The following is a 51179-nucleotide window of genomic DNA, read 5'->3' on the forward strand; positions in this document are numbered from 1 at the left end:
ATAGTTGCTTGGCATTCATGCCAAGCATGGGTTGAGGAACTGGTCGGTTCTATTCGCAATAAGCAGGCATATTATCAGCGAGGTTTAAGAGCTATGAAGCTTATACAGCAAGCACTTTAACTTGCTTGTCGCCCCTTGAAGTGTTTGATTCTCTGCGTTCCCCCATCCCCGTGTCATCTTTAATCTAGCTTCTAATTTATGAGGTTATTAATGCGTCAGCTACCATTTTGGAAATCGTCGGAAATTCCACAAACAGGTGCAGAAAAATTAGTAAAAGGGAATATCCTTTCTTCGTTAGAGCAACAGGCGATCGCAGAAATGAACAAAGTGCGGACAAATCCTACTGCATATCTTCAAATTCTGGAAAATTATCGCCAGCGCTTTCATGGCAAACAAGTCAAAATCTCTGATTACGTTTACTTACAAACTCAAGAAGGAGTAAAAGCAGTTGATGAAGCGATCGCATTTCTCAAGTCAGCCCGTCCTGTAGGATCTTTAACCGTATCTCAAGGTATGTCTTTGGGTGCTAGGGATCATGTCAAAGACCAAGGTTTAAAAGGTACAACAGGTCACGATGGTAGCGATGGTGGCGATCCCTTCACTCGCATCAGCCGCTATGGCAGTTGGCAAGTCACTGCTGGCGAAAACATCAGCTATGGTTCTAGTACAGCCCAAGATATTATCATGCAGTTGATTATTGATGATGGAGTACCGTCACGCGGTCATCGCCACAATATTTTTAACCCAGCTTTTAAAGTTGCAGGAGTCGCTTTTGGTATTCACGCCACATACAGACAGATGTGTGTGATTACCTATGCTGGAGGATATATAGAAAAGTAGGTTTGATACTAGATAAATCGCTTACTACAAAAAAAGGTTTTATCTTATATTTCATTACGTCTACCTACTTATTGTTAAACCGCTTCGCCTTTAGCTGTATGACACAATTAGAAATAGGACATAGCAAACTACGATGACAAAAAGGCTAGACCGGATTAAAGCGATTGTAAGTGAGTTGAAAGAAATTAGAGACTTGAGAACAGAGACTCAAAGAATCGTAGAACATTTGTTTGGTAGACAGGAGAACGGCAAGTAATGAGCGATCGCCATAGTCATATCTCAGCTGATGCTGCACGTCTTAACGTCTATGTCCAAGGTCAAGGATTCCCGATTTTAGCCTTACACGGTCATCCTGGTTCTGGTCGTAGTCTTTCTGTATTTACCAATCATTTATCAAAACGCTACCAAACTATTGCCCCAGATTTGCGCGGATACGGTCAAAGTCGCTTTAATGGAAAGTTTGAAATGACCGACCATTTGGCTGACTTAGAGACGCTATTAGACCGCTTGCAAATTGAAAAATGTCTCTTACTAGGATGGTCACTTGGTGGGATTTTAGCTATGGAATTGGCACTACGCCTGCCACAGCGCATCACTGGGATGATTTTGGTGGCTACTGCGGCGAGACCGCGTGGCAATCATCCCCCAATAACTTGGCAAGATAATCTCTATACTGGCGTTGCTGCACTTTTAAACTCTATTAATCCGAGTTGGCAGTGGAATATAGAAACTTTTGGCAAGCGATCGCTTTTTCGTTACCTTATTCAACAACATACACTTACTGCTTATAGCTACATTGCCAAGGAAGCTATGCCAGCTTATTTGCAAACCTCCCCTAATGCTACTCGCGCTCTCTATACTGCCCTTCGCGCTGGCTACGACCGACTTACAGACTTACAGCAAATTCACTGTCCTAGTTTGGTACTTGCTGGTGTCCAAGACCGTCACATCACAGTTGAGTCTAGTTTAGAGACTGCTCGATACCTGAAAAATAGTCAGTGGCAGTGTTATTCCAATACCGCTCATCTTTTCCCGTGGGAGATCCCCCAGCAGGTACTGAGTGACATTGACCGTTGGCTAGAAGACCATCCACAGGTAATAAGTAATTAATAGTCAGTGATGGTCAGTTGTTTTTCCACTGACCACTGACCATACCCTGCGGGTTCTGTTTTAGCAGTACGGGTGACGCTCCTAACGTCGCTAACGCCAATTATTCATGGGGAAAATCCCCAAGACCGTACTGGTTCACCACTGACAACTAACTCTTGCCTTACTTACATCTGACCGCTAAAGACAGGCTTTACTTTGCGGTCAATCCTTTCCCCCAAGTCTTCAGCAATTGTCAAGGTATTTGGTTTGCAGCGCTTCACGTTCACCAATATTCCTTGAGCTCCTTCTAACTCTAGGTCTTCTACATATCCTTTGAGCGCCACTTTGGCATCAGAAGAATTAATGAATGGCCCAAAGTAGTAGGTGCAACGGGGATTTTGTGTCACAATCTCCACCCACCAAGCTAAGCCGAGACTATTAAATGTGCTAATCAAACTTTCCTTCAGGTTATCCCAAATTGTTTTCATGGTTGTTGCTGATTTATCAAATGGTACTGAGTGTTAAACGATATGTTGCTGTTTTTTTGCTTTACATTTCTTTATACTCTTTTCCTCTTATTTTTCAAAGAGGTTTTTTGAATTTATCTAAGTACAAAGTGTTTAACGACCGCTGGCGATAAATCTCATAAAGCGCCATGCCCGCAGCTACTGAGGCATTCAGGCTAGGGGTCTTACCCAGCAGCGGAATTGATACCAATACATCGCAGGAGCGTTGTATTAACATACCTAGACCTTCACCTTCAGAGCCAACTACCAAAACGATAGGGCCGCGGAAATTGACTGAATGCAGGGGTTCGCTGCCTGTTGCGGCAGTACCATAAATCCAAAAGCCAGCTTCTTTCAATTCTTCCAAGGCGCGACTGAGGTTGATTACTCTAGCTACTGGAAAGTTTTCTAAAGCACCTGCTGCCACTTTCACGACTGTGGAAGTAATACCAGCTGCCCTCCTTTGGGGAATTACCAATCCTTGAGCGCCTATTGCTTCGGCAGTGCGAATAATTGCTCCTAAGTTGTGGGGATCGGTAATCCCATCAGCTACGACAATTACGGGATCGGTGAGTGATTTCGTCTGTGCAATCAAATCTGGTAATTCGATATAGGTATAGGGGGTTATTTGTGCCGCTATACCTTGGTGATTGGCCCCGTTGGTAATTTGGTCTAAGCGCTTAGGTTCTACTTCATCAATTACTGTGCCATTGTCCTTAGCTTGGAGAATTAGATGATGAAAGCGGGGATCGTAACGCAGGCGGGAGGTAATCCAGATGCGGTTTAGACCGCGTTGATTTTCCAAGGCACTCAACACTGGATGGCGACCGTAGATGAGATCGCTATCTTCTGTGGGTTTTGGAGATGGAGATGGATGAGAGAAGTTACGCTGGGGGCGTGGTTTACTATCCCCATCCCTGTGTCGGGGAGTGGGAAGAGAATCAGCAACTACACTCTTGCCCTTTATTTTAAGGGGTTGCCCACGATTTGGTTCGCCAGAAGTCTTGATTTTTCTTGGTTTATTCGGCATATAAGTTTTGGGTATAGCTTGTGGGTGGGCTTCCCGATTCTTGGAATTTACCAGGACTACACTACCGATCCCGCCATGAGATTAAGTTTCACACTGTTTCTCTAAATGAAGTTTTTGCAACAGTTCGGTTAAGCGCTGGGAATCGGTGAGATACAGGTAGCCAATTAAAGTTTCTAGACTAGTTGCTTGTTGATAAATTTCGGGATCGACCCGTTTTGTGCGTCTTGTGGCAGCGTTACGGCCCCGCCGTACAATTTCTAATTCGGTTTGCTTCAGATGAGGAATCAGCGATCGCAAATGTAGCGCCTGTGTTTCCGCTCTTACCTGTGCCACTACTAAATGATGGTATGTTTCTGTCCTCTGCAACGGCAGTAAATAGAACATTCTAACATATAGTTCATAAATCGCATCTCCTATATATGCTAAAGCAGCAGGAGAAATTTGTTGCAGTTGTGTCTGGGAAATCTTTTGGGGTAATTGCGCTGTAGTTGCCAAGAATGCTGGGGTCAAAGATGAATCCGTCTGAGGAACTTCATCTTGTCCGCTTAATAATTCTTCCTCCTTTGACTTCACAAGTTGATCGTTCCTTATTGGGCTATATTTGGGGGGCATCTTCGGAGAGATTTATTTTTCCTTAACATGCCATGCTGGTGTACCTAGCATAAACAATACTATCAAAATCACTTAATAATTTTATCTTTTTTTATCTTTTTCGATTGCTAGTTTGCACTGAAAATTAATTTTATTTGTGTACAATCTGCATGGTTTCATTGACTTGATAAGCTATGCTTTGAAGTATCAAATATCCCCTAAACTGAAAGGATAAATTTGCTAGAAGGTATCTATAAAATCAATATTAAATTTTAGAGGGTGCTAATAGTGACAAATTGCCAAATCGATCGCTAATTTTCAGCGGTGCCTGATGCCTGAAAAATGCTAAGATTACCTTGAAAAATGTATTGTAGTCTCATATAACAGCAACCGTGCAGGAGGAAAATTCACATAGCTTTTTGCTTTCCCTGCTTAATATTTTATCGATAACTTCTAGTTATATATTCCTCAAAACCAACTTTTTTCAATTTTAGCTAAAGGCTACACAGATTTTTACTGGTTGTATTAATATTTTATTTTTTCAAATTGAGATATACTAATTTTCTTGGACAATATCGTTGATATGATATCTGCTGGCTTGTATGCCTCTCTCACGAGGAGAGAGGTTGTCTGCCAGTGCTTATACAAATTAAGCTACCCCGAGTAAGCATATGGATAGCTAAGTTTATCTCTCCAGTCAAGCGATCAATGCTACTTGTTGATGTTTTCTAAAGCTGCATCAACTGTGGTTTGCAGCGAGAGAAACTTCTCTAAGCGAACAAGCTTGACCGTTTGAGTTACTCGGGCATTAGTGACAATTTGCAAGGTGCCATCGGCGGTTTGAGCCTGCTTGGCTAGCTGCACCAAAGCACCCAAGCCAGAGCTATCAACAAAGTCAATTTGTGAGAGATCCAGAATAATGTGCTTTGGACCCTCGTCAATTTTTTGGCCAAGTACCTTGCGAAACGTCGGCTCAGAAAAAGCATCTAACAAACCTGTGAGGCGGAATAGCTGACAGTTATCCCGGATTTCACGAGTGCCTCTCAGGCTCACGGTTAGATTAAGTGGCTCAGCAATAATTCCCTCCTCATCATTAAAAGTGAACGCTCAAGTATAGATGGTTTTTGTGCATGTTGTCTACAACCTGCCGGGGTAGGAGAGAAGAGAGCAGGGGGAGGCAGGGGGAGCAGGGAAGGCAGGGGAAGGGGGGCGGAGGAGAAAAAGACTATATTGAAGGCTTGTTCCCCATTTTCCTCGTCTCCCTCATCTTCATTTTTAACTCACCTTGGCTGTTGCCGCTTGACGAACTGCTCGCATTGCTTGCACAAACTCTTCAAACAAGTAATCAGCATCGTGAGGGCCAGGACTGGCCTCTGGGTGATACTGTACGGAGAATATGGGCAGAGACTTGTGACGTACCCCGGCTACGGTGCGATCGTTTAAGTTTAAGTGGCTGATTTCCACAACTGACGCAGGTAAAGAATCTGGGTCGAGCGCAAAACTGTGGTTTTGGCTGGTAATTTCTATCCTTTGTTGTAATCCCGCAGGCTGATTTAAACCCCGATGACCAAATTTGAGTTTAAAGGTTTCTGCTCCAAGGGCATGACCCAAAATTTGGTGTCCCATACAAATACCAAACATAGGTTTTTGGCTTTGAAGCAACGTCTTGGTAGTTTCAATGCCCTCGATGACTGCCGCCGGGTCGCCAGGCCCATTGGAAAGAAAAATACCATCTGGATTGTAATTGAGAATTTCTTCTGGTGGTGTATCAGCAGGAACAACTATCACTCGACAACCATAACTTGCCAAGCGACGCAATATATTGCGTTTTACGCCAAAGTCAAGGGCAACCACGGTGAAAGATTCCTCATGGTCTGCCACGGATTGAGAGTTGAATTCCCAAGTTGGAATTGTGGGATTTGACCATTCATAAACTTTGGGGGTAGTGACTTCGCGTACCAAATTCAATCCTGCCATGTTGGGAGCAGCTTGCACCTGCTCTAGCAACTCCGCCTCATCTAAAATCGTTGTGGAAATGCCACCATTCATGGCTCCGAACATCCGAATTTTGCGGGTGAGGGCACGGGTATCGATGCCATAGATACCGGGTATCTGGTGTTGTTTGAGATAGCCAGGCAAAGATTGTGTTGAGCGCCAGTTGCTGGGTTGATGACAAATATTGCGAGCGATCGCCCCTTGCACTTGGGGCCGCTCTGATTCCTCATCTTCAGGATTGATACCTGTATTACCCAATTCAGGATAAGTAAAAATAACAATTTGACCGCAGTAACTAGGATCGGTCAGCACTTCTTGATATCCGGTCATGCCAGTGTTAAATACCACTTCCCCGATTGTGGTTCCCGTCGCACCGAAAGACCAACCGCGATAAGCGGTGCCATCTGCTAAGACAAGTAGAGCAGGTATTGCGTCAGTCAAGGTCATAAGCGATAGATTAGGGATTGGGTATTGGGGATTGGGGATGGGGTATTGGGAAAGATTTTCCAAGTCCCCAGTCTCTAGTCCCCAATCAACAGTTAACTGTGAGCAGTCTTTAGTATTTAGTTTAGTTAATACTGCGAATGTTAATTATCCCATGAGTTCAGAAATTCAGCGCTCTCAAGGAAATTAAGTAAAAATTAAAAACAGAACGTGCAAAATTTGTATAAGGAAATCGATGGCGACAGTGGATTTGCAATCCCTTGGGCAGTTAAAATCGAAATTAATTATGCTTCAGCCTTTTTTATCTCGTGCAGCCCTGATTTTTCTTTCAAGCGCCTTAGCAGTCTTGGGTGTTGCCTGTAGTGAAGAAAAACAGACTAGTGCAATTCTTCGCACTCAAGAGTCTGTAGTTAGTGACAATCCGGTAGTACCACCTGCTACTGAACCAGCAGCATCATCGGCTATCCCAGAACCGGAAACTCTGCCACCGTCGGAATTTACACCAAGTTCTTTTGAACAAGGTTTAGATAAAGCCGCAGGAGCTGAGAGTATCAGCCAATCTGCTCAATCCCCAGATGATTGGAATTTGGTAAGAAGTCAATTCCAGGAGGCGATTGCGCTGATGAAGAAAGTGCGGCGACAAAGTTCAGATTTTGCGATCGCCCAAGCCAAAATTTCCGAATACCAACGTCAGGTCAAGTATGCTCGACAAAAAGCTACTGCTAACCGTCATTCGCCATTAGAGGCACAACCCAAAAGGGTAGTCGTTGTCGTTCCTCAAGGAGCAACTGCACCCAACTTGACTATACCCGTACCTCAACCTGCACAAGCAAAATTGCCACCGACAAAACCACTCTTTCCCACACCAGAACTGTTCAATCCAGACAAAGAGGTATTTGTCGCTCCTATTAAACGGCGCGTTGGTGGCACGCCAATTGTGGAAGTGACTTTTAATGGTCAGCGACAGTTTGACATGATTGTGGATACAGGAGCCAGTGGTACGGTAATTACCCAACAGATGGCTGTTGCCTTGGGGGTAGTACCAGTGGGGAGGGCTAAGGCTAACACTGCCAGTTCTAGAGCTGTGGAATTTCCAGTAGGCTATCTCGATTCGATAGCAGTTGGTGGGGTAGTGGTAAATAAAGTACCAGTTGCGATCGCAGGTACAGAACTAGAGACTGGACTTTTGGGACATGACTTTTTTGGTAATTACGATGTTACCATCAAACGCAATGTCGTAGAATTTCGCCCGCAATCGCGATCGGAAATTAATTCCGCAGAAACTGGACTAGCTGCTCCAATTTTGCCCAAGGAGTACCACTCTGTAGAATCTCCTTAGCCACACTAACGCCTTGAGCATGATTCAGCAATGGCATCGCACCTGCTACTTGCAGCGCTAACGACGCATTTAATGCCACTGCATCTTGCTGGGCAACAGTTCCCTTACCTTGCAACACCGCTTTGAGAATCTCGGCATTTTCCTGCACATCCCCACCCCGGAGCATACCTATAGACGCAGGTGTTAAACCCACCTCTTCCGGATTCAAAGTTGTTAACTGTACCTCACCATCAGATAACACCGCTAAGTCAGTTAAATCTCCTAAACCAGCTTCATCAAGTTTTTCTCGCCCATGCAAGACAATCGCCTTTTGCTTGCCCAAATTGTGTAACGCTTGGGCAACAGTTGCCAAAAGTTTGGGAGTAAATAGCCCTACCACCTGGCCACTTGGACGCAAGGGATTTACCAAAGGCCCAAGTAAGTTGAAGACAGTCCGCACTCTTAGAGTCCGTCGCAACGAGGCAACTGCCTTAAGGGCTGGATGCCAACCAGGAGCAAACAGAAAGGTAATTCCTACCTCTTGTAGTGCTGCTTGTACTTTCTCGCTAGAGGCATTCAAGTTTACTCCCAAGGCTTCTAAGACATCCGCACTTCCCGTCAAGCTTGATGCCGAACGATTACCGTGCTTGGCAACAGGTACACCATAGGCAGCAGCAACAAAAGCCACCGCTGTGGAAATATTAAAGGTTGATGACCCATCTCCACCAGTGCCACAGGTATCTATTAGAGTGCTGAGTGCTGAGTGCTGAGTGCTGAGTGGTGAACATTGGGATTGTAATACTTCAGCCATACCAGTCAATTCATCGGCAGAAACGCCTTTAAAATTCAGCGCTGTTAAAATCGCTCCTGATAACTCTGGGGGAACCGCTTCACTCAGCCACCCTTGCATCAATTCAGCAGCTTGAGTACGGGATAATGATTCACCGTCTATTAATTGTTGCAGCAGAATATACCAGCTAGCAGAGGATTCTTGAGCAGGAATTGGGGAAGTTGTCATAGCTAAGGTTCGTGTGTGTTGAGAGTGTAGCTACCTTGAAGGGCATGGCAGCTATCCTACCGGAAATTTGACCGCTATCAAAGTTAGGTTTAAATCTCAAGGTTCAACTGAATCGGGTTAGCTAGGTTTTTATTTGTTGCTTTTTCTGCCAACTTTCGTTGCACTTCATAGTTAGTAATGAATAACTCTTTTCCCTTAGCAGCACCACTCTGCTTATAGTTATTCATGCCATACTGCAATTCCCACTCTGAAATATTAGCCCATTTCAAATTTTCTCTAATTTGCGGCGAGTCGTCGTAAGTGACTAGCCAACGATGATGACATTGTTTTAAATGTTCAGCAAATCTCTGATGGTCAAAACATATGTGCAAATCACCATCTTTACCATATAGCTTTGATTTAGTAGCACTAAAATAAGGAGGGTCTAAAAATAAGAATACATTTTCACCTTTTTCTTTCAATAGGTAACTGTAATCTAAATTAGTAATTTTGACATCTTTTACTAAAATATTTTCTAATTTTTCTAAACGTTCTATTGAAGAATCAGTAAATCGTTTATGGAAAGCTTCTTGAGAAAATCCACCTGATTCTACAGTTCCTGAAAAAGTAATTCTATTGAGGACAAAAAAACGCACTGCTCTTTCAAAATCAGATAAATTGTTCACATTTGCAGTAGCTAATTCTACGAATAGTAATTTGCCATCTGTATATTTAAGTTTAATTTGACGAATTTCTTTAACTAACTGAGCTATGTCAGATTGAGCGAACTTCCAAAATAGAAATAGTTCGCGGTTTAAATCGTTAATCCAAACCTTTAGATTAGGAAACTTTTGCTTTAAATAGATAAATACAGAACCACCACCCACAAAAGGTTCTCTAAATTCATAAAAATTATCTGGCAAGTATTCGACTATTTGATTTATTGCTTTTGACTTACCACCAGGATAGCGTAGTGGGCTTTTGAGCATGATTTACAGGAATAATTAAAATATTTTCAATAATATCTTATACTACAGGCTTTGCTTGCAATCAAATAAAATTATAGGGTAATAATAAAAGTCCTCTTTTGAGGACTTTATAGTGTATATGAGTATAAAAGCCATACTACCAAAAAACAACAATTTCTCTTAGGTAGAACACGCTATTATTTAACATTGCTGATTAATATTTGCCCAAGGAATTTCGGCGAAAAAATTTTGACCAGCCTCCAACATTTTGATAATCTCCTCAATGCGGTCTTTTGATTCTGTTGTAGGTGAAGTTATCTGACGCAAGTGTTCAATATATTTGTCCCAGTCTGCCTCTACTGCGTTAGCGCCTTTCTCAAAACTCTTAGTTGTATCTCGCCAAAACTGATCAATTCCATCTGTGAATTTATCACTCACACGCTGTTCTTCAAAATATTTAATGATTTGCTTTGCTAAACGCTTCTGCCAAGATTCTCCAATTAAGCTCCACACAGCAAAAGCTAATGCAACAGCTAAACCGACACCTAGCACTATTGGGCCACCAATAGCCGCTACAAAGGAAATTACCGCAGCAGTTCCACCACCGATACTAATGCCAAGCGCTGACGAAAGACTAACTAACTTTGCTACTAGGATATAACCGCCAAGATTTCCCAGTGCTGCTGCCCAAGCAGATAAAGCGCCGATGCTAGTTAGTCCTGCAAGTCCGTCTAGAAAAGCTCCTTTAGCATCGAAGGGTATTCCGATGGATACATCTAAGTTTGGTAGTTTAAGTAAAGTCTCTTGGTATGAGCCGAGGAAAGCTTCAATTGAAAGTGTCAATTTATCAGAATTTACTTTGATTATCTGTTCTGCCTCATATTGAAGCTTCTCAACTAGATAACCAGCAAGACCTTCTTTTGCCTCTTTTTTGTCATCGTACAGATTGCGGATAATTTTTTCGACGGTATCGACAGTTAAAAGTTGCTCTGTATACTTTTGAAAGGAAGTTCTGCTATTTCGTTGTAACTCACGGATACTTTGATTTACCTTATCGCGTTTCTGCTGAGTTTCTCGTAAAGACAAACTTCTTCATGGGAGATACCCAGGATATTTGCAACCTGTACTTGACCCATGCCTATTTTCTGACGATATCCCAGTAAGTCAATATTCATTGCTGTATCTATGCTGTACTAACAATATTACTTATTCAGTTTTGGTATCAATATTAAAGTATCAGCCAGTAGTGATAACCCACCCTGGTTGAGCAATGTTGATAAGCGATATGAAGTGCGATCACTACACTTAGGGTAATAACAAACGCCGGAAGCCTTCCTGCTCAAAATGGCGATCGGTTGTCAACGCCTCAGTGACACTACGCTGACGCATCAATACAAAGCTAACAGCGTCACATAGAGAGTAGGTCTTGTCTGGTCCTGCCATTAGTAGTTCAACTGCTTCTCGATGCAACAACTCATTGACCCATACTGTCTCGATATCTGGATTTTCTAACAAATCAATAATAAAGATTAGTGCTGCTGAACGCGGAAAGCAACGAACTTGAGCTAGTGCAACAAATTCTGCTAAAACATAGCTATGAGTTAAGCTTCTACTCGCACTATTTAGAAACTCAACTGCTTTTTGATGTTGTAGTTCACCACTGTGGATATAGCAAAGTAGCCCAGACGTATCAAGCAGCACTCAAGTCATTTCCTGATGGTTATTACTGTATGCTCTGGCCAAATCAGCATCTATGCTTTCATTGTCTGCTCCTGTTGCATAACCCAGATTAACTGCTCCAGCATGGCTTCGGAAGCGTTGGCGGGCTGCTTCTTTCTCTGGTTCAATTTGCAACTTTTTATATCTTACAGAACCATACTGCTGCTCTAGAGAAGTAGCTACCCATTCTGCAAGAGATACACCTGCAACCTCGGCTTGTTGCTGCAAAGCCGCATAAGCTTCATCACTTAATTCCAAGCTTAAAACCCGACTCACTGCACTACACCTTAGCTACTATGATTAATGGCGATTTCAATATTAATATAAACTACCGTGATGAACGGAATATTACACGTCCCGGAGACTCTTCTTGATTAATTCGCGCATAAACCCGAAGACAAGTCAACACTTCTCCAGGAACGCCGCCACAGTCTAGTTGCAGGTCATCTTTTGACAAAGCACAAATATCGGCATAAAGTCCTGATAATTGACGAATTCGCACATCATGACCTGCATTAATTGTCTTATCAGCGATTTTTTTGAGTATGCGTCGTGATTCTTGTTGTAGCTTACCCCACCAAGAATAGCGTTCAGCTGGTGGGACAAATATTAAGGAGTGTATGGCTTCATCCATGTCAATCCAAGCACGTAGAGTTGACAGCGGATCGCCATTCTTCTCAGCTTTTTGGGTGCGGAGGAAGCGATCGCTTAAAGCCTCAATATATTGCGATCGCTGTTCTGGTTTGCTATGTAACGAGATAACATCGAAGCCAAAAAGACTCTTTAAAGCATGATATAAATCAGGCTCGATGTCGATAAATTTAATATATAAATTTAAAAATCCAGCGAGTAAATACAAATCTCCAGATTCATTATTTGGGGTAATTTCAGACTTTAAGAATGCTTGTTTCGATAAACACAATCCCTTAGCCTTGACAGTACCCTTGAGTCCTGGATAAATAATTTCATCCCGAATAAAGGGAAGTTGATACAAATCTGAATTATCCTCTATTGCACCGACTTTCTGTGCTAAATCCAAGGCGCGTTGTCGCCAAGACTCAGCCAGTTCCTCTGGGACTCGTAGTAGCTTGCGTTGAATTTCGTTCCACAAATCTGAGTCTGTATGGCTTTGCAGTGGAGAATTTCCCAGATAATGAGTGAGTTCTGGATCGAAATCAAAAGCGTCCTGGAGACGACTTAGTTTTAACTTATCTGATTCATCTTCTCTATCTTCAAAACTAGAGTTTTCTTTAGATTGCAACAGGCTTTGGAGTTCTTGCAGCACCTCGTCGCAGACTTTAGCTCCTGGGTCTAGTGGCAACTCTGTGCGAGCCTTATCTAAAGTAGCCTCTAGCCCATACAGGCTAAACCGTAGTAGTTTAGCCAACTCTGAGTTTTCTATCTCTAATAGTTGACGTAGATGCTGCATGAATATCACCTTTTCTTTCTCTCACGCAAAGACGCAGAGGTTTTCTTAGCGCCTCTACGTGAGGTAATTACCTTAATGTATGCCACAAAACGGATCGCGTTCTTTATCGACTTCGTTGGGTTGTAACTCTAATTCAGCGCGGTAAACGCATCCTTCTTGCTTGAGACATTCTTGATTTGTCGATGTCCAGTAGGGTACTTCACCAGCGTGCATCCGTAAAATACCTTTTTCGTCGAGAGTGACACGGTATTGGCAAGGGTAATCTGTTGTCACATCTGGTTTGCTGAGTGCGCCAATGCGTATCCATTTTTTGGTGTTGCTTTCACTATCTGTTTGATAAACATAAAAGGTGTGCTGACTACTTTGCGGGAAGGGAGGCAAAGAGTTACTGATTAAACCGTTTGCTGGTTGTGGTGCGCCATCACGCAGATAGTGAAATTCTTGCAGGGACTTATTATTATTGTTGTCTATTTCAAACACCAGATGATAAGCATCTGGTTGATCCACAGTTGCTGACTCAAGCACATTGACGGCAATATCACCATCACTCAAGTCTTTATTCGGGCGTTCCACAGCAATATTCCACTTCAATTTACCATCGGCAAATAGTGCTGATTCGGAAGCTGCTGATATTGCCGAACCCACATCAATCCCAGGAACGTCAATTAAATAATGAGGATTTCCTTGACAAAGCAACACGTTAAATTGGAGTGTTTGGTCAATCTCAAACTGGACTTTGATTTTTTTGAGAAACTCAGTTTCTTCCATTCCCAGTTTCTCCATGAGGGTTTGGCCGTCGAAACTACCCCAAAGTCGTAAATCTCCGTCTTCGTAGTCTTGACGATAAATAATGTTTGTCAATTGTATGCCTTGCCACTGTGTACGCACCTTGGCTACACTTTCCCAGTGAGCGAGTTGATAGAGTTCTTGTCCAGCTTGGAATATCGGCAGTAAATCATTGCTTTGGGTTTTGCGTTTGAAGTTACAGGGCAGGTAATAAAATAAGTTTTTAACATCAATTTCTAATTGATTGGCTCCTTTACGCAGCAACCCTTTAGACTCTTCGGGATCGAATCTGAGTCGTCGCAATTTCTCCGCGTAGCAAGCACCAGCAGATGTGGCTAGCTTGGTAAATTCTAATACAAAGGTAATACGCTCTGGGTTCCAGACGAAATATGGAGAGTTGCTAAATTCTTGGTAGATGTGGCGTTGCACTATGTCAAGATTGCAAGTTTTGCCTGATAAGATTAGCCAATCAACTTTATGCGTATTCCAAGGGTCTACAATGTTATCTTGAGGACGCAGGCGACTTTCCATTAGTCCTTTAGCAATACCGATCGCTTCTCTAATTGCTGAAGCGGCAGCTCGTTCAAATTGCTTACTATCTAAGGTAACGCAAATACTCTCAGGGTCTTTCACATGGAATTTAATGGCACTTTGGGTAAGTAGTTCGGAAATTTGCTGCTCACAGACAGTAAAAGTTAAAGGATAATCATCGGCTGGTGGCTTTTGCCCTAGTTTGAGTTTGGCTGCTTCTGCATGATCCCAAAGGGTGTAAAAAGTTTGCAGGCGTTGGGGTGCTTGTTGCCAACGGGTGGGCAGTACTTTCTCCGCAGTATCTAGAGCATCTTTGTATGCAGCGTCACCTTCAGGATTTTCTTTATCGAGACATTTCAACAAACTGCCACTTTTGAATTTACCCTGTTCCAAGAAACGCTCGTTTAACTCGGAACTAATTAAATCTTCCAGCTTTTCACTTTCTATGTCACCTGTGGTGACTGCTGTTAATAAAAAGTCCGCGATCGCCACTTTCAATAATCTAAAAATCCGCAGTGTAATTAACTCACCACCTAGCTGTAAATGTCCAGAAGAACCTAAAAGTTTTGGTGTCAGTTTATAATATCTTCCCCCCAAACCTCTATCCTCGTTGTCGGCAAAGAACGGGGTTTTATCTTCTAAAGTTAGTTCAATTAAAGCTAAATCTGTGGTTCCGCCACCGATATCTAAAACCAGGACGTTTTGCGACCATTTGTTTTTTTCTTGACGACAACGGGTTTTGAAGGACTCGATGCCGATGTTGAGATTACCGCCAAATTCTCGCCACAAGAAAAATATCGCCACAGAAACCGCTTCATCGTAAGCAGTTTGCACGTCGTCGATTCCCAACTCCTCGACTAGTTCTTTAACTTCCTTGCGAACAACTGGTGGGGCGACAGTGGGATAGGTGACAACGGCGGTGAGGAAATCTCCCTCAGAAAATCTGCGTCGTGCGCGTTGGCGGTAATCTTCAGTTAAATCGATTAAATGTCCCCAAGCTGCTTGGATCAGCTGGTTAACATTAATTGTTTCTTCTTTCCCATCCAAAATAACCGGAAAAGACCGCTCCTGACCAAAATAGCGTTTGGGTGAGTGGTGAAACCTGCTAATAATTTCTTTTAAAGAAGTAGTTGTGCCTTGGGCGATCGCTTTTTTTCTGTTGTCCCTGGCTTCCCTACCCATCCGCAGTTCGAGATTTGCCAAGCGATAAATTTCTAACTCGCTGGGCATTTCTGTATTGCGGCGATCGATGTCCAGCACAACTGGAATCAAATTTTGCGATTCTAGAGTGGGGACGCGGAAGACTTCATGGTATATCTGATAAAGTTTTTTGCTAGCAGCACGACGAAAGCGATCGCTATTACCCAAACAAAGTTCGATTTGTCGAATTGCTTCTAAAAATCGCTCTTTGTTATCGGTTTCAAAAATTTCTTGCAAGCGACTGGGTTCTGTTTCCAGGTTTTTGCTAATGTCAGCCAGAAATTTTTCCCACTCAGCAGCACTGACATCTGGTAAAGCCACCGAAGCGGGAGAACTCAGCCATTGGCCCAAGCGATCGCGCAATCGCAGTTCTTGTTCTTTGGGTAATACCTCTGCGATCGGCACTTCAATGGGATCGAAGAGTGTGACTGTAGAGTTCGACGTGCCAAAATCCAGGGCAAACCATCCCGGAAATCTTTTTTTCTCGCTTCGTTGCTTATCAATATTGTTGAGTTGGAAAGGGTTCATTGCAGTATCCATTTTTGTTATTTGCTTAGTGGGTGGCTGCTCAAAACCTGGCGCTGACCATAGATGACACGCAGATCCAATATACTTTCGCACAGACAGCAGTGGATTTCCAGCAGCGTCGGAATCAAAATACTCTACCATCACCCGCAGTTTACAGTTGATTGGTTGTATTAAAGGTTGCTTCAGTTTACAAGGATATTGTTCTAATTGACCGATTTGAGAAATTTTTGGTGTATCCGAGTCGAATTTTCTATAAGATTTTTGAATTTGTGCTGCTAACTCACTCGGTGTTCCTCTGACAGCACAAGTGATGCGGGAAATATGAGGTACATTGTTCCCAGCAGCAATAAGTTGGATGGTCGGCAGCTGCAAATATTCGTTTTCGTTAATACGCACTTCAAATTGAGGAGAAAGCCGAATTTCTACAGGCATTTCATATTTTCCTTAAATTGCTGATATTTGGTCAGTGGTCAGTTGTCAGTGGTCAGTAGTTTTATCTCCTCTGCTTACCTAACTCCCCTCCCTATTCCCTATTCCGAACTCCCGACTCCCTATCAAGCAACTTCACAAGAAAAATTTGAATAAAAAATGGTGGCGATCGCTAAGAGAATCTGCTGCAAGCGGGAAAATTGCGATTTGCGGTCGCAATTTCCCCGCAGCGATATGTCTGAGTAACTTTTATTTCGCTCTCAAAAACGCACGAGTTAATAGGTTTATATTTAAGATTCTTGCTCAGTAGCAAGTCTTACTTGTTCGATAGTTAAACTAAGTAACTGAGCAACTTCTTCCATCGACATAAGTAGAAAGGTGCAAATAAACATAATTATGTAACGAAAAGTAAACTTAGCTCAAACCCTCTTCGCTTCTGCCATCTGCCATCTGCCATCTGCCTTGTCTCAACGATAAATATTCACACCGACCTACTTATTACGAGCTAAAAGCCGAGGTACAAGTTCAAGTTTTAGTTCTTTTCGTCTTTGTTCTTTCGCTTCTCGATAAATTCTAGTTTCCTCTAAACAAATATATCCTTATATCCGTACTCGATCGCAATCGATGGCCCCCTCAAGGTAATTCAAAATCAAAATTTTTGCCAAGAAATGGTGGCGATTTCTGAAAGAATTTGCAACCAAGTGGGAATTGCGATCGCAGATGGTGAGTCTCCAGCAGCAATATATCTCAGCAACTCTTCTTTTTTGGAGAGATTTTGCAAAGTGGGAATAATTTGATCCAAAATGCCCTCCAATTCAGCATTCACTTGCTGATTGACTTCGCTAACATACTGCACAAGATGTAAACTGGCGCTGGCAGTGATTTCATCTCGCAGTCGCAAAACAAAAAGCTGGTGATTCGTGGATCTGGATGCACTTTGGCTTCTTTCAGGGGCCCAATCAAAGATTTGCCCAATATTATGTTTTTCGTCTTGACGTGCCAAAGGAAACATAATTTCGGGTGAAATCGCTTTGTCTTTGCTACTGATTTCGGAGATGATTGCTTCTTGCCATTGGTTGGGATCGCATCCCAGCAGCAGTTTGTAAAATAAATCAGCTTCTTCCCCACCAAATGTTCCTTCAATCTCTTGTTCTACTTCGGGGCGGAGGATGGCCTTGAGGTAGTCGCGTTCTTTGAGTATGCGATCGGATAATTTGTTCAACGAGTCTACCACTGCTTGCCGAATGCGATCGCGGGCAAATTCTTCTAGTTCTTTGACAGTTTTGGCAAAAGCTGGATAAAAATCGTCGCTTTTAGTAGGAATCGCACTATTAACTCTGTTACCCCGATCGAATAGTTTACCAGCTGCACCTTTAGATTCGGCAAGGGCGATCGCGCCATTATTGGCTTTATTAAACAACAAAGTCCACTGGTTCCAATTAAGTATCCTATAGGTGAGTTCATCTTTGACCACATCGCTGACAACTTCTCCGCGTCGGTCTTTGAGTGGTTCTTTACCTAAATCTTTTTGAAAGTTTCTATAGGTTTTATCTAAATTTTCAATCGCCACCCGCAACTCGATCGAGGCTGGACTATCTCCCGTGGGGATGCCTTGCTCGTGAATTTCGGCAATAATATTTTCTAAGTTATTTTGTTGTTGACGCAAATTCTCGGCAGCCCTGCGAGTATCTTCATACAGTTGCTTAAGTCCGTGAGTCGCGACATGGTTTTGAATCAATTCTCGTAGTTTGGCAATACCCCCGTCTTGAGCAAAGTAACCTAGTTGTCTGCCGAGATGGCTGCGTGCATCTGATTCTAGTAGGCGTTCGCTTAAGTGCTGCCACTTTTGTTGCAACCGCTTCGACCCTTCCAGGTAATTAGGATAATCTAGGTTCGCCAAAAACTCTGGTGAACCTGCTTTGACAGTACTGGAACGTTTGGCTAATTCAGCCAGTCCCAAGAGTGGCGATAGCAAAACGATGCGGTCTTTGTGGGTGGTGAAGGCGCTGGCACCGTCGATTGTTGTTTGCAGAACTTTGAGTTTTTGGAAAACAGTATCTTCATACAAAGGACTGTTGGCTGCGGTATCGTCGATTAGTTGGTCGAGTTCTCTTTCGCCGCCTTCGCTGTCTAAGGGTAGTTGGTCAAAGCGACCGACACCTACAAGAATTAAATCTTTGAGGTTTTGTCCCGGTCGCTGCTGCTGCATCATGGTGAAGATTCTATTAGCGCGATCGCTTCCGGGAGATTTGCCATTCAGCAATACTAAAATTGTCTGTACTTCTGCCAATTCCCGCAGTGACAAAAAAGTATCCCTAGCACCGGAATTAGCAGCACCCAATCCTGGAAAGTCTAAGAGAATAAATTCGGAAGCACCCGTCACATCCCAAACTTCCCGTGATATTTTTACCTCAATATCAACCCGGCGGATCAGTGGAAAACTGTTTTGTATGAGCTTTGCTGGTAGCTTTTGGGGTGGACTTGGCAATCGGATATGCGCTGGAGGTAGATCCTCAAAACCGAGGGTTTGGATCGCCATTGGCTGTTCGGCTAGCTGTAGCCCTTCACGGGCGGTGGTAGCATCAATCTGGTAGCGTCCACCACAAAGAGCTTCCCCATAGGAATGATAAGCACGAACAAATAACACCAACTCTCGTAGCAAATAACGTAGTTCTAAATTATTACTGCTTTGCCATAAATCTTCGCACCAGTTAATAATATCTTTCCCAGCTTCTAGCTTGGAGACAGGCAAGGTTGCAAGCCCTGCGGCTGTAGCCCGTTGAGTTGCTTGCTCCAACATGAAGCGCAGACACTCATTCACCCCTTCATGAGCCAAATACTCGACAGTAAAATTCCCCAATTGGGTTGTAACAAATCCTGCTTGGGGTATGAGATGAATTGCCGTAATGTTTCCTGTAGTTGGGTTTTCACTGACTGGTAAAGCATCAGCATATCCAATCAAGCTGCCTAAAAGTAAAGTTTTCCCACTACTAAATTCTCCCATCACGCCGATTTTGACTGGCGAAGTGGCAAGTTCTACAGTTTTATCAGCAGCTTCTCGGAGGCGTACGAGACACTCATCAAGCCTAGCTGGTACCCAATCTTCTTGTTGAGAGGGGAAATGAGGCACTGAATCTATTTTTTGGAGAATAAATTCGCCGTACTCTTTAAAACATTGTAGTTTTCCTGGTTCCATCAGTATTTTTTCATCCAAGCTAAATTTATGTGAGTTTTATAACACAAAAAATGCGATTAGCAGTCCTGCTAGTAATGCGTTTATATGATGCTTCCTAGTTTTATCAGATTGTTATCTATTTTGAGGAGATTGGTTTTGATTAATCTACATTTTTGCGAATAAGTTGCTAGTACCGCTGCACGGAGTAAAATTAAAATGCTCTATTTATAAGCCTGGTAAGCATTTTCAATAGTATCCTTGTTTTGACCTCTTGTACTAGTATCGGCTCAAGTTAAAAACATATATCTTGTCCGTTGGATAAGCATAATACTGATTATTTACTTTACAATTAGCATACAGAAATATTCAGGGATATAAACCACAAATACAGCAAATAAGAGTAGATAATGATGTAATTTAATCATCAAAAAACTACTGAAATTCATCCAATTAGATACTATTAAGTTACTAAAATTACAATCACATAATTTAGTATGGCTTTTGAAAAAAAGTAACAAATAATAAATTTTACCGTTGAAGGCTGACAAATAGCTGGATTGTCTTTAACGTAAATTCATGTATTTTTATGTCATCTTTACAAGATTTTAAAGATGAAAAAACATAAATATCCCACAAATTAACTTTTCCTTTACTGAAATCGTATTAAACTCAAGTCTTAATTAAAAGAAACTACTTTGAAAACTCATTTTATATACTTACACGCTCGCATTCTTATTCACTATTGAAGCAGAGGTTCTAAATTATGTGAAAATTTAGCAATGTTTTTCCATTAGGTTAGTAATTAAAATCACTTAATCAAATATTCATGGATTCTCAGTAAATGTCCATAAAATCTAACTATTTTTTGAATTAATATATTCTATATTGAAAACTTATATAACAAAATTTTCATCATTAATAAATTTCAGCAAAGCAGGTAGATAAAAGTGTTTACTGAAAAACTGCAAGCTCACATCGCAGAAACTCTAGTCTTAGAGGAAGAAATACAATCAAGCGATAAATTCCACTATCAAGCACGTGAAGCACATCACGAATTAGGACTCAGAGTCGAGACACGCACAACAGAATTAAAAAATGCACTCAAGCAACTGCAAGCCGAAATTGTAGAACATCAACAAACTAAACAACAATTAAGCCAAAAAACATCAGAACTGGAAGCAGTTTTAAAAGTGCTGCCTCATTTATATTTTCGCCTTGATGCTGATGGAGTTATCTTAGATTACAAGCCGGGAAAAATCGAAAATTTACACAATTTACAAGGAGTTGTTCCAGGGAAGCAAATTCTGGAATTTTTACCGCACACTCTAAAAGTTCAATTTCAACAAGCAATAACTCAAGTACTGCAAACTAAATCTTTAGTTAGTTTTCAATATACCTTACCGTTGCTAAAAGGGAATGGTAATTTTGAAGCCAGATTGTCACCATTACAAGAGCAGCAAATTATTGTTCTTGTCCGGGAAATCAGCCACTCAGAAGCTAAATTTAGAGCGATCGCCCAACGGGAAGCATTGCTAAATCGCCTATCTAGCCAAATTCGAGCTTCCCTAGAACTCAATTGCATCTTAGAAACCGCAGTCCAGGAAATCTGTAACTTATTCCAAATAGATCGTTGCGCCTTCTTTTGGTATCGCCAAAACACTGATTCACCCTATTGGGAGTGTGTTTACGAAGCGAAAAGTCCTATATTACCTTGTCTGCTAACAGATAGAGTAATTTCTACAGAAATTGAACTCATAGCAGTAAAAGCTTTACACAAAGAAGTCATCCGCATTGATGATGTTAATACCGTGAACGATCCCATAGCACAGCAGGTTTTGGGCGATTTTGGCTTTACTGCTTTTATGTCACTACCGATACACACTCAATCTGGTGAAATTGGTGCATTTAGCTGTGGTTACTGTCATGGCTTTCGACCTTGGCTGGACGATGAAGTAGAATTGCTACAAGCAGTTACCGATCAAATAGCGATCGCCATTGACCAAGCCAAACTTTACACTCAGACTCGCATCACTGCCCAAACAGCCCAAGACAAAGCACAGCAGCTAGAAGCAGCTTTATTAGAACTTCAACAAACCCAGGCGCAACTGATTCAAACAGAGAAAATGTCCAGTTTAGGACAGTTGGTAGCGGGTATCGCTCACGAAATCAACAATCCCGTCAGTTTTATTTACGGCAACATCACCCACGCCAGTCAATATGTACGGGATTTGCTGCACTTGATAGAACTTTATCAACAGCACTACTGCCCACCAATACCAGAGATTCACGAGCAAATCTATGCGATTGATTTAGATTTTCTCAGCCAAGATTTGCCTAAAATCCTAGATTCTATGAGTATAGGAGCTAAACGCATTCAGCAGATTGTCCTATCTCTACGCAATTTTTCTCGCCTAGATGAAGATGGCATGAAGCCAGTGGATATCCACGAAGGCATCGATAGCACCTTGCTGCTGTTGCAAAATCGCTTGAAAGCTAAACCAGGACAACCAGAAATCCAAGTCATCCAAGAGTACGGCAACTTGCCACAGGTAATGTGTCACGCTGGACAGATGAATCAAGTGTTTATGAATTTATTGACAAATGCGATCGATGCTTTAGAGGAGGGAGTGGGGAAAGAGTTTTCCCAACCCTTAATCCCCAATACCCAATCTCCCATACCCCAGATTCGCATTCGTACTGAACTTACAGCCGACGAGCTAGTAACTATCCGCATAACTGACAATGGCCCAGGAATGACTGAAAAAGTAAGTAAAAGTTTATTTGATCCCTTTTTCACTACCAAACCTGTAGGTCGAGGTACTGGCATGGGGTTATCAATTAGCTATCAAATTGTTGTCAAAAAACACTGCGGTCAATTACAGTGTTTTTCAGCACCAGAAGCAGGAGCAGAATTTGTGATTACAATTCCACTACAGCAAGCCTTAGAGGAATAGAAAGACAAGGTAAGTAATTCTTCACTTCTGCCCTCTGCCTTCTGCCTCCTACCTTTTGACAATTGACAACTAATATGCCAAAGGTTCAAGTTAATGGGATTGATTTGTTCTACGACATCAAAGGAACGGGTGAGCCTCTACTATTAATTGCTGGTTTCTTGTGCGATCGCTCCTATTGGTCGCTAATCATGCCATCACTCGTTTCCCGATATCAAGTCATTCGCTTCGATAACCGAGGAATGGGGCAAAGTTCTGCTCCCAATAGTCCCTGTAGTATTCAGCAGATGGCAAATGATGTTGCAGCATTGCTCGATCGCATCGGTATTGATAAAGTGCATGTAGTCGGTCATTCAATGGGTGGTCAGATTGCTCAAGAGTTAGTATTGGCACACCCGCAAAAGGTCAATAGTCTGATACTACTATCATCTTTAGCAAAGGGCGATGGGCGATTCAATAGCCTTATTGAAACTTGGGGCGACCTCCCCATTCATGTAGACTTGAAGCTTTATGAAAAAGTCGTATTGCCCTGGATATTTACGGATGGGTTCTACTCTATCCCTGGAATGATAGAAGGTCTAATCGAATTTGCAATTAACTACCCCTTTCCTCCAAAATCTCATACACTCTATCACCACAGCCGAGCTATCCTTGGTAGTGACACAACAGACCGCCTCAAACAGATTAATTGTCCTACTCTAGTTTTGGTGGGGAAACAAGACATTCTCACCCCAGTTAAGTTTTCCCAGCAACTTGCCCAAGGTATTACCAACGCTGAACTTGTAGTGCTTGACTCTGGTGGTCATGGCTTCTTGATTGAGTCGCCGGATGCTGTGGCTTCAGTCATGCTCAACTTCATAAAAAAGTTGAAACTCGATGCTATGCAAGGAGATGATTCTATACAGGCTTACATAGATTTGACATAAAGAGCAATTACATCCGCTAAACGCTCAAAGTATTTTAGGCACTTTCTCTAGCTATAATAACCATCTTTAAAAATCCTACTTTTTTGAGTAACAAGTATGAGCTAATTTTTATAGATTTAAAATCAATCTACTTAATTGCCAAGATTTAAATGTTGGTTTAAAAAGATTTATTGAAGTTTCTGTTGATTTTTCATGAAGAATAAAAATATACTGATAAAATTTGGTTTCATAAAGAGGATAACTTAAGAAAAAAGAAAGTTTTAATTTGGTCGTAAAAATTTAAAAATCTGTCAGTTTTTAAAATGAAAATAGCTTTCATAGTTGCAAAATTTCCCCTTTTGTCAGAAACGTTTATTCTGAACCAAATTACAGGATTGATTGAACGCGGGCATGAAGTTGATATTTACGGTATGATTTCCAATGATAATTTAAAAGTTCATCCCGCTGTAGAAAAATATCATTTATTAACTCGTACTTATTATCACCCGTTACTTCCTAAAAACTACTTTTGGCGCTTAGTCAAATGTCTGGGATTAATACTAGTAAATTTTCCCCGAGCACCTTTAAAAGCACCTTTAGTTGTACTGCGATCGCTGAATATTTTTAAGTATGGTAGGCGGGCAGCTTCCCTAAGATTGTTGTACTCAGTAATACGGTTTTTAGAAGCTAAACCATACGATATTATCCACTGCCAGTTTGGCACATTAGCTCTGGATTGTATGATTTGGCAAGATATTGGAGCGATCCAAGGAAAGTTGATTACTTCTTTTCGAGGCTATGATATCAGTTGGTTTATTCAGCAGCAAGGAGAACATGTTTATGACTCACTATTTGCTAATGGAGATTTCTTTCTAGCAAACTGCGAATATTTCAAGATAAAAGCGATGAAATTAGGTTGTGATGAAAAAAAAATAGTTGTGCATGGTTCAGGAGTAGATTGCAATCAGTTTACTTTTAAAGAAAGGCATTCTCATACTGATGGCAAAGTTCGCATCACTACAACTGGTCGTCTCGTCGAAAAAAAAGGTATAGAATATGGCATTCGTGCTGTTGCTAAATTAGCCAAGTTAGGCAAAGATATTGAATATAACATCATAGGTGATGGATGTTTAAAAGAAAACTTGCAGCAGCTAATATATTCTTTGAATGTTGCCGATCGCGTGAAGCTTTTAGGTTGGAAAAATCAGCCAGAAGTTATTGAAATTCTCAACAACTCTGATATTTTTATGGCTTTGAGTGTTACAGCTGAAGATGGTAACCAAGATGCCCCAGTCAATACATTGAAAGAAGCAATGCTTATGGGTTTACCAGTCATAGCTACTCTTCACGGTGGTATTCCTGAACTTGTAAAAGATGGTGTTTCTGGTTTTCTAGTTCCGGAGCGAGATAGCGATGCCATAGCTGAAAAATTAACTTATCTCATAGCGCATCCAGAAATTTGGTCGTCAATGGGGCAAGCAGGTCGTGCTTTTGTAGAAGCAAACTACGACATGAACAAGCTTAACGATGAGTTAGTACAAATTTATCAGCAAGTACTAATGCAAGATTTACTTGTACGCCAGGAGGAAGCCCTAGCTTCTGTAGCCAAACTGAGGTATAAAGCCTGAACAAGCAAAATTTTCATCTTCGATCTTGATTCAAATTAATAGCAATTCAAGTATGAACTCATTAGCGATCGCAGCTCTGGAAGTTACAATTATTGTTGTGGCACGGGAGCGCTTCAGTTACACCCGTCAATCCCTAGAAAGCATTTACGAACACACCGATTATCCCTTTAAATTAATTTATGTAGATGGAGGTTCTCCACGCCATATCAGAGATTATTTGGCCGAGCAAGCACAGCAAAAGCAATTTCAATTGATTCGCACCAATTACTACCTCTCCCCCAACCGCGCCAGAAACATCGGTTTGCAACAAGTTACGAGTAAGTATGTAGTCTTCATTGATAACGACGTAATAGTTGCCCCTAACTGGCTTCAGCCTTTGGTGGAATGTGCAAAAGAAACAGGAGCAACTATAGTTACCCCCATCATCTGCCAGGGTATACCTTTACACCAAGAAGTGCATTGTGCAGGTGGAGAATCTGGGATTTTGGTGGAAACTCAAGGTGAAACAACAAGACGGCGAATAATTGAAAAAATTGATAAACAAGGTCTGCGGGTAGCAGATGTGCAACCCCGACTACAACGGCAAAAAACCGGGCTAGCAGAGTTCCACTGCATGATGGTACGTACAGAAATATTTCAACAAATTGGCTTGCTAGATGAAGGACTGCTAAACACCAAAGAATACGTTGATTTAGGCATGTTAGTAGCCGAAGTTGGTGGAACAATCTACCTCGAACCCAAATCTCTGATGACTTTTGTCACAGGACAACTACTGCAAATGAATTCTGTGACAGGGCCATTACTAGAGTTAATAGACATACACTACTATATGTTGCGTTGGAGCGATGCCTGGGAATTGGCAAGCCTCCACCACCTACGCGACAAGTGGAACCTGACCGAAGATGAGTACTTCAAAAATAGGTACAGACGTTTGGGATGGCGGCGAAATATGACAATTATCAATCCTTTTGTTCAAAAACTGCCTATTGGCAAGTTTGGCGTTCGACTAGTGAAGAAAATCCTACGCTTCATAGACAAAGCACTCAACCCTTACATTAGTAGCCATTATGCTCGCACACAGATGCAAAGTGTGCAAAATCAAGCCCCAATACCGTCGATCGAGTCTCCAATAAAAACATTGTTCCAATAGGATTGATAATTGATATTTGCAATCTATCTTGAGAAAAGGGCAAGAAATTTTGAAGAGGAATCAGATTAATTTTCACATGTCTGAGGTTGTTAATACGCCTGAAAGTAGTCTCAAACATCCTTTGAAGTTGTTCAAACAAATGTGGCGAGACTTGCTAACCTCGCGCGAACTTACTTGGCGACTGATGGTGAGAGATATTAGCGCCCAATATCGTCAATCATTTTTAGGAATAGCCTGGGCTTTTTTACCACCAATTGTCATGGCTGTAAGTTTTACCCTTGCCTCTGAAGCTAAAGTAATTAATGTTGGCGTTACAGATTTGCCATATCCAGCTTATGTGATGTTTAGTACTGCATTGTGGCAAACATTTGTCGAAGCTTTAAATGGCCCAGTACAAGCGGTGACAGCAGCAAAATCCATGTTAGCTAGAGTTAACTTTCCCCGAGAAGCACTAATTTTAGCAAAGGTAGGTGAAGTATTTTTTAACTTTGCAGTTAAGCTGATTTTGATAGCTCTATTGTTTATCTGGTTTCGCATTCCCGTCAGTTGGACAGTGCTTTTAACTCCAGTGCCATTAATTCATTTAGTTCTGCTAGGAACATTTATTGGTCTTTTTTTAGCTCCATTGGCAATTTTATATCAAGATATTGCCAAAGGATTAACTCTAATTACAGGGTTTTGGCTGTTCCTAACACCAGTAGTTTATCCATTACCCAGCGAAGGCACATTTGGGTTTTTAGTTCAGCTGAATCCTGTGACACCTCTTCTAGTAACAGCCAGAGAATTAGCAACAACAGGAGTCTTATCAGATCCTTTAAGATTTTGGATAGTAAGTACAATTACTTTAGTTGGCTTGCTGTTAACTTGGGTGGCATTCCGCCTAGCTATGCCTTTCGTTGTTGAAAGAGTTAGTTCTTAACGATGATTAAATTAAGCAATAAAGAAATTACCGTTCAACCTCAAAATACTGAAGTAGTTGTTTCAGTTGAGAACGTTTCTAAAAAATTTTGCCGCGATTTAAAACGGTCTTTAGTATATGGTGTTCAAGACATCGCAACAGAATTAGTAGCAGCAAATAGAAAAGGTGATACTCTGCGTCCCAAAGAATTTTGGGCATTAAAAGATGTCAGTTTTCAACTCCGACGAGGAGAAGCACTAGCCTTAGTTGGTTCCAATGGAGCCGGTAAAAGTACGCTCTTACGCATTATTAGTAGTTTGATTAAACCAGATGTTGGCTGTGTCAGAATTAGGGGTAGACTAGCTCCCTTAATTGCGCTGGGAGCAGGGTTTAATCCTATCTTAACAGGACGAGAAAATATCTATGCAAATATGTCAATTCTGGGTCTATCTACTAAAGAAATAGATCAAAGATTGCAAGATGTGATCGATTTTGCCGAAATTTCTTACGCCATTGATGCACCTGTACAAACTTATAGTTCTGGGATGGCAGCTAGGCTAGGATTTGCCTGTGCAGTTCATATAGAACCAGATATTTTGTTAATCGATGAAGTGCTGGCTGTGGGAGATATAAAATTTAGAATGAAATGCCATCGCAGGTTAGCTAAACTTCGAGAACAAGGTACAGCTTTTATTCTAGTTTCTCATAATCCCGCAGCTATATTAAATGTATGTGACTCTGCTGCTTATTTGTCACAAGGGAAGTTAATTGCAACTGGTAGTGTAGATTCAGTTGTTCAGAAGTACGAAGAGGATTTGAATTTAAGTAGTGCAGAAAAATCTGTAGGACAGATATTTTTGCCAAAAAAACCGGAAAGTGAAAGCACAGGTATAGATATTGTTTCTCTATGTTTTAAAGATGAGCAAGGAAATGTCATGGAAACACTCCTCAGTGGTGAAACTGCTTCCTTGTGTGTGGAATGCAAAGCATATCGCGAAATTACTAAAGCTAATTTGTGCGTAACTGTTACAGCTATAGGTGGAGAACGCGAACGAATTTTCTATTTAACCTCTGGTAGCGATAACGAAGATTTAAAAGTATTGCCAGGAAAAGTTGAATTGCAAATGTATATGCCTTTTTGTTGCTTAAGTCCTGGTGTATACAGCGCTAAGATTTTTATCAAAGAGGGTGCATATTCTTTTGATGCGGTTGAATCTTTTCGGTTTACAGTGAAAGCAAATAACGCTGCCCATGAATCTTTATTTTATCAACCGCGACAATGGAAAATTATAAACTCTTGAAGCTAAATTTTGTCAATAGATATATTAATATAAAGCAATTGCTTAAGCAGCAAGTTGCTTTTGCTGATAAAGAGGAATTTCTATGACAAATTCTGCGCCTTTGCCAGGGTAAGAAATACACTGCAATTTTCCTTGATGTTTCTCAGTGACAATTTGATAACTCACAGATAAACCTAAACCAGTTCCTTTACTCACAGGTTTGGTAGTGAAGAAAGGGTCAAATAATTGCTTTTTAACGCTTTCTGGAATACCACATCCGTTATCAGCAATGCTAATAATGACCTGCCGTTCGGCAGTCAGTTCAGTACGAATGCAAATCTGGGGAATCGGGGATTGGCTATCGGGAATTAGGGACTTTTTCCTGAAGTTGCTGAAGAATTAATCCTCTGACAATTTGGTAGCTAGCAATCCCAATCACAGCAATTACTAAAATAGAACCAATCAAAACCAGAGGTGTTGTTACATTATGCGAGGGCTTTCTGTGCTGAGTTTGATACTGCCGAAACCCGGACAAACTAATTAATTTTTTCTAGTTAAGCAGTATCATCTTTATCTCCAAATATGAGTTTACTCTTACAAACTTGTTGACTGTTGACTGTCAACGACCATTATTACTATTGATTGCTGATATTTTGCTCGCAGCTATAAATTGGGTAAAATATATAATTTTTTCAGTTCAAGCTAATTATTTAAATAACCATTAATCAACTTTTGTAAATCCTGATTTTCCTGGGAGATTTTTCAAAGTTGATTATGTCTAATCAGACGGACTTAGTATTACTCGACAAGGCGTGGAATTGCGATCGCGAATTCTGTGCCTTTGCCAAGAGTAGAAATACATTGTAATTTCCCCCTATGTTTTTCAGTGATAATTTGATAACTAATAGATAAACCTAAGCCTGTACCTTTACCAACTGGTTTAGTGGTGAAAAAAGGTTCAAATAATCGCTGTTGCACGCTTTCTGGAATACCAGAGGCATTATCGATAATGCGAATAATTATTTGGTCGTCGGCAGTGAGTTCAGTATAAATGCGAATCTGTGGATTGTCAGTTGTCAGTTGTCCGTTGTTCTTTATCCTTTGTTTTTCCATTGGCCACTGACCCTTCGGATAATCTTCTGTTCGAGACGCTTCGCGAACGAGTTCTCCTTTGGAGTACGCAGTCGTCTGAGGAGAGTTTCCCTCCTCAGAACTGCTCGCTGTCTCACTACTAACCCCTTCGGGGTTCGCCAGTCGGTCCTGGGGGTTTCCCCCAAGACCGCGCTGGCTCACGGACTCCTCTAAAGCATCAATCGCATTGGCCAGAAGATTCATAAACACCTGATTGAGTTGTCCGGCGTAGCATTCCACTAATGGCAAATCGCCGTATTCTTTGATAACCTCAATTGCTGGACGATCAGCTTTCGCCTTGAGCCGACTTTCTAAAATCATCAGTGTACTATCAATACCTTCATGGATATTCACGGCTTTGATTTCTGCTTCATCCAAGCGAGAAAAGTTTCGCAGAGATAGCACAATTTCTGTAATTCTTTCTGCACCAACTTGCATCGAAGTCAGCAAATTGGGTAAGTCTGCCATGAGGAAATTTAAATCAATTGCTTTTGCTGTTTTTTGAATCTCTGGGACTGGATGAGGATAGTGTTGTTGGTAAAGTTGCATCAGTTTGAGTAAATCTTGGATGTATTCATCGGCATGAATGATGTTGCCATATATAAAGTTGACTGGGTTGTTGATTTCATGCGCTACTCCAGCCACCAATTGCCCCAAACTAGACATCTTTTCGCTTTGCACAAGTTGAGTAGCTAACTGCTTTGCTTGTTCTCGCAACTCTGCTTCTGACTGTCGCAATATCTCCTCTGCTTGTTTGCGCTTAGTAATGTCATGGAGAATGACAACATATTCCCGAAAATCTTGATGGGGTCGGTCTGAGATGGAAACTTCCAAAGTTCTGATCTGAGTTTTGTGGACTAGAGTTTGTTCGCTGCGCTTTGCCCACTGTTCTGGATAGTTAGCTAATTCAGGCAGCCATTTTCTCAGGTGATTTCCGTATAATTCCAATGGTTTGACACCAAAGAAAGATTCAGTCGCTGGATTTGCTTGCCGAATTATACCCTGTTCATCTACTACTAAGATGCCGTCTTGGGCAACGATAAACAAGTGTTCGGCAGCTTCGCGAGCTTCTGCGATCGCTACTACTTGGGGTAAACTTGTCCAACAGGCGATCGCTACTCCCACAAATGCAACTATCATCAACAGGACAACAAATATATTGTCGCCTCCTGCATTTGTCGCTTTGGTCAATTTCACACCAAATAACCAGCCCACAATCAATGCACTGCACAGTAGTAAAATCAGGACGCTCACCTGGAACATTACTGAGTCCTTAATAATGACCGAAGGGCGCGATTGATATCGCCGCAGCCACCAACTCAGACGAAAGGGTCGGAAGGCAACACACCGGATAAGAGCATCAAATCCTATGATGCCAATGGGAAATAACAGTCCAATGAGAAGGTTTATCCAACCCCAGGCCATTCCGCCTACTAGCAGCACTATAATTTCTAACAGCAGAATACCCAGAGAAATCCGGGGGAACAAAACCTCTGGGCGATCGCGCCCCAGCCAAAGCCCCAAATGCAATAACATAAAGGAGACAAACCAGCCGATGTTGCCAACGGCAACGATGCGTGCTACGTCTCCCCAAATTAAATAGATTAAGCACAACACCAGCGTTAAGGTCAAAGCTGGAACGAATACACCCCGACGCGATACCACAGAAAATACTGGTGAGATGTGATTGTCTAAAGCCAGCTGATACAAAATCCTCGGACAATTAGAAACGACTGTTGCAGAACCTAAAAGACAAGCAGCTACTAGCAAAAAAGAAACGCTGATAGCAGCCGAATTTCCCCAAAAGGGTTGAGAAGCCGCCACAAGATTGAGAAAAGCATTGTCTTTGAGGCTTGGATCTGTTGCTAACCGCATAATTACCCAAGATCCCCCCAGAAAAATGGGTGGCATAATCCAGGCAGCAATATCTAAAAAGCGCAATGTCTGAGTGGGATTGCGGCTATCGGCGACAAAGGAGGAAGCCGTTTCACAGCTGTAGGTGGCATAAGTAACAAAAAAGAACCACTTTGCCCAATCCACGAAGTTCGGAGATGACAAATTGCTAGGAAAAAACCCAGGACTAGCACTAGAGAACGCTAACCAGCCCAGACCTTGCACGCAGAAGGTGATTAGTAGTCCAAACGCTGGAATTACAAAAAACAAATGCAAGATACTTAGCGCACGAGTGCCACTAAACGCCACTACAAACGGCAACAGTGTAAAGCTAATATCTAGCAAGATGTCCGGACAGGTAAGGCCCAATGCCTGCAAATTTACCTTAATTAAGTCTCTGAGTACAATTGTATTAACTGATAAGTAAGAAACCCAGTTGAGAAGATATCCAATTGCTGCATAGCGAGCTAGTCCTGGATAGTTTTTTAACAACTTGGTAGCATAGTTAGGCGTTCCTCCTGCCACATCAATAAAATGCATACCCAAGCGCTTGACTTGATAGTTGAGCAGCATCCCAAAAATTACAGCAGGTATCCAAACGAAAATAGCCTGTGAACCGAGAGCAGCATGAATTGCTGGAACTAAGGCTGTCCAAGAAATATGAGCTGTTAAACCGAAGCCCCAACTTTCAACAGCACTCAGGCTTCTAGTTAAGCGAGGATATGAAGGTTGGCTCAGAGGTGCATGAGCAGGATGGGACATGATTGGTAGTGCTGGGTAGGATACTGTAGTTAGCCTTATTAGCTAGAGTTCCCATCCCCTCAATTTTATGAACAGAGACTTGTATCCCACAGTCGTTCGATTTTGGATTTTTTCCACGGATAAATATGCTGGCTTGCAGATTATTGACTTTATACCAATTCTCTATTCGTGCAAGAAGTCTAATAAATTATGATTGCTACATCAACAAATAAAATTGTCTCTACCAACCTTTTCTTTTTCCTAATTTGGTGAGAAATCCGAGTTAGAACGGCTCAAAACAGTCATATGTCCTTACATAATCATTTCCTAATTTCGGAAAGGAATTGATAGGTTTTGATTAATTTTGTCCTAAAGTAAGGGAGATAAAACGTGAGTGAACAAGTCGATTGCAGAGAACTAAAAAAGCATGGGTGGCAGATTTATTGTGTTTGAAGGAGTGGAAGGCTGCGGTAAAACTAGCCAAATGCAGCTTTGTTGTCAGTGGTTGCAAAGTAATGGCATCCCGGTAGCTGTCACTCGCGAACCGGGGGGAACAGAATTAGGCTTGGAGCTGCGCCGCTTATTGCTAGAAAAGTCAGAGGATAAACCAGTTGCTGAGGTGACAGAATTATTGTTATATGCTGCTGACCGATCGCAACACGTTGCACAAGAACTCAAACCTAATCTGGCAGCGGGAAAATATATATTATGCGATCGCTACACAGACTCTACTATTGCCTACCAAGGTTACGGACGGGGTTTGAATATGAGTTTGATCGAGCAGCTCAACCATATTGCCACTGGTGGGTTAGAAAGTGACCTGACTATCTGGCTAGATGTTGATGTTGAGGTAGGACTGGCGCGTAAACGCGGGAGTGAAGCCGAATTAGACCGCATCGAACAGGAGGCGATCGCCTTTCATCGCCGTGTCCAGCAAGGATATGCGGAGTTAGCGGCATCCTATCCATCCCGAATCGTGCGCGTAGATGGCAGCTTCAGTAAAGAGGCTGTGCAACAAAAGATTCAGAGGATTTTGCGCGATCGCCTGAAGGAGTTGCCGTAGGCATCGCCTTCTATCCACTGGTGTAAAGTCGAGCTTTAGAACTACTACTCTGTCAAGTTAAGTTTGTTGGGTTTGTAGTGAGCGCTTTAGCGCTCAAATCAAGGACTAAAGTCCTGACTACAAACTTATTTACTTATCAAAATTACTTTGACAGACTACGACTTTTTGGCGATTCAGTGAAGATTCTGTTTAATTAGCAGCCTGGGTTGACACTGTTAATACCTGCGGTGGTGTCGCATCTGGTGGATAAAGAAAGTCTACTTCTACTAATCTGCGATCGCCTGTTTTCATATTTAGTGAAACCAATGGTTCGCCTGGTTGTCCTCTTTTTTGCACTAAATGTACAAACTGGGTTTGGGGCTTACCTTGGTCATCTTTATAACGTACTCGCACTGTTCCTCTAAAGAAGGTTTGACGGGCTGGCGTACTAAAAAAGCGCAGTCCTGGTTTTACTAACTGGTCTTCCTTCAGTGGCGTTTGCATTGATACAGCAACTGTTTGCAGACTTTGAGTATTGTTATATAGCGGCAACTTCAGACTGTATTGAATTGCATAGTTGCCATGAGCGCGATATGCGGTATCAGGATAACGCACCAACATAGTAGCACTCTGAATTTGATTAGTGCCCAAAGTTCCACCATGTAAAGTATTGAGGGCGTAAGAAAACACTTGCCCAGGTTGAGGAATAGTTAGATACCTCGTTTTAGAATTATCTGTCAATAATGCTTTCCATTGAGTACCGCCAACTACTCCTGCCACACGACCGTAAATTCTGGGCTTGCCAGTTTCTTCTAGGGGAGTGGGTGTTTTATCTCTTGGCCCAGATAAATCACCATTATCTAGTAAATTTTGCCACTCTTCCAATGTCGGCGCACGCTCGCTACCATCAGCATTAGTCCGCGCAAACATGGCGAGACTAGCTGCATATACTGTGCCATTACTCCGCAGGCGGATTAATGTAGACCGACCATTTAAAGGTGGTGTCAGTCCCTTCACGGGAATGGGCAAATTGAGTAACATCTGACTTTGCCCTGGTGGAATCACTATTTGAGCAGGGAAAATATTTTGCCGTCGTCCCCTCAGTACATCAGACATGACGCGATCGCCCGGACCGGCGAAAACTGTACCCAAAATATTTTGAGTAATAGCTGGTAACTCAATAAATGGCGCATCTGGTTGACTCAAATAACTTGCCGCCTGCAAGATATTCACTTTCACCGACTCAGAACTAGGGTTATGCAGAATAATTCCCAAATAGAGCGATTTTAAATCTTCAGGTGGTTCAGCTTTCGCAACGTGGTGGGCAAAAACATCAAATCGTCCCCGAAAGGGAAAATTTAGATGCGCTGTTGGCACTTTTTTCCCATCTGGTGGAAAGGTAGAGAGTAAAATCCCTTCTTTCAAGACCAGTTCTGGACTATTGCTATTAAACGTTGGTATCGTATCCAATTGCCCTGGTAAAGGTCGTACTTCTTGTGGTTGCACTACTTCTTCAGGTGCTGGGGCAGCAGGAGTTAATTGCGCGAGGGTCAAATTTAGTAATAACGGCAACATATACTTAGATGTTTTCTCCACCATACAGACGCTCTTCATTTTATGAAAGTGCCAGTCTGTTAATAATTAATACAAAATCAGCAATAGTTACCGCTAAATTTTCGGAAGTTAAAACCGGAACGTGGACAAAGATACAACGTGTAGTGAGTTGGTTTTGGAGCAAGTAGTTCAATACTGAATAATAAAGACCTTCACAGACAAATTTACCGCAGTCATGGCTAATATCAATTGCCTTAGCTCCCAAGATTAGTTGCTCTAAATCAACCGTTGTCTGCAAAACACTTTCTTTACAGCTAGCAACTACTTCGATACTTAATTGCGTGCGGCGCTCAGCCATGCCACAACAGATAATGTAATCGGGTTGAAATTCAGTGATTTTTTGAATTACCTGCGAACTAGCAAGCTGAACATCTACAGGTAGCAGGCGTAAAAAATTTAAGTTATGGGGGAGCGAGTCAACTTTAGTAACTTCAAGTAATAAATCATCAGAAGAATTTGACTGTTGATCGCTTAGCCAAGTGTCAAAAGAAGTTAATAATATTCTTTTCTTCATAACAAATATTATTTAGAATAGAAAAACCCTCCATAAATAATTTACAAGGAGCAGGTCAATGCCAATTATTGCGGTCGTAGATTACGAGATGGGAAATTTGCACTCAGTCTGCAAAGGCCTAGAAAAAGCTGGAGCTACTCCTAACATTACTTATTCTCCCAAAGAATTGGCAAAGGCAGATGCAGTACTGCTGCCGGGAGTGGGAGCTTTCGATCCAGCAGTGCAACATCTGCGATCGCGTGATTTAGAGCAACCCATTAAAGACACCATTGCATCTGGCAAACCTTTCTTAGGAATCTGCTTGGGCTTGCAAATTCTTTTTGAATCAAGTGCAGAAGGTAATCAACCAGGACTGGGAATTATTAAAGGAAAAGTGCAGCGTTTTCGACCAGAACCGGGAATTACAATTCCTCACATGGGTTGGAATCAGCTGGAAGTGACTCAACCCAAAAGTATTTTATGGGAGCATTTGCCAGCTCAACCTTGGGTATATTTTGTTCATTCTTACTATGTTGACCCAATTGACCCGCAAGTCCGTGCTGCAACTGTTACTCATGGTACTCAGACTATAACAGCTGCGATCGCTCATGAAAACCTGATGGCAGTTCAATTTCACCCGGAAAAATCTTCTAATATCGGATTGCAAATCCTGTCTAATTTTGTTGCTCAAGTCCGTGAGAAAATTGCTGCATAATCATGTTTTGTCATTTGTCATTTTGTCATTTGTTAAGAATTGAAAATGACCGCTGACTACTGACCATTGACCATTGACTATTGACTAATGACTTTAAGAATCTACGGCAATCGTCAGATTAAAACTTTACCTGGACAAGAAACCAGACCCACTAGTTCGCGGGTAAGGGAGGCAGTTTTTAATATTTGGCAGGGAAGAATAGCAGGTTGTCGCTGGCTAGATTTGTGCGCTGGTAGTGGTTCAATGGGCGCAGAAGCTTTGTGTAGAGAAGCTAGCTTAGTAGTAGGAATTGAACAATCGAGTCGAGCCTGTGCAACCATCCGACACAATTGGCAGCAAGTCGCCGACGCTGAACAAGAATGGCAAGTATTGCGGGGAGATGTCATCCAGCAGTTAAAAAACTTATCAGGAAAGCAGTTTGACAGAATTTACTTCGATCCGCCTTATGCTAGTGGATTGTATCAACCAGTGTTAGAAGCGATCGCCTCTTATCAATTATTAGATGCCACTGGCGAAGTAGCAGCAGAACATAGTCCCCAAGCTTGGACACCTCCAGCGATCGCAGCTTGGGAAATTTGTCGCGAGAAAGTTTACGGTAACACAGCTCTTACTTTCTACAGAACAGTAAAGTCTGAGGGATAAGGAGGCAGAGGGCAGAGGGCAGAAGGCAGAAGGTAGGAGTTTGGAATTTTATCTCCCCCTGCTTCCCCTGCTTCCCCTGCTCCCTTTACCTCCTTAGCCTCCCAACTGGTTGGGGCGCTTGTATTGCTTATAGGCAGCGTAAAACAGCCCAGCGAGGGTAACTACAATTAGACCAAGGACAATACCTGACAGCAGGGGTTCAACCACTTTAAATCTCCTGTTTGCAATTCTTCAAGATTCATATCTCGTTTTTGATTTTACCAAATTGAGGGTGAATCCCGCTCCCTACAGTGTTTTTGAGTGAAAGATGTTCATAAAAAAACTGTAATCTGTGCTTGCAGACACAATCAAGAACTTTTAAGCTATGTGTAGGAAATGAAAAATTTTTAGCACACCTAGACTTTCACCGCAAACCTTTTGGATAACCAGATTACCAAACCTGAAACTCTGATTCAGCGCATCGCACTGTTGACTCTGGCGATACTGCTAGCAGTCCCTTTGGGCATTTTTGGTGTTCAAATGGTTCGAGCCTCCGATCCATATGTCAAAAGTGTTCTTTCTTTGACAGGAGATCCAATTCAAGGACATGCTATCTTTCAAATCAATTGTGCCGGTTGTCATGGACTGGAAGCTGATGGACGAGTAGGCCCCAGTTTACAAGCTGTCTCAAAGCACAAGTCCCGGTATGGACTGATTCACCAAGTTATTAGTGGTGAGACACCACCCATGCCCAAGTTCCAGCCTAGCGTCCAAGAGATGGCTGACCTTTTGAGCTATTTGGAAACTTTGTAAGTTCAATATCCAAAGGGATGGAAAAAACAGTATGTAGGACACAGTTCTTTACATACTTTTTTTGTTATAGATTCCAGGGCTTTTCAAGTTATTGAACTCCATCACTCCCTATCCCCATACGGGCGTAAGGCCTTGCGCTCCTACCCACTCCCTAATCCCCACTTCCAACTCCTCATCTCAAGCGATTGGCGTGATTTTGGACTAAATATCTTTACCAAAAGACTGTTTTAAATATTACAGATACCAAATTGGTATCAAATATCAACTATTGATGCATCTCAATATGCAACAATGATTAGCGTGATTCTGTAATCACACTCTAAGGATAATGGAGATGTAATATTTATGAGTCAGTCCCCTAACCCACAGGCAAGAAAACTTTTGTACATTGTTGGTGTAGCTCTTGGTCTTGCTCTGTTGCTGACTGCTTTAATTTATTTCTTATTGGGAATTGGTGTAATCAAGTCTGTTTCGACATATGTGGTTTGGGCAATTATTCTTTTTTCTATTGGTGCTGGTCTATTGAGCGGTGTCGGGACAAGAGGTTAATCTCTGATATTGCTACAGTATGCCAATAATAAACTTGTATAGAATTTAAATTAAGAGCTATTTTTGCTAAAAGATATCTATAAAAATAAATATTAAATTTTGTTAATATTTTAGTTAAAATGTAACACACTCCATTTGCGTTGGTGCATAGTGTCTGCAAATCAGCAAATCACCTTGAACAATATAGCGGTTTTCACTTCGTTGCAATACAGTTAGAACCCCACCCTGCTTTTATATGAGCAAATGCAGGTTGGGGTGGAAGCTTACTTCATGCAGACGAGACTTGCTATGGTATTGTGGCATCACATAATGGCAATAAATAGATACCCTCTAGACTTATTGATTTTTACCTATCGAATATTTACTTCTTGCCAGTGATTTCCAGATTGAGAATTTTCAATCCTAGTAGCTGATTTTTTGGAGACAAATGCATTTGAATTGGTTTTTTGAATAGCAGAAACCCTAGCTAAAGCTAGCTTTTGACTTTGAGTTTGTAAGCGCTGCTTTTGAGTATATTCGTTCAGTTTGACCTGAGCTTGTGCGTAAACAGAAGTATTTTTGGGAATTTGGCGTAGGAATTTAACAGCAGCATTAAAGTCACCTACAGATGCTTTTTTGGAAGCATTATGTAAAAAGTAGGCTGCTCTAATCTGCCGCTTTTGATTGTATTCAGCTAACTTTCGTTGAACTAAAGCACCAGCAGAACTTTCTTGGGGAATTTGACGCAGATACTCTAAAGCAGTAGAAAAATCTCTTTGGCCAGCTCTTTCGTAAGCTTTTGCTAATAAGTCTTGCGTTTGGGCTTCGATGTTAACACGTGCTTGCTGAGCCAGTTTGTCTGTTTTGGATTGCCAATATAAAATATCTGGAACGTTAGGAGTAGCACGCAGAACATCTGACCATCTACCTTCGTTTAAGGCTTGTTCAGCTATTAGATACTGTTGTGCAGCTTCTTGCCATTGCTGTTGCCATTCTTCGATTGTGGCTTGAGCTTCTGGATAAATATTACTGTAAGAGGGAATCGATTTAGCCAGAGCGATTGCTGCTTGCAAATCTCCTGTTTGATATTCTTCAGTTGCTTTATATAAAGTTTCCGTTTCTGAGTAAGCTGGAGAAGTATTCAGCAAAGAATATACTCCCAACCCCATCAACAAAGAATTAGCTGCCAGTCCTACTGTCATTCCTGTTAGTAGGGGTGATGATTTCCCAGGTGCAGGCTGTTGATGAGAATCATCATTTTCAGCAGTTGGTTCTAAAGCCAGAGTAGGCTGAGTTTCCGCTGCCATTTGTTTGAGTACACGCAGTACTTCATCCACAGACTGGAAGCGGTCTTGAAAGTCATAGCGGATCATTTGGCTAAGAACAGCAGCGAGATAATCGTTAACTGGCGTGTTTGGCGATCGCCAGATAATCTCATTAGTATAAGGATCTACTTGTAATTGCAGTGGTTCTATTCCTGTTAACGCTTGGATGGCAATCATACCCAAAGCATAAATATCGCTATTGGGTTGTGTTTGACCAATGAATTGCTCTGGAGGTATGTAACCCAGTGAAGTCACAGGAATACTATAGATAGGCAATTCCGCATCTATGCCAAGATCGACTGACTGGATTGAGCCAAAGTCAATTAAAACTAACTTGCCATCAACAGCACGTCTGATCAAGTTTTCTGGTTTGATATCGCAATGAATAACGCCTTGAGAGTGAACAAATTCTAAAATACCTAAAACATCTATTAAAAATTCCACCACATCGCTTTCAGTCCAAACACATCCCCACTCTTGATTTATGGGTAGTTCGGCAGTCAAGTCGTGTCCTTCAATAAACTCCTGTATTAAATAGAAACGCTCATTTTCTTCAAAGCAGGCAATAAATTCCGGAATTTGCTGATGAAGTCCCAGACGCTTGAGAGTTTCAGTTTCAGTGAGAAAGCGTAATCTCAAAGTGTCTAAGTAGCTAGGCTGGCAATTATTAACCTTCAGTTGCTTAACGACACACTTAGGGTTATCCGGGTAATCTATATCTACTGCAATGTATGTTTGTCCAAATACCCCTGCACCTAGGCTTTGGACGATTTGGTAACGCGATTGTAATACTTTACCGATCATGTGGTAGTTCATGAGCTGGTTACTTAGTAAATCCTTATATAGGTTTTCTAACATGGTCTTTTCTTTCCGGAAGTCCTGAAAAGTAAATAATTAGAGGCTTGATTCCTAAAATGCAAGTTAATTTTTTAAGTATTTTTACTAAGAAAATATAAATTATTTTAATACTCTAATCAAACAAAAATACAAATTTGCTTTAGGGTATTAAATATTGCTCTTAGTAAGCAAGTAGCAGTATACAAGTGTAGAACTCTACAGCTGATTCATTGTTGCAAAGATTTTGAAAACTGGATTATTTATCAGCTGATGAGCATTAAAGTTGCATGGAACCAGGCCCGAAGCACTGACTACAAGCGAATTATTCAGGAAAAATGAATGACAATTAGCTTATATTATGATGCCTAATCGACACTGACGATAGCATAACAAAGGAGTTCCCTCTGTAGCCAGAGAAAACCCCTTTTGTATGATGCAGTGAATGAATTGATAGAGGATATAAGCCAGCAGAAAAAATGAGTACTTAAGTATTAGACATGGAATCGAAAAATAATGAGATATGAATGCTAGTCTACAGGCAATATGGTTTTAGTTCAGAGGGCAGATCGCATAAGGCAGAAGGAAAGTTTTTTTCATTCTTCCTGCTATACGCAGTTCATGACGGCTACTTATGCTTTTCTGCTTAAATCCTTCCCCCTTTCCCTTGTCATTGTGTTGTTGCTAAGGTAGATTCTGGCAAAAAATATTTCAGATTTTCTCGCTGAGTTGCAAATCTCAAGTATTGCGATGTCATATCTGGTGTAAGCAGTTCTATCATCAATCTGTTTTCCACCCAGAATTCAATCACGTCAAAGAAAGAATCGCGGTTACAAGGCACTACACGCCAACCTTCACGGACACCGATTTGCTCAATTTCTTCCTGGCTAGTAGATACGGAGATGGCTGCATGAATATCTGTAAATCTAGAAGTAATGGCGTTATTCACAAATACACACTGTTCATCACTTTCGCCAGGTTGTATCTGAGAGCCTAGAGGATAAAGTTCAATCACTGTACCGTGTTCATCGAAAGGTATAACCATATAACTGCCTGGGTTCGGAAAAAAGGAAACAGCCTCTGCTTTTAAGATTTCTGCGAGAACTTGGGCAACGTGGTGGGGGTTGTTAACAGCAATTGAAATGTGGTGAATCATAAAATAACCTCTCTTCGATATTTTGTAGATTAGAAAACAATCGAGAAGAACTAGAAGAAGCAAGCGATAAGTAGCTGAAGATCTTCTTCATTGAGGTCGCCCGTAATGGGCCCGACCCTGGCCATCAAGGGTGTCAAGCACTAAAACTTGCTGTCCGTATTCATTTGTCTCAACAGACCACCCGTAGGTTTCAGGCTTTGCCGTATTGTTGCTGGAGTAGGTGCGTCCAGAGTTGCAGATTTGCCCCTTGGATGTGCTGTCAGTGGGCTGGAAGGTGAGCTGCCGATCCTCGACTTGAACTTTGCCTTTTTCCTCTATGAAGAGGTTTGAGGCACAATTGTATGTGTTGATCTGAATCAGCCTCCTTCTCTGGTAGTCGCCGTTAGCAGCAACCTGGAAGCGATCGCTAGAGCCGTTGGGAGCTGCCGACTGCCCTGTATATTGGTCTTGGTATTGGATAGATGAGATTCGGCCGTATTGCCACTCGCCTTGGAGTACAGCAGGTATCACTATGCCATTGTTCTCTGCTTGACTCGTGCTAGAGTAAAAAACAACGCTAGCGCTAAGAGTTAGGCTCAGGGCACTAGAAGCAAAAAGACGAGCAGCTTTTGGTATGGAGTGAAGTTGTTGGCTTGTCATGTTTAACTACCTATATTTGATTTTTGAGAAATGCAAGTATATATCGGCTTAAACGTTTTATAACGCTTAATTTGTGTGTCTATATGCTGTGTTTGTTTATGGTTTTCAGCTAAAGTTTTGATTTGATGTTTTTAAATTAAAGAACAATCGGGGAGAACTAGAGGAGGTAATACTAATTCGTAATTCGTAATTCGTAATTCGTAATTCGTAGGGCGCTGCGGCCTTGCACCTCTACTTGATATAGGCGATTTCCCAATTGGGGATAATTGAGGTAATTGACATTTTGTAATAATTGATTATTAAAAGATTAAACTAACGTTACAATTGCTAAGAATAATGAGTAGCCTATTCTGGCTCAAGCTGATATTGTGATGCCTAACCAGTCGCTCCAATCGCCCAAAGCAGACATTTTGGTAATTGATGATACGCCAGAAAATCTGAACCTTCTATCTGCTATGTTGACGGAACAAGGATATAAAGTTCGGAGTGTAACCAAAGGGTCTACAGGGTTGCGAGGAGCAAATGCTGCTCCTCCCGATCTGATTTTGTTGGATGTGAATATGCCGGAGATGAATGGCTATGTAGTTTGCCAACACCTGAAGGCAAACGATCGCACCCGCGAAATCCCGGTGATTTTTATCAGTGCTTTGGGTGATGTGTTGGATAAGGTGAAAGCGTTTGCAGTTGGCGGAGTGGACTACATTACTAAGCCTTTTCATCTAGAAGAAGTTCTAGCACGAATTGACAATCACTTAACAATTCGCAAACTGCAAAAACAACTCCAAGCGCAAAATGAACGCTTGCAACAGGAAATTCACGATCGCGCCAAGGCAGAAGAGAAGTTTACCAAAGCTTTTCGGTCTAGTCCCAATCCGATTGCGATCGCCACTGTCACTGAAGCACGCTTTATTGATGTCAATCCCAGCTTTTTAAGAATGAGCGGCTATCTTCTAGATGAAGTAGTTGGACATACCATTACTGAATTAGATTTGGGTAAAGATGTAGGAGCGATCGCTAAGACAATTCAACTTTTGCTGGATACTGGCTCATTACACAATCAGGAATTTGAATTCTCCACCAAGTTTGGAGAGGTTAAAACCATACTGCTATCCATCGAATTGATTGACTTATCAGGGGTGCAGTGTGCTTTATTAATTGCCAACGATATTACCGAACGCAAACGTTTAGAAAACGAGTTTATTTCTCTGGTCAGTCACGAATTACGTACACCATTAACCTCCACAATGGGAGCTTTGGATTTGTTGGGTGCAGGACAATTAGGAAATCTCACCCCACAGGGACAAAAATTTTTGAGTATTGCTACCACTAATACTGAACGCTTGATCCGTTTGGTAAACGATATTCTCGATTTAGAGCGGATGAAATCGGGCAAAATCTTCATGCGTAAGGTAAACTGCAATGCTGCTGAATTGCTAATTACAGCAACGGAAGCAATGCAAGCAATGGCAGAAAAATCACAAGTTAAGCTGATTGTCAATCCTCTCGATATTCAACTTTGGGCAGACCCCGACCGCTTACTGCAAACTCTGACCAACTTACTGAGCAACGCCATTAAGTTTTCAGCACCAGGCGATACTGTTAGGATCGGTGCTACACTCCCAGACTACGAGAGCGACAAGTCAAAAGAAAATGAGCCTGCAACAACCGACTACCTGCTGATTACTATCCAAGATGAAGGGCGAGGAATTCCTGAAGATAAATTACAGCTTATTTTCGAGCGCTTTCAGCAGGTAGATGCATCCGACTCCCGCAACAAAGGAGGAACGGGTTTAGGACTAGCCATTTGTCGGAATATCGTGCAGCAACATGACGGAAAAATTTGGGTTCAGAGTATTTTGGGAGAGGGTAGCACGTTCTATGTGCTATTACCTTTAGCATCCTTCAAATAGCAGCTTCTATCTGGTTAATTCTGCTCCAAATTTTGGCGATCGCGTTCTAGAATAACTCAAGAGCGATCCAGCTAATCAGCATCACATATGATGCACCGATGTCACTATGAGTAGAAATATTTTAATTGTTGATGATGAAGAAGACGTACAGGCGATCGCAAAATTGGGATTAGAAATGGGTGCTGGTTGGAATGTGTTGACAGCCAGTTCTGGTCAAGAAGCCCTACATGTAGCAGCCAATCGCCAACCAGATGTCATCCTACTAGATATGATGATGCCTGATATGGATGGGCGTGCAACCCTGCAACAACTGAAAGCTAACCCCGCCACGAAGACAATTCCAGTAATTTTATTAACAGCCAAAGTCCAGGAATCGGATCGAGAAAGTTTTACTTATTTAGATGTCGCTGCTGTTTTTGCCAAGCCTTTCCGTCCTTTGAAACTGGCAGAGCAAATTAGTGAAGCATTGGGCTGGGGGTGAGGGGAGGCAGGGGGGATGAGGGAGACAAGGGAAAGAATAATAACTCTTGCCTTCTGCCTTCTGCCTCCTGCCTCTTAACTTTTACAGCGCACAACTCAACTCGCCAGCTTTTTGGGTAAAGCGGTGGTTTTCCCGATAGTCTACTGGACAATCAATTACGGCAGGCACATCTTGAGCAAGAGCTTCTTTAAGTATGGGTATCAAGTCAAGTGTAGATTCAACTCGATAACCTTTTAAACCCATGCTTTCTGCTAATTTGACAAAATCTGGATTGCCAAAATGTACAAATGATGAATTGCCTTTACCAAAATGATTTTCTTGCTTCCACTCAATTAATCCATAGCCACCATCATTAAAAATGATGGTGACAAACGGAGTTCCAACACGTAAAGCAGTTTCTAATTCCTGGCAATTCATCATAAAACCGCCATCACCACTCACTGCTACGACTTTGCGGTTGGGATAAACTAGTTTGGCTGCTAAAGCCCCAGGAATAGCAATACCCATAGCTGCAAAACCATTGGAAATAATGCAAGTATTGGGACTATGACAGTGATAATGACGGGCCATCCACATTTTATGTGCGCCCACATCAGAGATGACGATATCATCTGGCCCCATCACTTGTCGCAAGTCATAAATTAACTTTTGTGGCTTAACAGGGAAACCTTCATCGTGGGCGTACTGTTCGTAATCAGCACGAATATCTCCGCGTAAACTGATAGCAAAAGGATTAGGTTTACCCTGACGGTCTGCCAATTTTAAGATTTCATAGAGGGAATCAGTAATATCTCCTACTACTTCTGCGTAGGGAATATAACTGCTATCAATTTCTGCCGCATTTAATCCAATATGTACTATTGGAATTTTGCCATCAGGATTCCATTTTTTTGGAGAAAACTCTATCAAATCATAGCCAATAGCAATTACTAAATCTGTATTGTCAAAGCCACAGGTAATAAAATCTCTTTGCTGTAATCCCACTGACCACAAAGCTAAATGATGAGTGTAAGGAATTACGCCTTTGCCCATAAAAGTATTAGCAACCGGAATATTCATCTGGGTAGCAAATTGCGTTACTGCATCACTTGCTTGAGCGCGAATTGCCCCATTTCCTACTAAGATTAATGGGTTAACTGCTTGAGAAATGGCAGCGGCGGCTGCCCGAATGCTGGCAAAAGATGCATAGGTTTTTTCGATATTGTCCTTACGCAAAGGTTTGCCCACTACAGGCATGGCAGCAATATTTTCTGGTAAATCGATGTGAACTGCACCAGGTTTTTCGCTTTGCGATCGCTTAAATGCTTTTCGCACAACTTCTGGTGTAATACTCGGTCTGACAATCTGTTTATTCCACTTGGTCACAGGTGCAAACATTGCCACCAAATCCAAATATTGATGGGATTCGATGTGCATTCTATCTGTTCCCACTTGACCGGTAATCGCCACCAAAGGCGCACCATCAAGGTTAGCATCTGCTACCCCAGTCATCAAGTTTGTCGCCCCAGGGCCAAGAGTAGAAAGACAGACTCCGGCTTTTCCTGTTAAGCGACCGTAGACATCCGCCATGAATGCAGCACCCTGTTCATGACGAGTAGTAATAAATTTTATGGAAGAATGTTTAAGTGCTTCTAAAACGTGCAGATTTTCTTCGCCAGGGAGTCCAAAAACATATTGCACTCCTTCATTTTCTAGGCACTGCACCAAAAGTTCAGCTGTATTCATTTGATTTCCTTACTAGCGACTATATTAAGTTAGGAGTTGTGAGTTATTAGCGAGGAGTTTTTATTTCTAACTCCTAACTCCTGTACAGACGCGATTAATCGCGTCTCTACTCCTAACTCCTAACTTTTCGATCACTTCACCCACACAGTCTTAACATTGACGAACTCATGTATACCCTGAATACTCAATTCTCTGCCATAGCCAGAACGTTTGATGCCGCCAAAGGGTAAGCGGGGGTCGGATTTAACCATGCCGTTGATAAATACGGCACCGGCTTCGATTTCTTCAACTAAGCGATCGCGTTCTTGGTCGTTGGTTGTCCAGGCACTTGCACCTAAGCCAAAGGGTGTAGCATTAGCGAGTTTAATAGCAGCATCGATATCGGGAACACGAAATAATAACGCCACCGGGCCAAAAAATTCTTCTTGGGCAATTGGTGTGTCGGGAGGGATATCTATGATAATGGTTGGCGGATAAAAGTTTCCAGGATGATTTGCTAAAGAATGTCCACCAGTGAGAACTTTACCCCCACTTTTGACAGCGACTTGCACTTGCTGGTCTAAATCTTCGAGGATACCGGGAGTTGCCAAGGGGCCGAGGTCGGTATCTGGTTCCATAGGATCGCCAATTTTTAGCGCCTTGAATTTTTCGAGTAGCAATTTTTCAAATTTATCGGCGATCGCTTCTGCTACAATAAATCGTTTCGCTGCTATACAAGATTGCCCGTTATTCAACATTCGTGCTGTAGTAGCTGTGACAACTGCCGCTTCTAAATCAGCACTTGCTAACACGATAAATGGGTCACTTCCTCCTAATTCCAAAACGGTTTTTTTAAGTTGTTTGCCAGCAGCAGCAGCCAGGGATGCGCCTGCTGGTTCGCTTCCGGTCAAGGTAGCAGCTTTTACTCGGTCATCAGCCATTAGATCGGCAACTTTGGCAGCACCTATCAACAGCGTTTGAAAAACACCTTGGGGAAAACCTGCCCGTTGAAAAATATCTTCAATTGCCAGGGCACATTGCGGCACGTTGGAAGCATGTTTGAGTAAACCAACATTGCCTGCCATCAGTGCTGGTGCAGCAAAGCGAAACACTTGCCAAAAAGGGAAATTCCACGGCATGACTGCGAGAATCACACCTAATGGTTGGTAGCGAACAAAACTATGATTTGCATCAGTGTTGACGGTGACATCAGCCAAAAATTCAGCGGCATGTTCGGCGTAGTAGCGACAGACGAAGGCACATTTTTCTACTTCTGAAACTGCCGCCTTGAACGGCTTACCCATTTCTAAAGTCATTACTTTAGCAAAGTCTGCTTTTTCTTGCTCTAAAATTTCCGCAGCTTTTGAAAGCCAGTGCGATCGCTTTTGGAAATTAGTCTTGCGGTACTGTTCAAAAGCCTGACCTGCCAAATCTAGTTTAGCGGCAATTTCTGCGTCGTTGAGCGGCTCAAAGGTTTTGAGCGTTTCCCCAGTGGCGGGATTAATGGTGGCGATAGCCATTACCTGACCTCCCGTTAAAAAGTAGCTTGAAGTAGCTTCCTAGTGTTACACATATCAATTAGGGAAGCCACCACCCAAATTTTAGTCTTTCAGCCAAAAATTAGCTGCCCAATATTACAATTTCGCAACTTAAATTGAATAAAAGTATACCAATCAACAGGTATTAATATGGGTGAATTAGCAGAATTGAATTATGGAAACAATACCACCAATTGAGAACAGCAGCTTAAATTTCACAATCTCGTGCTATTACCTAAAAAGACTTAGATACTGAGTAGGAATTATCGGTAAAATTCCCAGTGTTGCTAAAATAATTGCAGTACGTATTAGAGCTAACTTTAACGATATCAACAAACAGAGGAATTATACCAATTCTCTAAAATCCAGCAACAAATTCAAACCCACAAACCCAAATTATATCTGACTTTATTAATTACGAATTACGAATTGGAATTAAGCCATGACTCAAGCCTTACGCAAACTAGTTACATTCGATGAATTCGTTGCTAAATATCCAGATAACACGGGAAAACGTTACGAATTATATAATGGAGTAGTAATCGAAATGCCACCACCTACGGGCGACCATGAAGAGGTAGTTGGATTTTTAGCCACAAAAATCACTTTAGAATATAGTCGCTTAAATCTTCGTTATTTCATCCCAAAAACAGTATTAGTCAAACCACTTGAAAACGAATCAGCTTACTCGCCAGATGTGCTGATACTCAATCTTCCTAATTTAGTTAACGAACCTCTGTGGAAAAAAGAATCCACTGTTACTCAAGCAGCATCAATTCCCTTGATAGTTGAGGTAGTGAGTACAAACTGGAGAGATGATTATCTAAAAAAATACGCTGACTATGAAGAAATGGGAATTCCTGAATACTGGATCGTAGATTATACTGCATTGGGCGGTAGGGAATTTATTGGCAATCCCAAACGACCTACTGTTTCGGTTTGCTGTTTAGAAGAAGGGGAGTATCGCATTAGTAAATTTCGAGGAGATGACCGTATCCAGTCGGCAACTTTTCCAGAGTTTAATTTGACGGCAGAGCAAATTTTTAGTGCTGGCACGGTTAGCTAATGCATAATCAGCGTTGATACTTGATGCAATTTCGTTTGATAAACCTTCACAGATCGATCGATTCCTTTGAAACGATAATCCCCCATTTCTCGGAAATCTGAGGGTTGTGAAAGCATTGTATGGGTGGCTTCACTAATGACGCATTCACCAGGGGGACAAACTGCTTCCATACGAGCAGCAAGATTAATCGTAGCTCCTAGTGCAGTATAGTCTACCCTTTGAGAGCTACCAACATCTCCTACGACAGCCTTACCACTATTAATGGCAATGCGTAATTGTAGGGGTTCTTGCCAAAAACCATTGGCATTCAGACATTCGAGACGGGTGAGCATTCCTTTAGCAGCGGTGGTGGCGCGATCGGCATGATCTATTTGCAGTTCGGGAGCGCCAAAAAATGCCATAATACAGTCGCCAATATATTTATCTAAAGTGCCGCCACAGGCAAACACTTCTTGCAACATCTCTTCAAATAAATTATTCAATAATTGGGCGATCGCAGTTGGTGTTAACCGTTCAGAAATTGCTGTAAAGCCAACCAAATCTGCAAACAAAATGCTGATTTCACTTTCTGCGGGGGCTAAACGACCATCTGGCAAACCACCTACAGCTATTAACTGCTGGACAACAGATGGAGAATGATACCTTTCTAGGCGATGACGAATCACCTCTTCAGTTTTGAGTTTCTCTGCCAGCAGCCAACGTTGAACGCTAGAAGCCACCAGATTTGCTAAAGCTGAAAAAAAGCTGAGTTCTTCCTCACCCTCATTTTCCCAATGGGCAGAAGAAAGATGGGCATCGGCATAAAGAACACCGACAACTTTATTTTCATCCCATAAAGGTACGGCCATGGCGCTGCGAATGCCTTTGACTAAAATACTGTGTTCTCCAGCAAATCGTTCATCTTTATGGGTATCAGCTGTTTGAATGGCAACTTTTTCCTCAAATACCTTTTGACAGATACTACGACTAATCCAATTGCCATCAGCTGCTAAATATTTCTGTTCAAAAATGTTTCTCGTACCAGCATTCACCAACTCCAGATGACCGCCTCCATTGACATCAATTAATAATGCCAAGCGGTCAATACTATCGAGGTAACGAAAAACAACTTCTTGCACCTGAGAGAAAATTTCTTCTATGGATGCTGCTGCACAGAGATTTTTAGCGATATCTACCAAATCTTTAAGACGTGCGATCGTTTTATCTTTATTACTGGTTTCGCCATCCTTGCTATCGGCCGCTATCCATTGCTGTTGTAGTTGTTTGACATTGCGAAAAATCGTTCTTTGCTCAGAAACTGCCGCAGCTTCTGTATACTTAGTCATTACCTGTGTACTAGGATTGGCAAACTGCACTACCAAGTTCACATTCCCTAGCCAAATAATATCGCCCTGATGTAACTTCTGGACACTGGTCACAAGATTTTGATTGACTTGCGTCCCGTTTTTACTACCTAAATCCTCAATAGTCCATACACCATCAGCCGTTTTCACCAGCCTGGCGTGTTGGCGGGAAACTCCTCCAAAAGGTAGATATAAGTCACATTCTGGCAGACGACCGATCGTGAATTCATCTTTATTCACGGACACCGTTGATTCGGTATCTCCCTGTTGTAAGCGTAATGTGAGTTCTGTCATGAGTATGATATGTCTATCCTGGGGGCTGGGGATGCAAGCATTTTTAGGGTAAAGGATACGCTAAGGGTTAAGCTTTATCCTTTCTTTATGGCACTGCTAACGGCATTACGACAACTGCATGTAGTAAATATCACCCATAAATTATATACAAGTATTAAAGAAGCGATCTTAAAGCGAAGAATGGTGGATATCCCTCAAAAATAAGAATTTTTGCTGCAAAAACAATCCATGATAATTTCTGAGAAGATAGGTGGCATAGTTACTTAAATAATAAAATGTATATTCAATTACATAAAATTTGGATTAAGTAAAACTAAAAGTAGTTAATTGTCTAAAACTATACTCAGTATGTTTTTGAAACAGTTTTATAAAGTTTTTATGAACTCGATAGTACCCTCAAGGGTACTTTTGATTATAAATTTTTAAACCTAAAATTCAGCAATGTAACTGACACGATTTTCCAGTTTAGCATTATTTAACTTAACTAGATTCAGCTAATTTATATTGGTTACTAACTATAAAAATAAACAGTTTTTTTAAACATTATGCTGATATCAACTGAGCCTAAATTTATCTATTATCCAATTAGTGTTAATTCTAATGTTGAAACAATAAAACTATTTGAAAATAAAGATCCGAGATTTGATGGTGCGATTAATGGGGGAAGTCCTTCATTAGTGTCTAGTGATGACAAACCTTATGACGCAGGTTTTAAATTTAAATCTTCCCAAGCGGGTAAAATTAAAGCTTTGAGGTGTTGGATATCTTCCCAAGATAATATCAACCAACCTCATAAAGCAAGACTTTGGGATGCTGAAACAAAACAGAAATTAGCTGAAGTGACATTCACTAATATCGTTGGTGATGCTTGGAATGAAGCAACCTTAAATCCACCTATTGAGATTCAACCT

General features: G+C 41.7%; 42 protein-coding genes and 1 pseudogene. 19 read left to right on the forward strand and 24 right to left on the reverse strand.

The window, feature by feature from the left end; all coding sequences use genetic code 11:
• Nucleotides 1–210: 210 nt before the first annotated feature.
• The 3 genes from RMY31_RS04440 to RMY31_RS04450 all read left to right on the forward strand — a co-directional run bounded on the left by RMY31_RS04440 (nt 211) and on the right by RMY31_RS04450 (nt 1950).
• Nucleotides 211–840 (forward strand): CAP domain-containing protein, encoded by a 630-nt coding sequence (locus RMY31_RS04440; RefSeq protein ID WP_322658198.1) that lies wholly within the window; start codon nt 211–213, stop codon nt 838–840.
• Nucleotides 841–973: 133 nt separating this feature from the next.
• Nucleotides 974–1096, forward strand: coding sequence for a hypothetical protein (locus RMY31_RS04445; RefSeq protein ID WP_409877315.1), 123 nt, complete (start codon nt 974–976; stop codon nt 1094–1096).
• Entirely contained in the window at nt 1096–1950 is an 855-nt protein-coding gene (locus RMY31_RS04450) for an alpha/beta hydrolase (RefSeq protein ID WP_322658197.1), read from the forward strand. Before RMY31_RS04445 ends, RMY31_RS04450 begins: the two co-directional genes overlap by 1 nt.
• A 164-nt stretch (nt 1951–2114) precedes the next feature.
• Here the strand turns inward: RMY31_RS04450 and RMY31_RS04455 are convergent, their stop codons facing one another.
• From RMY31_RS04455 to carA, 5 genes are all read right to left on the reverse strand, one after another.
• Nucleotides 2115–2417: a DUF1816 domain-containing protein gene (locus RMY31_RS04455; protein WP_322658196.1), complete on the reverse strand. Its 303-nt coding sequence runs from the start codon at nt 2415–2417 to the stop codon at nt 2115–2117.
• Nucleotides 2418–2511: 94 nt separating this feature from the next.
• Entirely contained in the window at nt 2512–3465 is a 954-nt protein-coding gene (rlmB, locus tag RMY31_RS04460; protein ID WP_322658195.1) for a 23S rRNA (guanosine(2251)-2'-O)-methyltransferase RlmB, read from the reverse strand.
• Between the two features lie 81 nt (nt 3466–3546).
• Nucleotides 3547–4038, reverse strand: coding sequence for a Mini-ribonuclease 3 (locus RMY31_RS04465; protein WP_322658194.1), 492 nt, complete (start codon nt 4036–4038; stop codon nt 3547–3549).
• A 729-nt stretch (nt 4039–4767) separates the two neighbouring features.
• Nucleotides 4768–5136 (reverse strand): STAS domain-containing protein, encoded by a 369-nt coding sequence (locus RMY31_RS04470; protein WP_322658204.1) that lies wholly within the window; start codon nt 5134–5136, stop codon nt 4768–4770.
• A 195-nt stretch (nt 5137–5331) separates the two neighbouring features.
• Complete coding sequence (gene carA, locus RMY31_RS04475) at nt 5332–6498, reverse strand: glutamine-hydrolyzing carbamoyl-phosphate synthase small subunit (RefSeq protein ID WP_322658193.1); 1167 nt, start codon at nt 6496–6498, stop codon at nt 5332–5334.
• A 283-nt stretch (nt 6499–6781) separates the two neighbouring features.
• On the opposite strand from carA, the gene RMY31_RS04480 reads away from it, so the two are divergent.
• Nucleotides 6782–7834 carry a TIGR02281 family clan AA aspartic protease gene (locus tag RMY31_RS04480; protein WP_409877319.1) on the forward strand — a complete coding sequence of 351 codons (1053 nt, stop codon included), beginning with the start codon at nt 6782–6784 and terminating at the stop codon, nt 7832–7834.
• Here the strand turns inward: RMY31_RS04480 and trpD are convergent.
• From trpD to RMY31_RS04520, 8 genes are all read right to left on the reverse strand, one after another.
• Complete coding sequence (gene trpD, locus RMY31_RS04485) at nt 7764–8831, reverse strand: anthranilate phosphoribosyltransferase (RefSeq protein ID WP_322658191.1); 1068 nt, start codon at nt 8829–8831, stop codon at nt 7764–7766. The genes RMY31_RS04480 and trpD overlap by 71 nt on opposite strands.
• 89 nt (nt 8832–8920) lie before the next feature.
• Complete coding sequence (locus RMY31_RS04490) at nt 8921–9799, reverse strand: DNA adenine methylase (RefSeq protein WP_322658190.1); 879 nt, start codon at nt 9797–9799, stop codon at nt 8921–8923.
• Nucleotides 9800–9979: 180 nt separating this feature from the next.
• Complete coding sequence (locus tag RMY31_RS04495; protein ID WP_322658189.1) at nt 9980–10864, reverse strand: UbiA family prenyltransferase; 885 nt, start codon at nt 10862–10864, stop codon at nt 9980–9982.
• A gap of 219 nt (nt 10865–11083) precedes the next feature.
• On the reverse strand, nt 11084–11479 hold the full coding sequence (locus RMY31_RS04500) for a type II toxin-antitoxin system VapC family toxin (protein WP_322658188.1): 396 nt from the start codon (nt 11477–11479) through the stop codon (nt 11084–11086).
• Nucleotides 11480–11773 carry a hypothetical protein gene (locus RMY31_RS04505; RefSeq protein ID WP_322658187.1) on the reverse strand — a complete coding sequence of 98 codons (294 nt, stop codon included), beginning with the start codon at nt 11771–11773 and terminating at the stop codon, nt 11480–11482.
• A 52-nt stretch (nt 11774–11825) separates the two neighbouring features.
• Nucleotides 11826–12926 (reverse strand): hypothetical protein, encoded by a 1101-nt coding sequence (locus RMY31_RS04510; RefSeq protein ID WP_322658186.1) that lies wholly within the window; start codon nt 12924–12926, stop codon nt 11826–11828.
• Between the two features lie 72 nt (nt 12927–12998).
• Nucleotides 12999–16403, reverse strand: coding sequence for a molecular chaperone (locus RMY31_RS04515; RefSeq protein WP_322658185.1), 3405 nt, complete (start codon nt 16401–16403; stop codon nt 12999–13001).
• A 646-nt stretch (nt 16404–17049) separates the two neighbouring features.
• Entirely contained in the window at nt 17050–19596 is a 2547-nt protein-coding gene (locus RMY31_RS04520; RefSeq protein ID WP_322658184.1) for a dynamin family protein, read from the reverse strand.
• 926 nt (nt 19597–20522) lie between these two features.
• On the opposite strand from RMY31_RS04520, the gene RMY31_RS04525 reads away from it, so the two are divergent.
• The 6 genes from RMY31_RS04525 (at nt 20523) to RMY31_RS04550 (ending at nt 28408) form a co-directional block, all read left to right on the forward strand.
• Nucleotides 20523–22529 carry an ATP-binding protein gene (locus RMY31_RS04525; RefSeq protein WP_322658183.1) on the forward strand — a complete coding sequence of 669 codons (2007 nt, stop codon included), beginning with the start codon at nt 20523–20525 and terminating at the stop codon, nt 22527–22529.
• A 74-nt stretch (nt 22530–22603) separates the two neighbouring features.
• Complete coding sequence (locus RMY31_RS04530; RefSeq protein WP_322658182.1) at nt 22604–23452, forward strand: alpha/beta fold hydrolase; 849 nt, start codon at nt 22604–22606, stop codon at nt 23450–23452.
• 302 nt (nt 23453–23754) lie between these two features.
• Nucleotides 23755–25059: a glycosyltransferase gene (locus RMY31_RS04535; RefSeq protein ID WP_322658181.1), complete on the forward strand. Its 1305-nt coding sequence runs from the start codon at nt 23755–23757 to the stop codon at nt 25057–25059.
• A gap of 52 nt (nt 25060–25111) precedes the next feature.
• Entirely contained in the window at nt 25112–26209 is a 1098-nt protein-coding gene (locus RMY31_RS04540) for a glycosyltransferase family 2 protein (protein WP_322658180.1), read from the forward strand.
• Between the two features lie 76 nt (nt 26210–26285).
• Complete coding sequence (locus RMY31_RS04545) at nt 26286–27128, forward strand: ABC transporter permease (RefSeq protein ID WP_322658179.1); 843 nt, start codon at nt 26286–26288, stop codon at nt 27126–27128.
• Nucleotides 27129–27130: 2 nt separating this feature from the next.
• Nucleotides 27131–28408 (forward strand): ABC transporter ATP-binding protein, encoded by a 1278-nt coding sequence (locus RMY31_RS04550; protein ID WP_322658178.1) that lies wholly within the window; start codon nt 27131–27133, stop codon nt 28406–28408.
• Between the two features lie 42 nt (nt 28409–28450).
• Here the strand turns inward: RMY31_RS04550 and RMY31_RS04555 are convergent.
• Both RMY31_RS04555 and RMY31_RS04560 read right to left on the reverse strand, forming a co-directional pair.
• Nucleotides 28451–28732 (reverse strand): annotated as a pseudogene (locus RMY31_RS04555) (sensor histidine kinase); the annotation flags it as partial.
• 453 nt (nt 28733–29185) lie between these two features.
• Nucleotides 29186–32173 carry an ATP-binding protein gene (locus RMY31_RS04560; RefSeq protein ID WP_322658177.1) on the reverse strand — a complete coding sequence of 996 codons (2988 nt, stop codon included), beginning with the start codon at nt 32171–32173 and terminating at the stop codon, nt 29186–29188.
• Nucleotides 32174–32579: 406 nt separating this feature from the next.
• Between RMY31_RS04560 and tmk the strand changes: the two genes are divergently transcribed.
• Nucleotides 32580–33215, forward strand: a complete 636-nt coding sequence (gene tmk / locus RMY31_RS04565; RefSeq protein ID WP_322658176.1) for a dTMP kinase — start codon at nt 32580–32582, stop codon at nt 33213–33215.
• A 189-nt stretch (nt 33216–33404) separates the two neighbouring features.
• On the opposite strand, the gene RMY31_RS04570 is transcribed toward tmk, so the two are convergent.
• Both RMY31_RS04570 and RMY31_RS04575 read right to left on the reverse strand, forming a co-directional pair.
• Nucleotides 33405–34769: a DUF3370 domain-containing protein gene (locus RMY31_RS04570; protein ID WP_322658203.1), complete on the reverse strand. Its 1365-nt coding sequence runs from the start codon at nt 34767–34769 to the stop codon at nt 33405–33407.
• Nucleotides 34770–34809: 40 nt separating this feature from the next.
• Complete coding sequence (locus tag RMY31_RS04575; RefSeq protein ID WP_322658175.1) at nt 34810–35322, reverse strand: peptidase C15; 513 nt, start codon at nt 35320–35322, stop codon at nt 34810–34812.
• 58 nt (nt 35323–35380) lie between these two features.
• On the opposite strand from RMY31_RS04575, the gene hisH reads away from it, so the two are divergent.
• The gene (gene hisH, locus RMY31_RS04580) at nt 35381–36016 is read left to right on the forward strand and encodes an imidazole glycerol phosphate synthase subunit HisH (protein WP_322658174.1); all 636 of its coding nucleotides are present in this window, start codon (nt 35381–35383) and stop codon (nt 36014–36016) included.
• A gap of 87 nt (nt 36017–36103) precedes the next feature.
• The gene (gene rsmD, locus RMY31_RS04585; protein WP_322658172.1) at nt 36104–36658 is read left to right on the forward strand and encodes a 16S rRNA (guanine(966)-N(2))-methyltransferase RsmD; all 555 of its coding nucleotides are present in this window, start codon (nt 36104–36106) and stop codon (nt 36656–36658) included.
• Nucleotides 36659–36751: 93 nt separating this feature from the next.
• On the opposite strand, the gene petG is transcribed toward rsmD, so the two are convergent.
• Entirely contained in the window at nt 36752–36865 is a 114-nt protein-coding gene (petG, locus tag RMY31_RS04590; RefSeq protein ID WP_206266952.1) for a cytochrome b6-f complex subunit V, read from the reverse strand.
• Nucleotides 36866–37075: 210 nt separating this feature from the next.
• On the opposite strand from petG, the gene RMY31_RS04595 reads away from it, so the two are divergent.
• Nucleotides 37076–37450 (forward strand): c-type cytochrome, encoded by a 375-nt coding sequence (locus tag RMY31_RS04595; protein ID WP_322658171.1) that lies wholly within the window; start codon nt 37076–37078, stop codon nt 37448–37450.
• Nucleotides 37451–37795: 345 nt separating this feature from the next.
• Nucleotides 37796–37999, forward strand: a complete 204-nt coding sequence (locus RMY31_RS04600) for a hypothetical protein (RefSeq protein ID WP_322658170.1) — start codon at nt 37796–37798, stop codon at nt 37997–37999.
• 350 nt (nt 38000–38349) lie between these two features.
• Here RMY31_RS04600 and RMY31_RS04605 read toward each other — a convergent pair whose 3' ends face one another.
• The 3 genes from RMY31_RS04605 to RMY31_RS04615 all read right to left on the reverse strand — a co-directional run bounded on the left by RMY31_RS04605 (nt 38350) and on the right by RMY31_RS04615 (nt 41932).
• On the reverse strand, nt 38350–40119 hold the full coding sequence (locus RMY31_RS04605) for a serine/threonine-protein kinase (protein WP_322658169.1): 1770 nt from the start codon (nt 40117–40119) through the stop codon (nt 38350–38352).
• Between the two features lie 688 nt (nt 40120–40807).
• On the reverse strand, nt 40808–41293 hold the full coding sequence (locus tag RMY31_RS04610; protein ID WP_322658167.1) for a hypothetical protein: 486 nt from the start codon (nt 41291–41293) through the stop codon (nt 40808–40810).
• An 87-nt stretch (nt 41294–41380) separates the two neighbouring features.
• Nucleotides 41381–41932 carry a hypothetical protein gene (locus RMY31_RS04615; RefSeq protein WP_322658166.1) on the reverse strand — a complete coding sequence of 184 codons (552 nt, stop codon included), beginning with the start codon at nt 41930–41932 and terminating at the stop codon, nt 41381–41383.
• Between the two features lie 371 nt (nt 41933–42303).
• On the opposite strand from RMY31_RS04615, the gene RMY31_RS04620 reads away from it, so the two are divergent.
• Both RMY31_RS04620 and RMY31_RS04625 read left to right on the forward strand, forming a co-directional pair.
• Nucleotides 42304–43842 (forward strand): ATP-binding protein, encoded by a 1539-nt coding sequence (locus tag RMY31_RS04620; RefSeq protein ID WP_322658165.1) that lies wholly within the window; start codon nt 42304–42306, stop codon nt 43840–43842.
• Between the two features lie 106 nt (nt 43843–43948).
• Nucleotides 43949–44323, forward strand: a complete 375-nt coding sequence (locus tag RMY31_RS04625; protein ID WP_322658163.1) for a response regulator — start codon at nt 43949–43951, stop codon at nt 44321–44323.
• Between the two features lie 81 nt (nt 44324–44404).
• Here the strand turns inward: RMY31_RS04625 and RMY31_RS04630 are convergent, their stop codons facing one another.
• Nucleotides 44405–46048: an acetolactate synthase large subunit gene (locus tag RMY31_RS04630; protein ID WP_322658162.1), complete on the reverse strand. Its 1644-nt coding sequence runs from the start codon at nt 46046–46048 to the stop codon at nt 44405–44407.
• Between the two features lie 131 nt (nt 46049–46179).
• Nucleotides 46180–47547 carry an NAD-dependent succinate-semialdehyde dehydrogenase gene (locus tag RMY31_RS04635; RefSeq protein ID WP_322658161.1) on the reverse strand — a complete coding sequence of 456 codons (1368 nt, stop codon included), beginning with the start codon at nt 47545–47547 and terminating at the stop codon, nt 46180–46182.
• Nucleotides 47548–48007: 460 nt separating this feature from the next.
• Here RMY31_RS04635 and RMY31_RS04640 point away from each other — a divergent pair, with 460 nt between their 5' ends.
• Nucleotides 48008–48631 (forward strand): Uma2 family endonuclease, encoded by a 624-nt coding sequence (locus RMY31_RS04640; RefSeq protein ID WP_322658160.1) that lies wholly within the window; start codon nt 48008–48010, stop codon nt 48629–48631.
• On the opposite strand, the gene RMY31_RS04645 is transcribed toward RMY31_RS04640, so the two are convergent.
• Nucleotides 48628–50268, reverse strand: a complete 1641-nt coding sequence (locus tag RMY31_RS04645; protein ID WP_322658159.1) for an adenylate/guanylate cyclase domain-containing protein — start codon at nt 50266–50268, stop codon at nt 48628–48630. The genes RMY31_RS04640 and RMY31_RS04645 overlap by 4 nt on opposite strands.
• A gap of 545 nt (nt 50269–50813) precedes the next feature.
• Here RMY31_RS04645 and RMY31_RS04650 point away from each other — a divergent pair.
• The coding region (locus RMY31_RS04650) for a DUF4082 domain-containing protein (protein ID WP_409877330.1) at nt 50814–51179 on the forward strand (366 nt) is incomplete at its 3' end.

The organism is Dendronalium sp. ChiSLP03b, from assembly GCF_034531165.2.
GTDB lineage: Bacteria > Cyanobacteriota > Cyanobacteriia > Cyanobacteriales > Nostocaceae > Dendronalium > Dendronalium minutum.

What these genes read in the sequence shown, in the direction of transcription:
- RMY31_RS04440 (WP_322658198.1), top strand. Translation starts at nt 211, where the DNA reads ATGCGTCAGCTACCATTTTGGAAATCGTCGGAAATTCCACAAACAGGT.
- RMY31_RS04445 (WP_409877315.1), top strand. Translation starts at nt 974, where the DNA reads ATGACAAAAAGGCTAGACCGGATTAAAGCGATTGTAAGTGAGTTGAAA.
- RMY31_RS04450 (WP_322658197.1), top strand. Translation starts at nt 1,096, where the DNA reads ATGAGCGATCGCCATAGTCATATCTCAGCTGATGCTGCACGTCTTAAC.
- RMY31_RS04455 (WP_322658196.1), bottom strand. Translation starts at nt 2,417, where the DNA reads ATGAAAACAATTTGGGATAACCTGAAGGAAAGTTTGATTAGCACATTT.
- rlmB (WP_322658195.1), bottom strand. Translation starts at nt 3,465, where the DNA reads ATGCCGAATAAACCAAGAAAAATCAAGACTTCTGGCGAACCAAATCGT.
- carA (WP_322658193.1), bottom strand. Translation starts at nt 6,498, where the DNA reads ATGACCTTGACTGACGCAATACCTGCTCTACTTGTCTTAGCAGATGGC.
- RMY31_RS04480 (WP_409877319.1), top strand. Translation starts at nt 6,782, where the DNA reads ATGCTTCAGCCTTTTTTATCTCGTGCAGCCCTGATTTTTCTTTCAAGC.
- trpD (WP_322658191.1), bottom strand. Translation starts at nt 8,831, where the DNA reads ATGACAACTTCCCCAATTCCTGCTCAAGAATCCTCTGCTAGCTGGTAT.
- RMY31_RS04490 (WP_322658190.1), bottom strand. Translation starts at nt 9,799, where the DNA reads ATGCTCAAAAGCCCACTACGCTATCCTGGTGGTAAGTCAAAAGCAATA.
- RMY31_RS04510 (WP_322658186.1), bottom strand. Translation starts at nt 12,926, where the DNA reads ATGCAGCATCTACGTCAACTATTAGAGATAGAAAACTCAGAGTTGGCT.
- RMY31_RS04515 (WP_322658185.1), bottom strand. Translation starts at nt 16,403, where the DNA reads ATGCCTGTAGAAATTCGGCTTTCTCCTCAATTTGAAGTGCGTATTAAC.
- RMY31_RS04520 (WP_322658184.1), bottom strand. Translation starts at nt 19,596, where the DNA reads ATGGAACCAGGAAAACTACAATGTTTTAAAGAGTACGGCGAATTTATT.
- RMY31_RS04530 (WP_322658182.1), top strand. Translation starts at nt 22,604, where the DNA reads ATGCCAAAGGTTCAAGTTAATGGGATTGATTTGTTCTACGACATCAAA.
- RMY31_RS04535 (WP_322658181.1), top strand. Translation starts at nt 23,755, where the DNA reads ATGAAAATAGCTTTCATAGTTGCAAAATTTCCCCTTTTGTCAGAAACG.
- RMY31_RS04540 (WP_322658180.1), top strand. Translation starts at nt 25,112, where the DNA reads ATGAACTCATTAGCGATCGCAGCTCTGGAAGTTACAATTATTGTTGTG.
- RMY31_RS04545 (WP_322658179.1), top strand. Translation starts at nt 26,286, where the DNA reads ATGTCTGAGGTTGTTAATACGCCTGAAAGTAGTCTCAAACATCCTTTG.
- RMY31_RS04550 (WP_322658178.1), top strand. Translation starts at nt 27,131, where the DNA reads ATGATTAAATTAAGCAATAAAGAAATTACCGTTCAACCTCAAAATACT.
- RMY31_RS04560 (WP_322658177.1), bottom strand. Translation starts at nt 32,173, where the DNA reads ATGTCCCATCCTGCTCATGCACCTCTGAGCCAACCTTCATATCCTCGC.
- tmk (WP_322658176.1), top strand. Translation starts at nt 32,580, where the DNA reads ATGGGTGGCAGATTTATTGTGTTTGAAGGAGTGGAAGGCTGCGGTAAA.
- RMY31_RS04570 (WP_322658203.1), bottom strand. Translation starts at nt 34,769, where the DNA reads ATGTTGCCGTTATTACTAAATTTGACCCTCGCGCAATTAACTCCTGCT.
- RMY31_RS04575 (WP_322658175.1), bottom strand. Translation starts at nt 35,322, where the DNA reads ATGAAGAAAAGAATATTATTAACTTCTTTTGACACTTGGCTAAGCGAT.
- hisH (WP_322658174.1), top strand. Translation starts at nt 35,381, where the DNA reads ATGCCAATTATTGCGGTCGTAGATTACGAGATGGGAAATTTGCACTCA.
- rsmD (WP_322658172.1), top strand. Translation starts at nt 36,104, where the DNA reads ATGACTTTAAGAATCTACGGCAATCGTCAGATTAAAACTTTACCTGGA.
- RMY31_RS04600 (WP_322658170.1), top strand. Translation starts at nt 37,796, where the DNA reads ATGAGTCAGTCCCCTAACCCACAGGCAAGAAAACTTTTGTACATTGTT.
- RMY31_RS04605 (WP_322658169.1), bottom strand. Translation starts at nt 40,119, where the DNA reads ATGAACTACCACATGATCGGTAAAGTATTACAATCGCGTTACCAAATC.
- RMY31_RS04610 (WP_322658167.1), bottom strand. Translation starts at nt 41,293, where the DNA reads ATGATTCACCACATTTCAATTGCTGTTAACAACCCCCACCACGTTGCC.
- RMY31_RS04615 (WP_322658166.1), bottom strand. Translation starts at nt 41,932, where the DNA reads ATGACAAGCCAACAACTTCACTCCATACCAAAAGCTGCTCGTCTTTTT.
- RMY31_RS04620 (WP_322658165.1), top strand. Translation starts at nt 42,304, where the DNA reads ATGCCTAACCAGTCGCTCCAATCGCCCAAAGCAGACATTTTGGTAATT.
- RMY31_RS04625 (WP_322658163.1), top strand. Translation starts at nt 43,949, where the DNA reads ATGAGTAGAAATATTTTAATTGTTGATGATGAAGAAGACGTACAGGCG.
- RMY31_RS04630 (WP_322658162.1), bottom strand. Translation starts at nt 46,048, where the DNA reads ATGAATACAGCTGAACTTTTGGTGCAGTGCCTAGAAAATGAAGGAGTG.
- RMY31_RS04635 (WP_322658161.1), bottom strand. Translation starts at nt 47,547, where the DNA reads ATGGCTATCGCCACCATTAATCCCGCCACTGGGGAAACGCTCAAAACC.
- RMY31_RS04640 (WP_322658160.1), top strand. Translation starts at nt 48,008, where the DNA reads ATGACTCAAGCCTTACGCAAACTAGTTACATTCGATGAATTCGTTGCT.
- RMY31_RS04645 (WP_322658159.1), bottom strand. Translation starts at nt 50,268, where the DNA reads ATGACAGAACTCACATTACGCTTACAACAGGGAGATACCGAATCAACG.